Here is a 55,243-nt window from a genome sequence, read left to right as displayed (position 1 = left end):
GATATCGCTCGACGCCGCCGCACATCCCGCACTGCTCGTCCAGTTGACCGATCCGCATCTGTTCGCGGAACCCGCGCTTATGCTTGGCGTGGACACCGACGCCAGCTTGCGCGCCGTGCTGGACGCCATCCGGCGCGACCACGGCGACGCCGATCTGCTGCTGGCCACCGGCGACCTCTCGCATGACGGGACCGACGCTTCCTACCGGCGTTTTGCCGAGGCGGTCGGCGCCCTGGGCATCCCGGCGCGATGCCTGCCCGGCAACCACGACATGCCGGCGGCCCTGCAACGCATCTTGGGCGCGTGGACAGAGCCGGTGGCCGACCTGGGCGCCTGGCGCATCGTCCTCCTGGACTCGCGTGCCGATGGCTCCAATGCCGGGCACCTGGAACGCGCGCAATTCGAACTGCTCGATCATGCCTTGGCGACCGCGGACGGCCGCCCCGCCTTGGTCGCCATGCACCACAATGCGGTGCAGCTCAGCGCGGATTGGCGCGACCCGATGATGCTGGACAACGCCGCCGAGTTGTTCCGGCACCTGGCGCGCTGGCGCAATACGCGGCTGCTTCTGTGGGGCCATGTGCACCAGGAATTCGATCGCCGGCGCGGCAGCATCCGCATGTTGGCCACACCGTCGACCTGCTTCCAGTTCGCCATCCGCGACGGCCGGCACCGCCTGGATGCGCAGCCGCCAGGCTACCGCTGGCTCAAGTTGTATCCCGACAGCTCCGTTGCCACGGGAGTCAGGCGACTCGACGCGGCCGTGTGGCAGGCGATGATGCGGGAATGGGGGCTGGTGGAGGAAAGCCGGATCGCGTGAACGGCGCAGGGCCGGCCGCCAGCCCGGGCCGGCGCGCTCTTGTCATTTGCCGTGCGGCGAAGCACGGCGCTGCGCAGGGCAGCAGACAATAAAAAACGGGGCACCACAAGAGGTGCCCCGCCAAACACCTGTCCCATAGGGGAGGGGAAAGAGGAGAAGCCGAGACAGGTGACACGATCCCGCACCTGGCATTGCGCCGCAGCGCGGAATCACAAGATTAGGCTGTGTCCCGGCAATTTAGTTTCCTGCCCACCCTGGATTTTTCGTGGGGTTTGTATCTTTGCGTTACGTCACCAGGGCGCCGCGCATCTTCTTCATCGCGGCGGACTCGATCTGGCGAATACGCTCGGCCGATACGCCGAATTCGTCCGCCAGCTCGTGCAGGGTGGTGCCGCCATCGTCCTTCAGCCAGCGCGCCTCGATGATCCGGCGCGAACGCGGATCCAGCGTTTCCAGGGCGTTGTTCAGGCCGGTGCTCTGCAGTTCGTCCACCGCCTTGCGCTCCAGGACCCGGGTCGGTTCCTGGCGGCCCTCGTCGGACAGGTAGGCGATGGGCGCGTAGGCGTCGTCATCGTCGTCCTGGGCCTCCAGGGACATGTCACGCCCGGACAGGCGCACTTCCATCTCGCTGACGTCCTCGCGGCGAACGTTCAGTTCGCGGGCGATATCGTCCACGCGTTGCGTATCGAGCGTCTTGCCGTCCGGCCGCATGCTGCGCAGGTTGAAAAACAGCTTGCGCTGCGCCTTGGTGGTGGCCACCTTGACCAGGCGCCAGTTGCGCACGATGTATTCGTGGATTTCGGCCTTGATCCAGTGGACCGCGAACGACACCAGGCGCACGCCGCGCTCGGGATCGAAGCGCTTGACCGCCTTCATCAGGCCGATGTTTCCTTCCTGGATCAGGTCGGCATGCGGCAGGCCATAGCCCAGGTACTGGCGGGCGATCGACACCACCAGGCGCAAGTGCGACAGCACCAGCTGGCGCGCGGCGTCCAGGTCGTCCTCGTCGCGCAGGCGACGGCCAAGGGAGGTCTCCTGCTCGGCAGACAAGACCGGCAGACGGTTTACGGCGGAAATGTATGCGTCGATCGTTCCCAGGGCGCCCGGGTTGGCGATGGCCAGGGTGAGCGCGTTGCCGGAAACGGCCAACGAGGAACCTTTTTGTTTCATGGTGTTGTGCTCCAGGAAACGACTATGTGTAGAACGCATTCGGCGATGTTAGCACTCTGGATTGGGGAGTGCTAATTCGACATGCCGGTGCACCGGAAGTTCACTCTTTCAGGCCATGTTTCGCACGGTACGCGGCCCCGGGCGGCGCCAGGGGCAGACGGCGAGCGGGGCGCGGTTGCTACCAGCCGCGCTGTTTCAGGCCTGCGGCGGTGGCGGCGTCGTCAGGCCGGATGAACAGTGCGCCGCGTGGGTCCAGGAATACCCCGTAGCGTGCGCCGTCGAACATCGGCATATAGGCGGCGCTGCCGTACTGCACGTCCACGAATGGCAGCCAATTCGGAAAATGCTGCTTGAGACGCCCCAGGTCGGGAATGCCTGCCGGTCCCAGCGCATAAACCGTGCGCGGGCCCGACTGGTCCGCCGCCGGATCCGCATAGCGACCCGACAGTCGGTCCAGGCGGTAGAGCGGCGGCACGCCGGCCAGCAAGGCCGGGAGACGCCAGCGCACCACCCGCGCGTCGATCTGCCATTCGTCGCCGCGCAGGGAAAATTCCCGGGGCGCCGTACCAGGCAACTCCGCCGCGGCGATGAATTGCTGCGGCCCCTGCTGGCGCAGCACTACCCGCGCCACGGGCTCGTCGGAAGTCAGCCGAAAAAACTGGTACAGCGCCAGGCCCAGCATCCCGGACACGCAGGCCAGCGCCAGCACCAGCAGCCCCACCAACCGCCGCACCGGGCGCAGGCGAAACTGCCGCCGTCCGCGCGCGTCGCGCGGCCCGCCCTTGCCGAACGACAGGCCCAGGCCGATAAGCACGCCGACAGCGGCGGCCGCCAGTATCCAGACGGTAGGGGCCATGCCGTCGATCAATGCCGGGCCTCTCGATGTAGGGAACGAGTTTTCAGTATATAGAGGCCGTCAAGCCTTGCCGTTACCGCGTTTGTCACCCGGTCCGTCCCACCGCCAGCCGCTGCGCATGGAAGGCGATATGGTCTTCCATGAAGCTGGAAATGAAGTAATAGCCGTGGTCGTAGCCTTCGTGCCGACGCAGTTGCAGCGGCTGCCCGGCCTGCGCGCACGCAGCCTCGAAAACCTCGGGGTAGAGCTGCGTGTCCAGGAAGCGGTCCGCCAGACCCTGGTCCACCAGAATGCCTTCCGGAAACGGCGCCCGCATCGCCGCCATCAAGGCGGTGGCGTCGTACGCCGACCAGGCCTGGCGATCGCTGCCCAGGTAATGGGAAAACGCCTTCTGACCCCACGGGCAACGGCTGGGCGCCGCGATCGGGGCGAAGGCGGACACGGAGCGGAACAATGCCGGATTGCGCAAGGCCAGTACCAGCGCGCCGTGTCCGCCCATCGAGTGTCCGGACACGCCGATCCGCCCCGACGCCGCGCCGAGCTGCCCGGCGATGCCATGGAGCTCCTCGGTGATGTAGCTGTACATGCGGTAGTGCGTGTCCCACGGCGGCACGCTGGCGTCCAGGTAGAAACCCGCGCCCGTACCCAGGTCCCAGTCCTGCTCCTCGCCGGGAACGCCGGCGCCGCGCGGGCTGGTGTCCGGCGCGATCAGCATCAGGCCATGCTTCGCCGCCCAGCGCTGGGCGCCCGCCTTCACCATGAAGGTTTCCTCGGTGCATTCCAGGCCGGCCAGGAAGAACAGGGCCGGCACAGGTCCGGATTCCGCTTGCGGCGGCGTGTACACCGAAAAGCGCATCGGCAGCCCGATCGCCGCGGAATCGTGGCGGTAGACGCGCTGCCAGCCGCCGAAACACCGGTGTTGGGCCAGGACTTCCAGGTCGGCCATCAGTAGAGCACCACCGAACGAATGGATTCGCCGCGCTTCATCAGGTCGAAGCCGTCGTTGATGCGGTCCAGGGGCAAGGTATGGGTGATGAGGTCATCGATATTGAGCTTGCCTTCCATGTACCAGTCGACGATGCGCGGCACGTCCGTGCGGCCCCGGGCGCCGCCGAACGCCGACCCCTTCCATTCACGGCCCGTCACCAATTGGAAAGGCCGGGTGGCGATTTCCTCGCCGGCCGCGGCCACGCCGATGATGATGGATTGGCCCCAGCCCTTGTGGCAGCACTCCAGCGCCTGGCGCATCAGCTTCGGATTGCCGACGCATTCGAACGAATAGTCCGCGCCGCCGTCGGTGAGCTGGATCAGGTGGTCGACCACGTTGGGCACTTCGTTCGGGTTGACGAAGTGCGTCATGCCGAATTTGCGCGCCAGCGCTTCGCGGCGCGGGTTGATATCGACCCCGATGATCTTATCGGCGCCCACCATTTTGGCGCCCTGGATAACATTCAAGCCGATCCCGCCCAGGCCGAACACGACCACGTTGGCGCCCGCTTCGACCTTGGCGGTGTAGACCACGGCGCCGACCCCGGTGGTCACGCCGCAGCCGATATAGCAGACCTTGTCGAAGGGGGCGTCCTCGCGGATCCTGGCCAGGGCGATCTCGGGCACCACGATGTGATTGGCGAAGGTCGACGTTCCCATGTAGTGGTGGATGGGCTTGCCGCCCAGCGAAAAACGCGACGTGCCGTCGGGCATCAGGCCCTTGCCCTGCGTGGCGCGGATCGCCTGGCACAGATTGGTCTTGCGCGACAGGCAGAACTTGCACTGGCGGCACTCGGGGGTATAGAGAGGGATGACGTGGTCGCCCGGCTTCAGCCCCGTCACGCCCGCGCCGGTTTCCAGTACCACGCCGGCACCCTCATGGCCCAGGATGGCGGGGAACAGCCCTTCCGGGTCGGCGCCCGACAGGGTGTAGTAATCAGTGTGGCAAATCCCGGTCGCCTTCACTTCGACCAGCACCTCGCCGGCCTTCGGGCCTTCCAGGTCCACGTCTTCAATGGTCAGCGGGGCGCCCGCTTTCCAGGCGATGGCGGCTTTTGTCTTCATGCGTGCTCCTGAGAAGGCCGGAGGGAGGCGCGCGGTGCCGGCATGTACGCCTGCCGCCCTTCCCTCGAACAGAAGGATGTTACCGCGCGCCGCAGCCCCATAACACCTTACGATCCGGATGCGCTCGTCCGGATGGACGGCTACCGGTGACCCGCAACCCTGGACCGGCGCGACGCCATGGCGTTGGACGCGGCGGCGTCGGGGAAAACTCACTGTTGCGCCATCCCGTTTACGCGGTACCATTTATTCCCGCGCGAACGTCCCGTTCCCAGCACGCCCCGGCCCTGACACCCTATGGCTCGCCTGCCCCGACTGTACGCCCCCGGACTGCCGCAACTCGTGCAAGCCAATTTCATCAACCCGTTGGCGGCCCCGGCGCAGCCGGCGCCGGCTGATACGCTGAACCAGATCGCGGCATGGCTGGGCGAGACCGCGACCCGCAACCGGGTGGCGCTGCATGGATGGCTATTGGCGACGGATCGCATCCTGCTGCTGGCCACGCCCGTGGATGGCGAAGGCCTGCCCCGCCTGATGCAGACCCTCGGCCGCAACCTGGCGGCGCGCCTGCGTGGCGGGCGCGTATTCGCCGGGCGTTATCGCTCGGCCCTGGTCGAACCGGGCGCCTGGGTCCTGCCGGCCCTGGTCTGGCTGGAAACCTATCCCGCGCGCAGCGGCGCGACCCACGACCCGGAACTCTGGCCCTGGTCGTCCGCATCCGGGCACACGGGCATGGGCCAGCCGCAAGCCGGCTGGATGTCCGACCATGCGGACTACTGGTCTTGCGGCAACACGCCGTTCGACCGGCAAGCGAATTACCGGCGCCGCCTGCAGGACGGGCTGACGCGCGAGCAGATCGTCCGCATCGACCAGGCCGTGCAAGGGCAGTGGGCACTGGGCGGCGCCGATTTCATCGCCATGCTGGCCCATACCGCCAGCCGCCGCGTCACGCCGGGGCAGCGCGGACGTCCGCGCAAGAAGCCGGCGCCTCCGTCCGCGGAAGCGGAATCGACCTAGATGCCCGCAGTAGGGGCGCCGCACCATCACCGGGCAAGACCCGGTTTTTTGTTGCCTGCACGCACATGGCGCGAGGAAGGGGCGGGAGGGCGTGGTGCCATAAAAACAGTGACACACCACGACAATGGGAGCCGGGAGCGGATCGGGAGAGCGCATCGACCTCTATGGTCCAGGCGCGCCGGTCCCCGCAAGGCAATCTCGAGCCGCTCGCCGCGGACGCCCGGATGCCACCACAATGCGTCACCATTAAACTTCAGAAGATTTTTCGCTACGATATAACGGGGACGCACCCTGTTTGTTTTTGTTGCGGCCCCTATGTCGCCGCGGTATCGTCCCACCTTGCGCCGCAGCATGGCGCGGCAGCCCCTTTTTCAGCAGCCCCAAGCCCTGGAGCGCTTCATGACCGTACCGACCTCCACCGACTCCTGTCCCGTGCCCGCGCGCGCCATCGACGCCACCCGCATCGGCTTGCCCGCGGCGCAAGGCCTCTATGATCCCCGGCACGAGCATGACGCCTGCGGCGTGGGCTTCGTGGCCCACATCAAGGGCCGCAAAAGCCACGCCATCATCCAGCAGGGGCTGAAGATCCTCGAAAACCTGGATCATCGGGGCGCCGTCGGCGCCGACAAGCTCATGGGCGACGGCGCGGGCATCCTGATCCAGATCCCGGACGCCCTGTACCGCGAAGAACTGGGCCAGCGCGGCATCGTCCTGCCACCGCCGGGCGAATATGGCGTGGCCATGGTGTTCCTGCCCAAGGAAACCGCGTCGCGGCAGGCCTGCGAACAGGAACTGGAGCGCGCCGTGCGCGCCGAAGGGCAGGTGGTGCTCGGCTGGCGCGACGTGCCGGTGGACGTGGACATGCCCATGTCGCCCGCCGTGCGGGATTGCGAGCCCGTCATCCGCCAACTGTTCATCGGGCGCGGCGCCGACGTGATGGTGCCGGACGCGCTGGAACGCAAGCTGTACGTCATCCGCAAGACCGCCAGCCACGCCGTCCAGAACATGCGCCTGGCGCACGGCAAGGAATATTTCGTGCCATCGGCCTCGGTGCGCACCGTGGTGTACAAGGGGCTGCTGCTGGCCGACCAGGTCGGCCGCTACTACCGCGACCTCGCCGATACCCGGACCATCTCGGCCCTGGCGCTGGTCCACCAGCGTTTTTCCACCAATACTTTCCCGGCATGGCCACTGGCCCACCCCTACCGCATGATCGCGCACAACGGCGAAATCAACACGGTCAAGGGCAACTTCAACTGGCTGCGCGCGCGCGAAGGCATGATGCAGTCGGCGGTGCTGGGCGACGATCTGCCCAAGCTGTATCCCATCGTCTACGAAGGCCAATCCGACACGGCCACCTTCGACAATTGCCTGGAACTACTGGTGAATTCCGGCTATTCCCTGGCCCACGCCATGATGATGATGATCCCGGAGGCGTGGGAGCAGCACACCCAGATGGACGAAAGCCGCCGTGCTTTTTATGAGTACCACGCGGCGATGATGGAACCGTGGGACGGCCCGGCGGCCGTGGCATTCACCGACGGCCGGCAGATCGGCGCCACGCTGGACCGCAACGGCCTGCGCCCGGCGCGCTACCTGGTAACGGACGACGACATGGTGATCATGGCGTCGGAAGCCGGCACGCTGCCCATCCCGGAAAACCGCATCGTCAAGAAATGGCGCCTGCAGCCCGGCAAGATGTTCCTGATCGACCTGGAACAGGGCCGCATCATCGACGACGCGGAGATCAAGTCGCAGCTGGCCAATTCGCGGCCATATCGGCAGTGGATCGAGCGCCTGCGGGTAAAGCTGGAATCGCTGCCCGCGCCGCGCCAGCCCGCCGACGCGGCCGCGCCCACCGCCACCTTGCTGGATCGCCAGCAGGCCTTCGGCTGGACGCAGGAAGACTACAAATTCATCCTGGAACCCATGGCCACCACCGGCGAGGAAGCCGTCGGCTCCATGGGTAACGACGCGCCGCTGGCCGTGCTGTCGAACCGCCCGAAGCCGTTCTACAACTATTTCCGCCAATTGTTCGCGCAGGTGACGAACCCGCCGATCGACCCGATCCGCGAACAGATGGTGATGTCGCTGGTGTCCTTCATCGGTCCCAAGCCCAACCTGCTGGACATCAACAACGTCAATCCGCCGCTGCGCCTGGAAGTCGCGCAGCCGGTGCTGGATTTCGCCGCCATGGCGCAGATCCGCGACATCGAGCAGGTGACGGGCCGCAAGTTCCGCAGCCTGGAGCTGGATATCACCTATCCGGCTGCCTGGGGTCGCGAGGGCATCGAAGCGCGCGTGGCCGCGCTGTGCGCGCGCGCCGTCGACGCAGTGCAAAGCGGCTACAACATCCTGATCGTCTCGGACCGCCGCGTGGACGCCGAACGCGTCGCCATCCCGGCGCTGCTGGCCACCTCGGCCATCCACCAGCATTTGATCCGTGCCGGCCTGCGCACGAATACCGGCCTGGTGGTAGAAACCGGCTCCGCGCGCGAAGTGCACCACTTCGCGCTGCTGGGCGGCTACGGCGCCGAAGCCATCCACCCCTACCTGGCGCTCGAATCGCTGGAACGGATGGCCGACGCCGACAAGGCCGTCAAGAACTACATCAAGGCCATCGGCAAGGGCCTGAACAAGGTCATGTCCAAGATGGGCATCTCGACCTATATGTCGTATACCGGTGCGCAGATCTTCGAGGCCGTTGGCCTGCAGAGCGCGCTGGTGGAAAAGTACTTTACCGGCACCTCCAGCACGGTGGAAGGCATCGGCATCTTCGAGGTCGCCGAGGAAGCGCTGCGGCTGCATCGCGCCGCCTTCGGCAACGACCCGGTCCTGGCCGACGACCTGGACGCGGGCGGCGAGTACGCCTTCCGCGTGCGCGGCGAAGAACATATGTGGACGCCGGATTCCATCGCCAAGCTGCAGCACGCCACGCGCGCCAACAACTACCGCACCTACAAGGAATACGCGCAGATCATCAACGACCAGAGCCGCCGCCACATGACACTGCGCGGCCTGTTCGAATTCCGCTTCGATCCCACCCGCGCGATTCCGCTGGAAGAGGTGGAATCGGCCAAGGACATCGTCAAGCGTTTCGCGACCGGCGCAATGTCGCTGGGGTCGATTTCCACCGAGGCGCACTCGACGCTGGCCGTCGCCATGAACCGCATCGGCGGCAAGTCCAACACCGGCGAAGGCGGCGAGGACGAACTGCGCTACCGAGCCGAACTGCGCGAAGGCAAGAGCGGCGTCAAGGACGGCGACACCCTGGCCTCCGTCCTGGGCACCGACCGTATCGAAGCCGACGTGCCCTTGAAGGCCGGGGACTCGCTGCGCTCGCGCATCAAGCAGGTGGCCTCGGGCCGCTTCGGCGTCAGCGCCGAATACCTGAGCAGCGCCGACCAGATCCAGATCAAGATGGCGCAGGGCGCCAAGCCGGGCGAGGGCGGCCAGTTGCCCGGCCACAAGGTGTCCGAATACATCGCCAAGCTGCGCTATTCGGTGCCCGGCGTGGGGTTGATCTCGCCGCCGCCGCACCACGACATCTATTCGATCGAGGATCTGGCGCAACTGATCCACGACCTGAAGAACGTCAATCCGCGCGCCTCCATTTCGGTCAAGCTGGTCTCCGAAGTGGGCGTCGGCACGGTCGCCGCGGGCGTGGCCAAGGCCAAGGCCGACCACGTGGTCATCGCCGGCCATGACGGCGGCACGGGCGCATCGCCGGTATCGTCGATCAAGCAGGTCGGCACCCCATGGGAACTCGGCCTGGCCGAAACGCAGCAGACCCTGGTGCTCAACCGCCTGCGCAGCCGCATCCGCGTGCAGGCCGACGGCCAGATGAAGACCGGGCGCGACGTCGTCATCGGCGCCTTGCTGGGCGCCGATGAGTTCGGCTTCGCGACCGCGCCGCTGGTGGTGGAAGGCTGCATCATGATGCGCAAGTGCCACCTGAACACCTGCCCGGTTGGCGTGGCCACGCAGGATCCGGTGCTGCGCAAGAAGTTCCAGGGCAAGCCGGAACACGTCGTCAATTATTTCTTCTTCATCGCCGAGGAAGTGCGCGAGATCATGGCCCAGCTGGGCATCCGCCGGTTCGACGAGCTGATCGGCCGCGCGGACCTGCTGGACACCCGTGCCGGGCTGGAACACTGGAAGGCGCGTGGCCTGGACTTCGGCCGCGTGTTCTACCAGGTCGCCTCGGAAGGCCCGGTGCGCCATACCGAATCGCAGGACCACGGCTTGACGGCGGCGCTCGACAACCAGCTCATCGAACGCTGCAAGCCCGCCCTGGAGCGCGGCGAAAAAGTGTCCTTCATCGTGCCGGTGCGCAACCGCAACCGCACCATCGGCGCCATGCTGTCGGGCGCGGTGGCGACCCGCTATGGCCATGAAGGACTGCCGGACGACACCATCCACATCCAGTGCAACGGCACCGCCGGGCAGAGCTTCGGCGCCTTCCTGGCCCACGGCGTCACGCTGGACCTGGTCGGCGAAGCCAATGACTACGTCGGCAAGGGCCTGTCGGGCGGTCGCATCGTCGTACGTTCGCCCAACGACTTCCGCGGCTTCGGCCCGGAGCACATCATCGCCGGCAACACCGTCATGTACGGCGCGCTGGCGGGCGAAGCCTACTTCAATGGCGTGGCCGGCGAACGCTTCGCGGTACGTAACTCGGGCGCCGCCGCGGTGGTGGAAGGCACCGGCGACCACGGCTGCGAGTACATGACGGGCGGCACCGTCGTCGTGCTGGGCAGCACCGGACGCAACTTCGCGGCCGGCATGTCGGGCGGCGTGGCCTACGTATGGGATCCCGACCGCAGCTTCCGCGACCGCTGCAATCTGGCCATGGTCGAGCTGGAGCCGGTGCTGCCGCACAGCGAGCAGCACAGCGCCAACAACATCGAGGGCTGGCACAGCGCGCGGCGCGGCGGCGAGCGCGAGACCGACGAAAGCATCCTGCGCCGCCTGGTGGAAGACCATTTCCGCTACACCGGCAGCTTCCGAGCGCGGGAAATCCTGGGCGACTGGGAAACGGCGCGCGGCAAGTTCGTCAAGGTGATGCCGATCGACTACCGCCGCGCGCTGGGCGAAATGTGGCGCGCGGCCAACCCGCAGAAAATGGCCGCTTGAGGCCGGCTGACGCAATGATCGTGGTCTCAAGACTCAAGGACTGACATGGGCAAGATTACCGGCTTTCTCGAATACCAACGCCTGCAGGAGGCCTACGAGGCGCCGCAGGCGCGGCTGAAGACATGGCGCGAATTCGTGCTGCGCCTGGACGACAAGGCATCCAAGGTGCAGGCGGCGCGCTGCATGGACTGCGGCATCCCGTTCTGCAACAACGGCTGCCCGGTCAACAACATCATCCCGGACTGGAACGACCTGGTGTACCGGCAGGAGTGGCGCAAGGCGCTCGACGTCCTGCACTCCACCAACAACTTTCCGGAGTTCACCGGCCGCATCTGCCCGGCGCCGTGCGAAGCCGCCTGTACCTTGAACATCAACGATGACGCCGTCGGCATCAAGTCCATCGAGCGGGCCATCATCGACAAGGGGTGGGAAGAAGGCTGGGTGCTGCCGCAGCCGCCCTCGCGCAAGACGGGCAGGAAAGTCGCCGTCGTGGGTTCCGGTCCGGCCGGACTGGCCTGCGCCCAGCAACTCGCGCGCGCCGGCCACGCCGTGACCGTGTTCGAAAAGAGCGACCGCATCGGCGGCCTGCTGCGCTATGGCATCCCGGACTTCAAGCTGGAGAAATCGCAGATCGACCGCCGCATCGCCCAGATGGAAGCGGAAGGCGTGGAATTCCGCCCGTCCACCTTCATCGGCAACCCCGGCGATCCCGCCGCCGACGGCCTGACCGCGTGCACGCCCGAAGCCCTGCGCGAGGAATTCGATGCCGTGGTCATGGCGGGCGGCGCGGAAACCCCGCGCGATCTGCCTGTCCCGGGACGTGAGCTGCAGGGCGTGTATTTCGCCATGGATTTCCTGCGCCAGCAGAACAAGGCGGTGGCGGGTGATCGGCTCGGCGACCAGACCCTGGCCAAGGGCAAGCACGTCGTCGTGATCGGCGGCGGGGATACCGGATCGGACTGCGTGGGAACCAGCAACCGTCATGGCGCGCTGTCGGTAACCCAGTTCGAACTCATGCCGCAGCCGCCCGAATCGGAGAACAAAACCCTGACGTGGCCATACTGGCCGGCCAAGCTGCGCACGTCGTCGTCCCACGAGGAAGGCTGCGACCGCGACTGGGCAGTGACCACCAAGTCCCTGGTGGGCGAAAAAGGCATGGTGCGCAAGCTCATCGCCGCGCGCGTGGAATGGGTCAAGGACGAAGCAACCGGCCAGATGAAAATGCGCGAGGTCGAAGGCTCGGAATTCGAGATGCAGGCCGACCTGGTGCTGCTCGCCATGGGCTTCGTTTCGCCGCAGCAGAAGGTGCTGGAAGCGTTCGGGGTGGACCGCGATACCCGCGGCAACGTGCGCGCCAATACGGACGACTACCGCACCAGCGTGGAAAAGGTCTTCGCGGCCGGCGATATGCGGCGCGGCCAATCGCTGGTCGTGTGGGCCATCCGCGAGGGCCGCCAGTGCGCGCGCGCCGTGGATGCCTTCCTGATGGGCGACAGCGACCTGCCCCGGTAAGGCGAGGTGCGGCGACCGCCGCTATTAAGTCAGGCGACAACTGCGAAAGGTAAGATCGCCGCACCCCCTACCCGAGCGCGTCATCGTGCGCCCCTTACTGTCATCTTCCGCCGCCGACCTCCGGGCCGAACCCCCGCCGCCTGCCGAACCGCCCCGGCTCGCGCAAATCTTCGTCGCCTTCGCCAAGATCGGGCTGACCAGTTTCGGCGGCGGCCTTAGCGGCTGGATGCTGCGTGAATTCGTGCAGAACCGGCGCTGGCTGTCGGAAGACGAATTCCTGAGCGGGCTGGCGCTGGCCCAGGCGTTTCCCGGCGTCAACGTGGTCAACCTGTCGATCTGGATCGGTTTCCGCCTGCGCCGCAGCCGCGGCGCCCTGCTGGCGGCCCTGGGCATGATCGTGCCGCCCATGGCCGTTGCCATGGTGCTGGCCGCCGTATTCGCCGAGCTGGCGCATTCGTCCACCGTGCACCTGGTCCTCGCCGGCATTGCCGCCGCCGCCGTGGGCCTATCGCTGCAGATGGGGCTGCGCGCGGCCTACCGCGCGGCCACCAACGCCGTTCCCATCGTCATCATGGTGGTCACCTTTTGCGCCATCTTCCTGGCCGGTCTGCCGCTGATCTGGGTCGTGGGCGTGATGGCGCCGCTGTCCGTCGTGCTGGCCTACCTGCGGCTGCGCAAAAGAGGGGACGCACCATGACGCAGCATGACGGACTATGGGACCTGTTCGCCGTATTCGCGCCGCTGTCCTTCCTGACCGTGGGCGGGGGACAGAGCGTCGTTGCGGACATCCATCGCCAGGCGGTCGAGACCTACGGGTGGATGAACGACGCGCAGTTCCTCGACCTGTTCGCCCTGTCCCGCATCACCCCGGGCCCCGGCTCGCTGCTGGTGACCCTGGTGGGGTGGCAGGTACAGGGCCTGCTCGGGGCGCTGGTCGCGTCCTTCGCGATCTTCGTCCCCAGCAGCGTCCTGGTCTATGGGCTGGCGCGGGTATGGCAGCGATATCAGGGACGGACCTGGATACGCGCCATCGAGATCGGACTCGCGCCGGTCGCGGCCGGCATGATCCTGGCCGCGTCGTGCACCATCCTGCGGGCCGCCGAAGGCGGCGCCTGGGCCTGGGCGGTGGCCATCGCATCGACCCTGGTGCTGTTGCGCACGCGGGTCAGCCCCTTCCTTCTCCTGGGGGGCGGCGCGCTGGTCTTCCTGATCGCGCTGCGCTGAACCGGCACGCCCGCAAAGGGCGCCCGTACTGCCGAGCTACAATGCCAGGCCGTGGCACGTCCGCGCCCCGCCCATTCACTGGTCTTTATGGTCCCTGATTCAGTCAGCAAACCCGACTCCGCCCTGCGATTCTCCGGCGTGTCGCTCGGATACGGCGACTTCACGGTGTTGCAAGGCATCTCCATGACCGTGGCCCCCGGCCAGGTCGTGGCCGTCATGGGCGGCTCGGGGTCCGGCAAGACGACCATGCTGCGCGCGGCCACCGGCCAGCTCCAGGCGCGCGCCGGCCAGGTGCAGGCCTTCGGCCAGGACATGGCCCGCGTGACGCCGGATGAACTGCAGGCCCTGCGCAAGCGCATGGGCGTGCTCTTCCAGCAGGGCGCCCTGTTCACCGACCTGGACGTGTTCGAGAACGTCGCCTTTCCGTTGCGCGAGCACACGGCCTACAGCGAGGCGGAAGTCCTGGAACGCGTGCTCGACAAGCTGCACGCCGTGGGGCTGCGCACCGCCGCGCATCTGAAGGTTTCGGAGATCTCCGGCGGCATGGCCCGCCGGGTGGCCCTGGCACGCGCCGTGGTGCTGGAGCCGGAGCTCGTGCTGTACGATGAGCCCTTCGCCGGCCTGGATCCGATTTCGCTGGGCATCACCGCCCGCCTCATCCGTGACCTTTCCGACCGCCTGAAGTGCGCGGCGGTGCTTATCACCCACGATGTGAAGGAATCCTTCGCCATCGCGGACTATGTATACCTGGTGGGACAGGGCCGCCTGGTGGCGGCCGGCCGGCCGGACAGCCTGTCCGAATCGGCCGACCCCTACGTGCGCCAGTTCCTGCATGGCGAACCGGACGGCCCCGTCGCCTTCCATTACCCCGATACGCCGGCGTTCGATCGCTGGCTCGCCCAACAAGAGGGACGCAAGCCATGAGTGCTACGGGCACCCGCCCGATCGGCCGCCTCGGCGGCTGGGTCATCGACACCATCGGTGGGATCGGCTACTTCACCCGCTTTTTCGGCGCGCTGCTGGCCAAGAGCGGTATCGCGCTGCGCCGCCCGCGCTTGGTGTCGCAGCAAGTGCACTTCATCGGCAACTATTCCCTCGTAATCATTGCCGTGTCCGGCATGTTCGTGGGCTTCGTTCTGGGATTGCAGGGTTATTACACCTTGAGGCGCTACGGTTCCGAAGAATCCCTGGGCCTGCTGGTGGCACTGTCGCTGGTGCGCGAGCTGGGACCGGTGGTGACGGCATTGCTGTTCGCCGGGCGTGCCGGCACCTCGCTCACGGCGGAAATCGGGCTGATGAAGGCAGGCGAACAGTTGTCCGCCATGGAAGTCATGGCGGTCGACCCGATGCGCCGCGTGCTCGTGCCGCGGCTGTGGGGCGGCATCATCGCCATGCCGGTGCTGGCGGCCGTGTTCTCCATGGTCGGCATCATGGGTGGATGGGTGGTCGGCGTGGTAATGATCGGCGTCGACGCCGGGGCTTTCTGGTCGCAGATGCAGGGCGGCGTGGATGTCTGGAACGATGTGGCCAATGGCGTCCTCAAGAGCATCGTGTTCGGCATCGGGGTCACCCTGGTCGCGCTTTACGAAGGCTGGCAGGCGCGGCCGACGCCGGAGGGCGTGGCCCGGGCCACCACCCGCACCGTCGTGGTCGGCTCTCTCGCGGTGCTGGCGCTCGATTTCCTGCTCACCGCACTGATGTTTGGCAACTGATACGGACTTTTCATGTCACGGCAAAAAACCGATTTCTGGGTGGGGCTGTTCGTGCTGCTGGGCGCCGCTGCCCTGGTATTCCTGGCCCTGCGCGCCGGTAACCTGAGCGCTTTCTCGTTCTCGAAGACGTATGAGCTGACGGCGCAATTCGACAATATCGGCGGGCTCAAGGAACGCGCGGCGGTCAAGAGCGCCGGCGTTGTGGTCGGCCGCGTCAGCCGCATCCGCTTCGACGACAAAAGCTTCCAGGCCGTGGTCACGCTGAGTCTGGACGACGAGTTCCAGTTTCCCAAGGATTCCTCCGTCGCCATCCAGACCTCCGGCCTCCTTGGCGAACAGTACGTCGGGCTGACCGCGGGCGGCGATGACGCGAACTTTGCGGACGGGGACAAAATCCGGTATACACAAAGCGCCGTCGTTCTGGAAAACCTCATCAGCCAGTTCCTTTACGGCACCGCGGAAAAGCAGGGATCGGCACCCGCCGCAAACGCGCCGGCGCCGCAACCGCGCTGAAGGCAATTATTTTCAACACCGACGCGATCGTACGGCGCCCACCGTTGGGGAAGCGGGCAAGCGCCTTGGCTACGGGCGTGTTCGGCCGACAGGCTGTTACCAGAAAGACGACTAGATGAACAAGAACACTCTTACCCGCATGTTGACCCTGGCGGCGGCAGGCATAGGCCTGGCTGGCTGCGCGGTTCAAAACCCCGACCCGCGCGATCCGTGGGAAGGATTCAATCGGGGCGTCTACACCTTCAACGACAAGGTCGACCGCGCGGTCCTGCGTCCCATCGCCGTCGGCTATACGACCGTCACGCCGCAACCGGTACAGAGCTGCATCCACAACATCTTCAACAATGTGGGCGACATCTGGGGAGCCGCCAACAGCATGCTGCAGGGCCGCGGCCACGATTTCGTGAACACCCTGGGACGCTTCCTGTTCAATACCACCCTGGGCGTGGGCGGCTGCTTCGACGTGGCCACCGCCAATGGCGCCAAGCGCATTCCCAACGACTTCGGCACCACGCTGGGCGTGTGGGGCTTCGGGCAGGGCCCGTATCTGGTGTTGCCGTTGTGGGGTTCGAGCACGGTGCGCGATGGCGTCGGCCTGGTGGGCGACTTCACGGGCAACCAGTGGACCAGCGTAGGGGCCATCGACAACGTGCCGCTGCGCAATTCGCTGTATGGCCTTGAGATCATCGACCGCCGCGCCAGCCTGCTGGATGCCAGCGACACGGTGGACCGTGTAGCGCTGGACCCCTACAGCTTCGTGCGCGACGCCTATCTGCAACGGCGCGACGCCATGGTGCTGGGCAAACACGCCGGCGATGCCGACCATCTGCCCGTCTACGACGACGGCGACGACGACGATGGCGGCAGCACCGGCACGGGCACGAGCAATGCGGGCAGCGTCGTCACGCCCGCGCCCGGCGCCAGTTCCGTACCGCCGGCCGCGGCGCCCGTCCGCCAATAGGGCCGCACCGCCTCGGGGCGCCGCGGGCGCCTTCGGGGCCTGTCTCTGGAATCAGCAAGGAGTATTCATGCGCTTTACCCCCCTTACGATGTTGCAACGCCTGTTCGTCACCGGCCTGCTCGGCCTGGCGCTGGCCTACACCGCGCACGCCGCCGGCGATCCGCAGGCCGCGCCGGACAAGATCGTCCAGGACGCCGCCAACCAGACCCTGCAGGTCCTCAAGAGCGACGGCGGCGTCAAGTCGGGCGACCTGAACCGCGTGAACGAGGTGGTCAACCAGTACATCCTGCCGTACGTCGACTTCGAGAAGACCACGCGCCTGGCGGCCGGACGCTATTGGCGCCAGGCCTCTCCGGAACAGCGCAAGGCGCTGGCCGAGGCCTTCCGCGGCACGCTGGTGCGCACCTACAGCGGCGCGCTCACCCGCGTGGACAACAGCACCAGCATCAAGGTGACGTCGTCCAATGTCGACGGCAACGATGCCGTCGTACGCAGCACCATCAGCCAGCCCAACGGCCAGTCCGTCGGCGTCGACTATCGCCTGGAAAAAACCCCGGGCGGCTGGAAGATCTACGACCTCAATGTCGAAGGCATCTGGCTGATCGAGAACTACCGCAACCAGTTCGCCCAGCAAATCAACCAGAACGGTATCGACGGCCTGATCCAGGCCTTGAACCAGCGCAACGCGCGCTAGGACGGCAGCGCCCCGGCCCGGACAACCCTGTGCCGCCCGGGGCCATCTCTCGGGGGAAACCCGGGGGCACTCTATAATTGCGGATTGGCTCTTTCCGGGCTGTGCCCGCGCATCATGTCCGCCGTCCGTCTCGACAACGTCTCGAAAACCTACGCCCCCCGCTTGCCTACCTGGAAAAAGTGGCTGGGCAAGACCGCCGCGCCGGGCTTTCAGGCCGTCCGGAATGTCAGCCTCGAAATCGAGCCCGGCGAATTCTTCGGCCTGCTGGGGCCGAACGGCGCCGGCAAAACCACGCTGATCTCCCTGCTCGCCGGACTGGCGCGCCCGACCAGCGGCTCGGCCAGCGTCTGCGGGTACGACGTGCAGCGCGACTACCGGCAGGCGCGGCGCGCCCTGGGCGTGGTGCCGCAGGAACTGGTCTACGACCCCTTTTTCACCGTGCGCGAAACCCTGCGCATCCAGTCCGGCTACTTCGGCCTGCGCAAGAACGACGACTGGATCGACGAAATCCTCCTCAATCTGGGCCTGTCCGACAAGGCCGACGCCAACATGCGCGCCCTGTCGGGCGGCATGAAGCGCCGCGTGCTGGTGGCGCAGGCGCTTGTGCACCGTCCGCCTGTCATCGTCCTGGACGAGCCTACCGCCGGCGTGGACGTGGACCTGCGCCGCACCCTGTGGGAATTCATTTCACGCCTGAACAAGGCGGGCCACACGATCATGCTGACCACCCATTACCTGGAAGAGGCCGAGGCGCTCTGCGGACGCATCGCCATGCTGAAGGCGGGCCGCATCGTCGCGCTGGACACCACACAGGCCTTGCTGGCCGATGTCGGGGGTGTGGATCTGGAGGACGCGTTCGTGCGCATCATGCACCGCGAAGACGACACGCAGCTGACCGAGGTGGTGTCATGACGCCGCCGCTCGGACCCGCCGCCCAGACCTTGCTCGACGCCGGCCAGCAGGCCGGCTCCGGCTTTCCCACCCTGCTGCGCAAGGAGCTGCTGCGGTTCTGGAAGGTCAGTTTCCAGACCATCGCTGCGCCGGTGATCACGGCCTTGCTCTATCTGCTGGTCTTCGCCCAGGTCCTGCAGGACCGCGTGCATGTCTACGGCTCCGTGCCCTACACATCGTTCCTGATCCCGGGGCTGATGATGATGAGCATGCTGCAGAACGCTTTCGCCAACCCATCGTCATCGCTGATCCAGAGCCGCATTACGGGCAACCTGGTATTCATCCTGTTGCCGCCGCTGTCGCACCGGGACATCTATCTCGCCTATGTCATCGCGGCCGTCGTGCGCGGCGTGGCGGTGGGACTGTGCGTGTGGATCGTCGCGCTTTTCTTCATTCCGCTGACCCCCGCGCACCCGCTGTGGATACTGGCATTCGCGGTGCTGGCCTGCGGCATCATGGGCAGCCTGGGCGTGGTCGCGGGCCTGTTCTCGGAAAAATTCGACCAGTTGGCGGCTTTCCAGAACTTCCTGATCATGCCGGCCACCTTCCTGTCCGGCGTGTTCTATTCGATCCACACCTTGCCGTCTTTCTGGCAGGGCGTGTCGCACTGGAACCCCATCTTCTACACCATCGATGGCTTCCGCTACGGCTTCTTCTCGGTCTCGGACGTGTCGCCGTGGCGCAGCCTCGCGGTAGTCACCTGCGTGTTCCTGGCCCTGTCGGCATACGCCATCCGGCTGCTGGCCAGCGGCTACAAACTGAGGAACTGACGACCATGCTCCCGACGCCAGAGGACATCCGCCGATACATCGCCGACGGACTTTCCTGTGAACATATCGACGTGCAGGGCGATGGCTCGCATTTCGACGCCGTCATCGTCAGCGCCGCGTTCGAAGGCAAGCGCAGCATCGCGCGCCACCAGATGGTCTATGCCGCCCTGGGCGATCGCATGAAGGCCGAGATCCACGCGCTGTCGATGCGCACCCTCACCCCGGACGAATACAAGGCAGGACGCTGATGGACAAGCTACGCATCACGGGCGGTGCACGCCTGCGCGGCGAGATCGCCGTATCGGGGGCGAAGAACGCCGCCCTGCCCATCCTGTGCGCGGGCCTGCTGACCGCGGATGAGCTCACGCTGGACAATGTGCCGGACCTGAACGACATCTCCACCATGGTGCGCCTGCTGGGCCGTGTCGGCGCGCGTGCCGAACGCCGGGCCGACGGTTCCGTGAGCGTGCAGGCCGACAAGGTCGACAAGCTGGAAGCTCCCTACGAGCTCGTCAAGACCATGCGGGCATCCATCATGGTGTTGGGCCCGCTGCTGGCGCGCTTCGGCGAAGCGCGTGTGAGCCTGCCGGGCGGCTGCTCCATCGGCCAGCGTCCGGTGGACCAGCACATCAAGGGCCTGGCGGCGCTGGGCGCCGACATCCGGCTGGAACACGGCTTCGTCGTGGCCCACGCCAAGCGCTTGAAGGGCGCGTCCATCCGCACCGACATGGTCACCGTCACGGGCACGGAAAACCTGCTCATGGCCGCCACGCTGGCCGAAGGGCGCACCGTACTGGAAAACGCCGCGCGCGAGCCGGAAGTGGTTGACCTGGCCGAACTGCTCATCAAGATGGGCGCGCGCATCGAAGGGCATGGCACCGACCGCATCGTCATCGACGGCGTCGAACGCCTGCACGGGGCGCAGCACCGCGTCATCCCGGACCGTATCGAGGCCGGCACCTTCCTGTGCGCGGTCGCCGCCGCGGGCGGCGATATCGTCCTGCGCGACAGCAACCCCGCCATCATGGGCGCGACCCTGGACAAGCTGGCCGAAGCGGGCCTGTCGCTGGAGACGGGCCCGGACTGGATACGTGCCCGGATGCAGCGCCGGCCCACCGCGGTCAGCCTGCGCACCCACGAATACCCCGGCTTTCCCACCGACATGCAGGCGCAGTTCATGGCGCTGGACACCGTCGCCGAAGGCACCGGCGTGATTGTCGAGAACATCTTCGAAAACCGCTACATGCACGTGCAGGAACTCATCCGCCTGGGCGCCGACATCGATATCGACGGCCACACCGCCGTGGTGCGCGGCGTACCGCGGCTTTCCGGCGCCACCGTCATGGCGACGGACCTGCGCGCATCGGCCAGCCTGGTCATCGGCGGCCTGACCGCCGAAGGCGAGACCATCGTCGACCGGATCTACCACCTGGACCGCGGTTACCAGCACATGGAAACCAAACTGCGCGAACTGGGCGCCAATATCGAACGCATCACGCCGTCGAAATAATGAATACGTCGAACATTCCGGCAACGGTGGGCCAACTGGCGGGCCGGGCCCCGGACCCCACCGTGCTGACCCTGGCGCTCTCCAAGGGGCGCATCTTCGAGGAAACGCTACCCTTGCTGGCGGCGGCCGGCGTCGAGGTCGCGGAAAATCCGGAACACTCGCGCAAGCTCATCATTCCCACCAGCGATCCCGCGCTGCGCCTGATCATCGTGCGCGCCTCCGATGTCCCGACGTATGTGCAGTACGGCGCGGCCGATCTGGGCATCGCGGGCAAGGACGTCCTGATCGAGCACGCCGCCGAGCACCCCGGCGGGCTGTACCAGCCCATCGACCTGAACATCGCCAAGTGCCGGCTGTGCGTCGCGGTTCCGGCCGGCTTCGACTACGTCAAGGCGGTACACCAGGGCGCGCGCCTGCGCGTGGCGACCAAATACGTCCAGGCGGCGCGCGAGCACTTCGCCGCCAAGGGCGTATATGTGGACCTGATCAAGCTGTACGGCTCGATGGAGCTGGCGCCGCTGGTGGGACTGGCCGACGCCATCGTGGACCTGGTGTCCTCGGGCGGCACGCTGCGCGCCAACAACCTGGTGGCGGTGGAGGACATCATGCCGATTTCGTCGCGCCTGGTGGTCAACCAGGCCGCGCTCAAAACCCGCGGTGCCCGGCTGCAGCCGCTGCTGGACGCGTTCCAGAAGGCCAGCGCCGCCCTTTGTATCCCGCAGGGGTAAGCCCATGGCCACCATCAACCGCCTCGACTCCCGCGACCCCGGCTTCGCCGCCGCCCTGACCGCCCTGCTGGCCTTCGAGGCTTCGCAAGACGAATCCATCGACCGCGCGGCGGCCGACATCCTGGCGGCCGTGCGCGAGCGCGGCGACGCGGCGCTGCTCGAATACACGCAGCGCTTCGATCGCGTCGAGGCGGACTCGGTCCAGGCCCTGGAAATCCCCCGCGAGAGCTGGCAGGCAGCCCTCGGCTCGCTGCCCGCCGCCCAGCGCGCGGCCCTGGAGGCTGCCGCGGAACGCGTGCGCGCATACCACCAGCGCCAGCGCGGCGAAACCTGGACGTACACCGAAGCCGACGGCACCGTGCTGGGACAGAAGATCACGCCGCTGGACCGGGTGGGCCTGTACGTTCCCGGCGGCAAGGCCGCCTATCCGTCTTCCGTGCTGATGAACGCCATTCCCGCCAAGGTGGCCGGCGTCGCGGAACTCATCATGGTCACGCCCACGCCGGGCGGCGTGCGCAACCCGATGGTGCTGGCGGCCGCCGCCATTGCCGGCGTGGACCGCGCCTACGCCATCGGCGGCGCCCAGGCGGTCGGGGCGCTGGCCTACGGCACCGCGACGATCCCCGCCGTCGACAAGATCGTCGGCCCGGGCAATGCCTATGTGGCCGCGGCAAAGCGCCGCGTTTTCGGGACGGTGGGCATCGACATGATCGCCGGCCCCAGCGAGATCCTGATCATCTGCGACGGACGCACCCCGGCGGACTGGATCGCCATGGACCTGTTCTCCCAGGCCGAGCACGATGAACTGGCCCAGGCCATCCTGCTGTGCCCGGACGCCGCCTACCTCGACGAGGTGGCCGCCTCCATCGATCGCCAGTTGCCCGGCATGCCGCGCGCCGACATCCTGCGCGAGAGCCTGGGCAAGCGCGGCGCCCTGATCCAGGTGCGCGACCTCGACGAAGCCTGCGACATCGCCAACCACATCGCACCGGAACACCTGGAGCTCTCCACCGAGGATCCGGAACGCTGGGCGGAGCGCATCCGCCACGCCGGCGCGATTTTCATGGGGCGCTATGCTTCCGAATCGCTGGGCGACTACTGCGCCGGCCCCAACCACGTGCTGCCCACATCTCGCACGGCGCGCTTCTCCTCGCCCCTGGGCGTTTACGATTTCCAGAAGCGTTCCAGCCTGATCCAGGTGTCGCGGCAAGGTGCGCAGACCCTGGGCCGCATCGCCGCCGAACTCGCCTACGGCGAGGGCCTGCAGGCGCATGCCGGCAGCGCCGAATACCGGCTCGACAAGGCATGAAAGCCGCGCCGCAGCGGCCGGCGCCCGCGCCAGCCGCGGCCATGCAACCGTCCTCTGGCGAGGCCGAGGCCGTGGCCTTGCGCGTGGCGGCCACCGTGCGGCCCGACGTTCGCGGCCTGTCCGCCTACGCCGTCGGCCACGCGCCCGGCGCCGTCAAGCTGGACGCGATGGAGAATCCCTACGACCTGCCCGCCGAGGTGCGCGATGACATCGCCGCGGCGGTGCGGGCCACGCCGCTGAACCGTTACCCCGCGGGGCGCAACGATGCGCTGGAGGCAGCCGTGCGGACGGCCTTCGGCGTGCCCGGGCCGGCGGCGCTGCTGTTCGGGAACGGCTCGGACGAATTGATCCATCTGGTCGTGCAGGCCTGCTGCCAGCCCGGCGACGTCGTCATGTCTCCCGTGCCGTCCTTCGTGATCTTCGCGATGGCGGCGCGCCTGAACCATGCCCGCTTCGTAGGCGTGCCGCTGACTCCGGACTTCGAGCTCGACCTTCCGGCCATGCTGGCGGCCATCCAGGCGCATCGCCCCAAGGTCATTTTCCTGGCCGTGCCGAACAACCCGACGGGCGGCCGCTGGACGGACGAGGCCATCTCGGCCATCCTCGCCGCCGCCCCGGGACTGGTGGTCATCGACGAGGCCTACCAGCCGTTCTGCGACGGCACGTGGATGCCGCGCGCGGCGGAACTGGACAACGCGGTCGTGCTGCGCACGGTGTCCAAGATCGGGCTGGCCGGGCTGCGCTTCGGCTACCTGGCCGGCGCGCCGGCCTGGATCGCCGAGTTCGACAAAGTGCGCCCGCCCTACAACATCGACGTGCTGACCCAGGCCGTGCTGCTGGCGGTACTGCGCCACAAGCCGGTGCTGGACGGGCAGGCCGCGCGACTGCGGGCGGACCGTCCCGTGCTGGCCGCCGCGCTGGCCGCCTTGCCCGGCGTGACGGTGTATCCCTCTTCGGCAAACTTCCTTCTGGTGCGCTTTTCCGGCAAGATGGGCGCCAACGCCGTGCATCAAGCCCTGAAAACGCGCAAAATACGGGTTCGCGACTTCCCGGACGACGATTCCGCGCTGGCAGGCTGCCTGCGCATCTCGCTGGGCACCCCGGACGAACACGCCGCGCTGCTGGCTGCCCTGCGCGATATCCTTTCCTGAGCCTTTTTCACCCTAGCCCACCGCCCGCCCCGGGCCGACCGCCCGCCGCGACAACCGTACACCATGCGTACCGCAGACATTACCCGCAACACCAATGAAACCCGCATCCGCGTGGCGGTGAACCTGGACGGAACCGGCCGCCAGACCATCGATACGGGCGTGCCCTTCCTCGACCATATGCTGGACCAGATCGCCCGCCACGGGCTGATCGACCTGGACATCAAGGCCGACGGGGACCTGCATATCGACGCACACCATACGGTCGAGGACGTCGGCATCACGCTGGGCCAGGCCATCGCCGCAGCCATCGGGGACAAGAAAGGAATCCTGCGCTACGGCCATGCCTACGTTCCGCTGGACGAGGCCCTGTCGCGCGTGGTGGTGGATTTCTCCGGCCGCCCCGGCCTGGAATTCCACGTGCCGTTCACGCGCGCGCGCATCGGTGAATTCGACGTCGACCTGACGCGCGAATTCTTCCAGGGCCTGGTCAACCACGCCTTGATCACCTTGCACATCGACAACCTGCGCGGCAAGAACGCCCATCATCAATGCGAAACGGTGTTCAAGGCCTGTGGCCGCGCGCTGCGCATGGCCATCGAACGCGATCCGCGCAGCGCCGGGGTTGTCCCGTCGACCAAGGGCGTCCTGTGACCGCCCGACCCTGAACCAGCAGGCAGAATCTCGTGACTTCGATCGCTATCGTCGACTACGGCATGGGCAACTTCCACTCCGTGGCGCGCGCCCTGGCCGCCGCCGCGCCGGACGCCGACATCCGCATCTGCAATACCGTGGCCGATATCGACGCCGCGGATCGCGTCGTCTTTCCGGGGCAGGGCGCCATGGCCGACTGCATGCGCACCCTGAATGAATCCGGCCTGCGCGAGGCCGTGCTGCACGCCGCGCGCAGCAAGCCGCTGCTGGGCGTCTGCGTGGGCGAACAGATGCTGTTCGACACCAGCGAGGAAGGACCGACCATCTGCCTGGGCATATTCCCCGGCGTGGTGCATCGTTTCAGCGGCCCGCAGTACGCCGCACCTATCGGTGCCTATGAAGACCCTGCCGTGGCACCGCCCGATGGCGAACGCCTGAAGGTTCCGCACATGGGATGGAACAAAGTGCGCCAGACGCGCTCTCATCCTATCTGGGCCGGCATTCCGGATGGCACCCATTTCTATTTCGTGCACAGTTATTACGCCGTGCCCGCCGATCCCGGCCTGACCGTTGGGGAAAGCGATTACGGCGGTTCCTTTACCTGCGCGGTGGCGACGGCTAACATTTTCGCGGTGCAATTCCACCCGGAGAAGAGCGCCGATCACGGCCTGCGGCTGTACCGGAATTTCGTAGACTGGCGTCCGTGACTTTCCTGCCTGCAGGCTCGACACCACGCTCGTTTGCGGCATCCGTTCCAACAACCGATTTTTCCAAAGCGCGTCATTCATCATGCTGCTGATCCCCGCCATCGACCTCAAAGACGGGCGTTGCGTGCGCCTGCGCCAGGGTGACCTGGACGATGCAACGGTGTTCTCCGAAGACCCGGCCGCCATGGCCACGCATTGGCTGGAACAAGGCGCACGGCGCCTGCATCTGGTCGACCTCAACGGCGCCGTGGCCGGCAAGCCGCGCAACGAAGCCAGCATCAGGGCCATCGTCGACGCGGTCGGCGACGAAATCCCGGTCCAGATCGGCGGCGGCATCCGCGACCTGGACACCATCGAGCGCTACCTCGACAACGGCATCTCCTACGTCATCATCGGCACCGCCGCGGTCAAGAACCCCGGCTTCCTGCACGACGCCTGCGGCGCCTTTCCGGGCAGCATCATCGTCGGCCTGGATGCGCGCGACGGCAAGATCGCCACCGACGGCTGGAGCAAGCTGACCCGCCACGACGTCCTGGACCTGGCGAGCAAGTTCGAGGACTATGGCTGCGAAGCCATCATCTACACGGACATCGGCCGCGACGGCATGCTGTCCGGCGTCAACGTCGAGGCCACCGTGCGGCTGGCCCAGCATGTGCGGATTCCCATCTTCGCTTCCGGCGGCATCGCGGGCATCGAAGACATCGAAGCCCTTTGCGCGGTCGAGGAAGAAGGCGTCGAAGGTGCCATCCTGGGCCGCAGCATCTACGAAGGCGCGCTGAATTTCCAGGCCGCGCAGACGCGCGCCGACGAGCTGGCCAAGCCATGACGGATATCGCCTCGGGCGGCGGCAACGCCTGCGCCAACGCGCTGACGCGGCGCATCATCCCTTGCCTGGACGTCACCGCGGGCCGCGTCGTCAAAGGCGTGAACTTCGTCAACCTGGTCGATGCCGGCGACCCGGTGGAGATCGCGCGGCGCTATAACGAGCAGGGCGCCGACGAACTGACCTTCCTCGACATCACCGCCACCAGCGACGGGCGCGACCTCATCCTGCCCATCATCGAGCAGGTCGCCTCGCAGGTCTTCATCCCGTTGACGGTGGGCGGCGGCGTGCGGCAGGTGTCGGATATCCAGCGCCTGCTGAACGCGGGCGCCGACAAGATCAGCATCAACAGCGCCGCGGTCGCCAACCCGGAGCTGGTGCGCGAAGCGGCCGACTACCACGGCTCCCAATGCATCGTGGTGGCGATCGACGCGCGCCGCGTCGACACCGACGATGGAAGCCCGCGCTGGGAGGTCTACACCCATGGCGGGCGCAAGCCCACCGGCATCGACGCGGTGCAATGGGCGCGCAAGATGGCGCAATACGGCGCCGGCGAGATCCTGCTCACCAGCATGGACCAGGATGGCACGAAATCGGGCTTCGACCTTGCGCTGACGCGCGCGGTGTCGGACGCCGTGCCCGTGCCGGTCATCGCCTCCGGCGGCGTCGGCACCCTGCAGCACCTGGCCGACGGCGTCACCAGCGGCCGTGCCAGCGCCGTGCTGGCCGCCAGCATCTTCCACTACGGCCAGCACACCGTCCAGGAGTGTAAGCACTTCATGGCCGCGCAGGGCATTGAAGTACGATTGGAATGATATGAACAATGATCCCGCCTGGCTGGCCGACGTCGTCTTCGACGACCAGGGCCTGATTCCCGCCATTGCCCAGGATGCCGACACCGGACAGGTACTCATGGTGGCCTGGATGAACCGCGAATCGCTGGCCGAAACCGCCGCCAGCGGACGCGCGGTGTATTGGTCCCGCTCGCGCCAGCGCCTGTGGCGCAAGGGCGAGGAATCCGGCCATACGCAGCAGGTGCACGAACTGCGGCTGGACTGCGACGGCGATGTGGTCCTGCTCAAGGTGGTACAACAGGGTGGCATCGCCTGCCATACCGGCCGTGCGAGCTGCTTCTTTCGCCGGCTGGACGAACAGGATGGGCAGCAGCGCTGGCACACCACCGACCCGGTCCTCAAGGACCCGGAGCTGATCTACAAATGAGCGATATCGACCCGCGCAGCGCCGCTGTCCTGGCGCGCGTCGCCGACATGCTGGCGACTCGCCGCCCGGACCGCGGAGGCGATCCCGCGACCTCCTACGCCGCCAAGCTGCTGTCCAAGGGACCTGACGCCTTCTTGAAGAAGATAGGCGAGGAAGCGACCGAACTCGTCATGGCGGCCAAGGATGGCGTGCCCGCGCGCATCGTCAGCGAAACCGCGGATCTCTGGTTTCACTGCCTGGTGGCCCTGACTCATTACAATCTGCGGCCGGAAGACGTGCTGGCCGAACTGGCGCGGCGCGAAGGCCTGTCGGGCCTGGCCGAAAAAGCCGCCCGGCCGGCCGACTGACCGGGCGGGCGACAACCTCGGCATACGGAGCGAGATTCATGAGCGACAACTGCATCTTCTGCAAGATCGGACGCGGCGACATCCCGGCCAACAAGGTGTACGAGGACGAAGAATTCGTCGCCTTCCACGACATCAACCCCGCCGCGCCGGTGCACCTGCTGCTCATCCCTCGCCGCCACATTGCATCGCTCCAGGAGATTACGCCCGACGATGCCGGCTGGTTGGGTAGAATGGTGGCATTGGCGCCGCGCCTGGCGCTGGACAACGGCTGCAACCCCGGAGCCGAGGGCGGCTTCCGCCTGCTTGCCAATTCCGGCGCGGAAGGCGGCCAGGAAGTGCCGCATCTGCATTTCCACATCATTGGCGGTTCGCGTCCTTGGAAAGGCCGCGCAGCCCCGAACGCATGAACACGGAGAACCGTCATGGGCAGTTTTAGCATCTGGCATTGGCTGATCGTTCTGGTCATCGTGGCGCTGATTTTCGGCACCAAGAAACTGCGCAATATCGGCAGCGACCTCGGCGGGGCGGTCAAGGGCTTCAAGGAAGGCATGCGCGATGCCAACGGCAACCCGGTCGATCCGGCGGATCCAGCGGTCCAGCAACGCGTGTCTGGCGACACGATCGACGTCCAGGCCAAGGAAAAAACGCATTCCTGATCCCGGTCCCCGGCACGGTCACGCCTGCGGGCGGGGCGGCCGGGGCCTTGCGCCTCCCTTTCATTGGCCGTCGTATGTTTGATGTCAGTTTCTCAGAACTGATGGTGATCGGCGTGATCGCGCTGATCGTCATCGGACCGGAACGTCTGCCCAAAGTCGCACGCACCGTCGGGCATCTGCTCGGCCGCGCGCAGCGCTATGTCAACGACGTGAAAAGCGACATCCGGCGCGAAATCGAGCTGGACGACCTGCGCAAGTTCAAGAGCGAAATGGAAGACGCCGCCCAGTCGGTGCACACCTCGCTGCGGGACGTCGGGACCTCGCTGCAGGAACCGGCCCAGGCCTTGCGCCAGGAGCTCGAGGACACCGCCAAGGCGGCGACCAGCGCGGTATCCACGCATACGGAGCCTGCGGCAGCGCCGGCGCCCATGGCCGTACCGGACCCGGCGGCGCCCGCGGTCGCCCACGCCGCCACGACGCCGCACGGCGCCCCGGCCGGCTCCGCGGCAGCGTCCGGGCCGACACCGGGTCCGACACCGGCAGCGCCGGCAACCTCGGTCGCACCGGCCGCGACGGCCGCTCCAACATCTCCCGCACCGCAGGCCGCGACGCCCGCTTCTCCATCCCCTACGGGTACCGCAACGTGAGCCAGGAAATTCCGCAGGACGAGCTGCAGGAAGACAGCTTCATGTCGCACCTGATCGAGCTGCGTACGCGGCTGCTGCGTGCCGTGGCGGCGGTGGCCGTCATCTTCATCATCCTGTTCATCTACCCGGGCGCCTCGGTCATCTACGACATCCTCGCGCGCCCCATGCTGGCCTCCCTGCCCGAAGGCACCCGCATGATCGCGACCGGCGTCATCACGCCCTTCATGGTGCCCGTCAAGGTCACGCTGATGGCCTCGTTCGTGCTGGCCCTGCCGGTGGTGCTGTGGCAGGCCTGGGCCTTCGTCGCGCCGGGCCTGTACCGCCACGAAAAACGGCTGGCGCTGCCGCTCATCGTATCCAGCACGCTGCTGTTCCTCGGCGGCATGGCGTTCTGCTATTTCGTCGTCTTCCGCACCGTCTTTCATTTCATCGCCACGTTCGCGCCGCAGTCCATCACGCCCGCGCCGGACATCGAAGCCTACCTCAGCTTCGTCATGACCATGTTCCTGGCCTTCGGCATCACCTTCGAGGTACCGGTGGCGGTGGTCCTGCTGGTCAAGGCAGGCATCGTGGACGTGAAGAAACTCAGCAGCGCGCGCGGCTACGTGGTCGTCGGCGCCTTCGTCATCGCCGCTGTCGTGACGCCGCCGGACGTCGTCAGCCAGTTCCTGCTTGCCGTGCCGCTCTGCCTGCTATTCGAGATCGGGCTCATCTGCGCGCGCATGATTTCCAAGCCGAACAAACCGGAAAGCGACGGCGAAAACGCGCTGACCGAACGGCACTGACCCGCGCCGGCGGCCAGTCCCACGAGCCGGGGCCGGCAAAGGATAGGCCGCAACGTCGACGGAATGCCGGTGGCAATGCTTGCCTTCGCCGGCCGGACGCGCGCAGCCGCGAAAGCCGCGCCATGCGCTCAAACTGCGGCACCAGCGGCATCCGCCATTAGAACGAGACGGATTCACGCTTGAGTCGGTCCTGCTGCAATCGTACATTGCGGCATGAACATGGCGAACCGGTTGCGAACCCTGATGCGCTGGCGTGGCATACGCAGCCAACGACAACTGGCACGCCTTTCCGGCGTACCGCAGACCTCCATCCACCGCATTCTGAGCCGCGCCGAAGGGTATCTGCCGGCGCTCGACACGCTGTCGCGCCTGGCGCGTGCCCTCGGCACCACCGTCACCTGGCTGAACGATGGCGACGCCAGTGCGTCCTCCACGCCGCAGGCGCAGGAACCGCCGCACCTGCGCGAGCCGCAAGCCGGACGCCAGTACCACCCGGAATGCGGAGGCGACGCGGCCGAACTCCACATGCTGATGGCGCGGCTTTCCGAACCCGAGCGCCGCCACATCGTCGCCCTGGTGCGCCTGCTGGCGGATCGCCCTACCTGGGGCGCTGGGGACGCACGCCGATTCTCACCTTCAACTCCATCGGGCGGCCGCCGCGCAGAACGGACACGGTGACCACCTGCCCCGGCGGCAGCAAGGCGACCATCGCCAGCATCGAAGCGGTGTTCTGCACATCGTTGCCGTCGATGCTCAGGACGATGTCACCGACCCGGATACCGCCGCGCCCCGCCGGGCCATCGCGCATGACGCCCGCGATGATGGCGCCGCGCGGACTGCTCAACTTGAACGCGCGCGCCAGTTCTGGCGTCAGATCCTGCGGCTCGACTCCCAGCCAGCCGCGACGCACCGAGCCGCTGCGCACGATTTCTTCCATCACCGAGCGCGCCGTGTCGATCGGCACGGCGAAACCGATGCCCAGCGACCCACCGGTCTGCGAATAGATCGCCGTGTTGATTCCCACCACGTTGCCGTGCTGGTCGATCAGCGCGCCACCGGAATTCCCCGGGTTGATGGCGGCATCGGTCTGGATGAAGTTCTCGTAGGTGTTCAAGCCGAGGCTGCTGCGCCCCAGCGCCGACACGATGCCTTGGGTCGTGGTCTGGCCGACGCCGAAAGGGTTGCCGATGGCCAGGACGATGTCGCCGACCTTCAACGATCCGTCGTTGCCAAGGCTGGCCACGGGGAGTTCGCCAATTTGGGCCGGTAGCTTGAGGACGGCAAGATCGGTTTCCGGATCGGCGCCCACGACCTGGGCGGAGCTCTCGCGGCCATCTGCCAGCGCCACCTCGATGGCGTCGGCCGCTTCCACGACGTGGTAATTCGTGAGGACGTAGCGGTCCTCCACGATCACGCCGGACCCCAGGCTGGTCGACTCATGGCGCCGGCTGGCGCCCGGCACCTGGCCCAGCAGCTCGCGAATGATGGGATCGTCGGGCAGTGGGATCAGCGGCACGTCCACATGCTTGGCGGTGTAGACGTTCACCACGGCCGGCGCGGCACGCGCCACGGCGGGCGCGAAGCTCAGGGCCATGGCCGCGTCGGCCGATCCGGCGCTCCCCGCGGGGCCCGGTCCCGGCGTGCTTGGCAGGGAGGGCTCGGACAGGCGCAGCCAGTCCGGCCGCAAGGTACTGACCACGAATAGAATGGCTAGACTGACCGTTACGGTCTGGGCAAATATCAGCCAGAGTCGACGCATAGGCAAGGCAATGAACAGAATCGATACCAGTGAATTGGCCGCTTGGCTGGATCAGACCCTGCAGCCGGGACGGTTCAGGGATTACTGCCCAAACGGGTTGCAGGTGGAGGGCAAGGCGTCGATCGGCCATATTATCGCGGGCGTCACGGCTTCGGAGGCCTTGTTGCGCGCAGCCATCGCCCGCGGCGCCGACGCGGTGCTGGTGCACCACGGCTGGTTCTGGAAGAACGAGGACCCACGCGTGCGAGGAACCCGCCGCACCCGGCTGGCCCTGGCGCTGGCGCATGACCTGAACCTGTTCGCCTACCACCTGCCGCTGGATGCGCACCCTTTGCTCGGTAATAACGCGCAACTCGCCCGCGTGCTGGGCTTGCAGCCGGACACCGATTCCACCGGAGCACCCCGCACATGCGGCGCCGACGGCCTGGTCTGGCTGGGCTCCGCCCCGGGCATCCAGACTTTCGGGCAACTGGCCGCGCGCGTGCAGGAACGACTGCACCGGGCTCCGCAAGCCATCGGCGACCCCGAACGGCCCATCCGCCGGATCGCCTGGTGCACCGGCGGCGCGCAGGGAATGCTGACGGAGGCGGTGGATGCGGGTGCCGACGCCTACATCACGGGCGAAATCTCGGAGCCCACCGTGCATCTGGCGCGCGAGACGGGTGTCGGATTCCTGGCGGCCGGGCACCATGCCACCGAACGCTACGGCGCCCAGGCGCTGGGTGCCGCCATCGCCGCCCAATTCAATATCCGTGTCGACTTCGTCGATATCGACAACCCGGTATAGGATCGTGCTGCGCCGGCTGCCGCCGGCGGGCATGCCCGCCCCCTACGGCGTCGAGGTGCGCTCAGGCGCCGCTCCGCGCTGCTCCTTCAGCAGGTCGCGGATCTCGCGCAGCAGTTGCACATCGGCCGGCGTGCCAGCGGGAGCTGCGTCCAGATGCGTGCGGGCCCTTGCCACGGCCTTGACCATCCAGAAAATGATGAATGCGAGCAGGACGAAATTGATCACGATGGTGATGAAATTGCCCCAGGCGAAGACATTGGCGCCGGCTTTCGTCAAGTCGGCGTATGTCATGGGCCCGGTATAGTTGGGCGGCATGGAGAGCACCAGGAACTTGTTGGAAAAGTCGACCGCTCCGCCCAGTACGAAGTTGATCAGGGGCATCACGATGTCCTTCACCAGCGAATCCACGATTCTTCCGAAGGCGGCGCCAATAATCACGCCGACGGCCAGATCGACAGCATTGCCCTTGACGGCGAAATTGCGGAAGTCCTTGAGTACACCGGTCGCTTTGCTCATACATGCTCCTCTGTGATACGGCCCCTGATTGGGCTAAGGTTATAATACGCGGTTGCGAAGACGCCACGTAATTCCAAAAGCGCTGCGCCTTCGCGCAGACATACTTTAAAGACCTGAAGACGAAAGACCAGAGTTAAGACCATCCCGGCGTTCCGGGGTGTATAGAAAGGCCAGGTACAGGGCCAACTGCTTATTCCACATCCCCCGGAGGGGACGCTACACGGCCCGGCACTACCGCAGTAGCTGCATAACAAGGATGGAAGATGAGTCAGACTACGATGTATCCCGATGACGAAGGCGCAGCCCCCATCAATCTGCCCCCTGACCCATCGAGACGTTTCTGGGTAACGACGGCCTGTGCCCTGGGTGGCGTGGCCGGCGTAGCAACTGCGGTGCCGTTCGTCGGCACCTTCGCCCCGTCCGCCAAGGCGCGCGCCGCCGGCGCACCGGTGGAAGTGGACGTCGCCGGCATCCCGGCCGGACAAATGGTCACAGTGGAATGGCGCGGCAAGCCGGTCTGGATACTGCGCCGCTCTCCCGAACAGCTCGAAGAGCTCAAGAAAGACACGTCCCTGCTCGCGGATCCCAACTCCCAGCGGCCCGGTTTCACGCCCAAATACGCGGAAAACGAGTACCGCTCGCGCAAGCCGGACCTGTTCGTCTGCGTCGGCATCTGCACCCACCTCGGTTGCTCGCCACACCAGCAGGCGGATGTCGCGCCCGGCATCGACGGTTTCCTTTGCCCCTGCCACGGCTCCACCTTCGACCTGGCGGGCCGGGTCTTCAAGAACGTGCCGGCGCCGGACAACCTGGAGGTGCCGCCGTATCAGTATCTCAGCGACAACCGCATCATCATCGGCGTCGATGAAGACAACAAGGCCTGAAGCGGCGCTGCCTCGCCCCGCTCGATAGAACAGATACGCCACGACTAGCAAAGGAGCTGCTTCATGGCTGGCGACAAGACCGTCGAATCGACAGGTTTCATGGGTTGGCTGGACCGCCGTTTTCCGGCAACGTCCACCTGGAAGGCCCATGTCTCCGAGTACTACGCACCCAAGAATTTCAACTTCTGGTATTTCTTCGGTTCCCTGGCGCTGCTGGTGCTGGTGATCCAGATCGTGACCGGAATCTTCCTGGTCATGCATTACAAGCCGGACGCCGAGCGCGCGTTCCAGTCCGTCGAATACATCATGCGGGAAGTGCCGGGCGGGTGGTTTATCCGCTACATGCACTCGACTGGTGCATCGATGTTCTTCGTGGTGGTCTACCTGCACATGCTGCGCGGACTGCTTTATGGCTCGTACCGCAAGCCGCGCGAACTGGTCTGGATCTTCGGCGTCGCGATCTTCCTCTGCCTGATGGGCGAAGCCTTCTTCGGCTACCTGCTGCCCTGGGGCCAGATGTCCTACTGGGGCGCGCAGGTCATTGTGAACCTGTTCTCGGCGATCCCCTTCATCGGACCGGACCTGTCGATCTGGATCCGCGGCGACTACGTCGTTTCGGACGCCACGCTGAACCGCTTCTTCGCCTTCCACGTGATCGCCATCCCGCTGGTCCTGATCGGCCTGGTCGCGGCGCACCTGGTGGCGCTGCATGAAGTCGGCTCGAACAATCCCGACGGCGTGGAAATCAAGGAAGGACCGAAGGACCGCCATGGCCGTCCGATGGACGGGCTGCCGTTCCACCCCTACTACACGGTGCACGACATCGTCGGCGTGGCGGGTTTCCTGATCGTCTTCGCGGCCATCGTATTCTTCGGGCCGGAAATGGGCGGCTACTTCCTGGAATACAACAACTTCATTCCGGCCGACTCGCTGAAGACGCCTCCTCATATCGCGCCCGTGTGGTACTTCACGCCGTTCTATTCCATGCTCCGCGCCACCACGGACGACTTCACCTGGGTGCTTTCCGGTGCGGCCGTCCTCGGCGCGCTGGCCCTGCTCGTCAAAGGCCGCGGCCGCGGCATCGCGCGCATCGCCCTGCCGGTGATCCTGATCGTCGTGGCGGTGCTGTTGCGCGTGCTGGACGCCAAGTTCTGGGGCGTGGTGACCATGGGCGGCACGGTCGTCATCCTGTTCTTCCTGCCCTGGCTGGACCACTCGCCCGTCAAGTCGATCCGTTACCGGCCCGACTGGCACAAGGTCGTCTACGCATTGTTCATGATCGACTTCGTCATCCTTGGCTACGTGGGCACGCAACCGCCCAGTCCGGCGCTGAACCTCACGTCCCAGATCGGGACGCTCTACTACCTGGCGTTCTTTTTCCTGATGCCTGTGTGGAGCCGCCTGGGGACCTTCAAGCCCGTTCCTGAACGCGTCGTTTATCACGCCCACTGAGCCCTCTGGATACCTAACGGAATGACCATGATCAAGAAGCTGATGGGTGCCGTGACGTTGATGGTCGCGTGCGCCGCCGCCGTGGCCGCAGAAGGCGGATACCCTCTGGAAAAAGCGCCGGACCGCACCAATGACGTCGCCGCCCTGCAGAACGGCGCCAAGTTGTTCGTCAACTACTGCCTGAACTGCCACGCGGCGGCCTCGGTGCGCTACAACACGCTCGAGCAGATCGGGCTGACGGACGAGCAGATCAAGAAGAACCTGCTCTTCACCGGCGAAAAGGTGGGCGACCTGATGACTGTCGCCATGTCCCCCAAGGACGCCAAGAAGTGGTTCGGCACCACGCCGCCCGACCTGTCCGTCATCGCGCGCGCCAAGTCGCAGACGGCAGGCGCGCCTGGAATGGACTACATTTACACCTACCTGCGTTCGTTCTACCGCGACACCAGCCGGCCCACGGGATGGAACAACCTGGTATTTCCCAATGTCGGCATGCCGCACGCCCTTTGGGAACGCCAGGGCCCGCGCGAATTGACCACCGTGGCCATCCACGCCGTCGAAGGCAAGGGCGAGGAAGCCGGATGGGAGCGCGTCACCACCGTCTACGATGCCCAGGGCTACGCCACGGTCAAGAAAGACAACGTGGCGGGCTATCATGGCGGCGAAAGCTTCACAGCCACCTTCAAGCCTGCGAATGCCTCGCAATCGGCCCAGTACGACAACGATGTCGCGGACCTGAGCGCCTTCCTGGCCTGGATGGCCGAGCCGGTGGCCCAGTTCCGCAAGGAAGTCGGCGTCTGGGTGCTGCTCTTCCTGGGTCTGTTCCTGGTCGTCGCGATGCGGCTGAACGCTTCCTACTGGAAACACGTGAGGTAATCGGCCCAACCCACCAGGGGCCGGGTGTAGTGCATGCTCCCGGCAAACCGGCCCCCCTGGCAATTGGGGCCAGCGCCTGCTAGATTGGCGGCGCTGGCCTTTCGCTTTTCATACAAGGACTTACCGCCATGATGGTGCTTTATTCCGGAACCACGTGCCCGTTTTCGCAACGCTGCCGTTTTGTATTGTTCGAAAAGGGCATGGACTTTGAAATCCGGGACATCGACCTGTACAACAAGCCGGAAGATATTTCGGTTATGAACCCGTACGGCCAAGTGCCCATACTCGTCGAGCGCGATCTGGTGCTGTACGAGTCCAACATCATCAACGAATACATCGACGAGCGGTTCCCGCATCCGCAGCTCATGCCAGCCGACCCCGTCATGCGTGCGCGCACCCGCCTGTTCCTGTACAACTTCGAAAAGGAGTTGTTCGTCCACGTGTCGGTGCTGGAAGACCGCAACGCCAAGCCGGATGAAAAGCGGCTGGATCGCGCTCGCCAGAATATCCGTGACCGCCTGGCCCAGCTCGCCCCCATGTTGCTGAAGAACAAGTACATGCTGGGCGACGAGTTTTCCATGCTCGACGTCGCGGTGGCTCCCCTGTTGTGGCGGCTGGACCACTACGGCATCGAGTTGCCCAAGAACGCCGCGCCCCTGCAGAAGTACGCCGAGCGCATTTTCTCGCGGCCGGCCTATATCGAAGCGCTGACGCCCTCCGAAAAGGTGATGCGTCGCTAGGATGGCATCCATGGGTGAATCATCGACCAAACCCTACCTGATCCGGGCCTTGCACGAATGGTGCACGGATAACGGCTATACGCCGTATATCGTGGTGCAGGTGAATGACCGAACCATGGTCCCGCCAGCCCATGTCCGCGACGGCCAGATCACGCTCAATATCGGCAACCTGGCGACCAACAAGCTGTCGCTCGGCAACGACTTCATCGAGTTCCAGGCCCGGTTCAACGGCGTGGTCGAGGTTGTCTCCGTGCCGGTCGGCGCGGTAAGCGCCATCTATGCCCGCGAAACAGGCGCGGGCATGGGCTTCGAGGTCCAGAACGAAGACGACACGCAGGAAGATCGGCCTGCTCGCGACGGCACCGCGTCCGCAGGTACCAGGCCAGGCACGGGCCAGCCGGGCAGCAACGCGGACGATGGTCCGGGCGGCGAGGATCCCTCTCCACCACGCCCGCATCTGACGATCGTCAAATAGCGCAGCAAACAGCGGCGTGCACGCTGTAGCGACGGCGGGCGGCCTGTCTGACGCCATCCAACGGCGCGTATACAATGCACGTCTTCGCGGCATCCGCCGGCCATCGCGCCCGGGATGCCGCCTCGCCGGCTTAGCTCAGTTGGTAGAGCAGCGCACTTGTAATGCGAAGGTCGGGGGTTCGATTCCTCTAGCCGGCACCATCGACGCCCAGCCGATGCGGCGCGATCATCCGCGCCGCCGCATGAGGCGTCCACGGTCCAGGTTCAACGATCGATATTCAGCGGCGGCTTGACGACTCGCCACCTAGATACGTCAGGCGCTTGCGCACCACACGCCCGACATCAGCCAGGAAGGCCTCGCACGGCGCCGGCATGCAGCCGTCGTGCACCGATGACGCGGCGTCCGCTTGCGGCAACGGTTCCGTCGCATCGTCCATGATGTACCCAGCGCTGGTCAGCACCGCATCCAACCTGACCAGGACCCGGTAGGGCAAGCGGCTGGCGGCAGTGGCAAGCCCATCGTTCCTTTCCTGTATCGCCGCGCTCCCTGCGCCATCACCGGCCAGCACTTCACTGGCCAGCGCGTTCTGCGCCGCGACCCGCAGGCTCTCCAAAGGCGCGAGGTCCGACGTTCCGGCATAGGCGATCTGCCGCAGTGCCGGACCGTAGATCGCGATACTGGCGACCATTCGGCGTTCGAGCGTCAACAGGATGGCGTCGGCATGGCGGAAATCCGCGCTGTCATGAAGGGGGTACAGCAGCTCTTCGCGATGAAACGCCAGGATCTTGTACTTGGCCTTGTCCCGGCTCCCCGCGGTCCGGTCCGCCGCTTCCGTAAGCATGCGGGTGCTTTCCTCACTGAGATCGCCGCGTACATTGCCGTGCTTGTCCAGCCGCCGGATCTGGCGGCGCAATGCCCCGAAGTGCTTGTCCAACGCCTCGTCCGACAGCATCGCGTTCAGGAATACATAGGCTGCGCCCATTACCTTGTCGCTCGCGCGATCGATGCGAAGTTCTTTTTGCCGCTCGCCCGATACCGTCCAGTAGCGCAGGCGATGCGTCAACGTCGACACCACCTGGTGGGGCCATCGAAACCGTCCCGCGGTGGCATAGGCGGCGTGGCGGGGTACGCGGGAAGGGGGCACCGCCTGCACGAGCGGTATCGCGGTGGGCGCGTGCGGGGGCGTGGTGGCAAGGCATTGGGATTCAGCGGTCCGGGGGGTACCGACCTTCATAGCGCGTCTCCTTCGTCTTATTGGCGTAGCGTCACATGCCGATGGCGATCATGTGGCGCGCGGTCCGGGCCCTTGCCCCCTGCCCGTGTTGCGGCTGCTGGACGAGCGACCCGATGCGCGCCGATGCCAGGCGGCGCCACGCGGGCCGGCTTCGGTCTCACGGCCGCAGACGGGGGTTCCGGACACGGGGGATAAACGGACGGATTAACGGAGATGACGCGGGGGCGTGCGGGCCGGCATACGGCCCCGACAGTGCACCCACCATGCCGAGCGGCCGATGGGCGGAAATCGCGCGATGAGCAGGACCGGCAAACCGCGTTAGCGGGACGCGCCCTGGCCCATGCCTTGATTTGCGCGACGCACGGGCTCGATGCCATGCACGTGTTCGTGCCGGAAACGGAAACGCAGCTTCAGGGCGCGACCGGTTTCCGTCATGCGCGTGACGACGTCGGTGGTATAGGTGGTGGCGCCATTCAGCGGCGCGTTGTAGATCACCCGCGCCTTGATGACCGAACCGTCGGCCGGACGCAGATGCACGATGTCGCCCACATGAATGGGCGTGCCGTCCAGGGCGTGGTCCGCACGGGGGACGAGGGTCGGTTGGGAGGTCATTGTCATTGTCGTTGTCATTTTGGTTATTTTCCAAAGCAGGTAAGTCGCGCAGCGGCGATGCCGGTCGATGCGCGCGATGTCACATCGTCGCCCAATCTGATGACCGGATCATTGCTGCATAAGGTCTAGGCATCCTCGTCCACAGGGACTAGACGCCGCGGCGCGCCGCATCGCAGGAAGCGCGCCTGCGCAAAGCGACACAGGTGCAAGCCTGTGCGAGGTGCAGGGCACGTCGACGCGCTTGCGAAGGACGCAAGCGGACGCGGGTATTGTCGCGCGGTGCCGGACACGTCTGCGGTGAAGCGGACGCTGGCATCAGCGCTGATGCAGCAGGCTTGGAAGGGTATTTGCGGCCCGCCCGGCCTGGGACGCCGGGACCTTGGGACCTCAAGTCCTCAGGGCATCAAGCCCTCAAGACCTATTCAGACCTGCCGGGGCTTGTGCCGTCGGCCGTGCCGCGGGTTTGCCGGGGCCGATGCGTACACGAAGGAACCTGAAATACATCGCCAAATTGCGCGAGCAATCAGGGAATATACGCCAACTTCGGATAAATCTCAACATTCATCTTCCGCCTCGCCGGCAGCACTGGCCGCGGACATTCGGGGAGGTCCCCGCGGGCTAAAATGACATCCCTGCAGCGGCGACGGGCCGCGCGCCCTTGCCGAGGACACCATGGCGGACGTTCATCCCTCCTACGAGACCGCGTACAGCGCGCCCCGGTTCTGGAACAAAGTGTCGCGCCACGCCAAGGGCGCGGGCCGGCAGGCCGTCGAAAAGGCGCTGTGGCTGTTCTATGCCCTGCAAAGCCCCGACACGCCCAAATGGGCCAAGCGCGTCATCTACGGCGCCCTGGGCTATTTCATTTTTCCGCTCGACGCGATTCCGGATCTGGCGCCGCTGGCTGGCTACACGGACGACATGGCGGTCATGGCAGCCGCGCTGGCCACCGTCGCGGTGTACATCACCGACGACGTGAAGCGGCAGGCCGCAGAAAAGCTGCAGCGCTGGTTCGGTCCCGCGGGTGCGGCGACGGGACCCTCGCCGGAGTGATATGGCGGCGCCCGTCTCCACACCATTCGCTGACCTCTGGCTTGCCGAAACCGTCCGACTGCGAGAAGAACACTGGGGTCCGTTGGAAGACCGCGACGCCGTGCGCCGGGCTCGTCTCGCGCACGGCGCGATCGAGGATCGCGTACTCCTGCGCGCCCGGCTGATCGCCCAGCGCGAAGGGCTGGACCAACGGGTGGCGGACTGGCGCCAGGGCGCCTGGATCGCCACCGCATTGCTCGTTGCGCTGGCCATCCTGGCCGGCGCGGGTGCCGCCTGGAGCGCCCTGGGCGACGGCAGCCGCGTCGTGAATGTCGTATGGGCCATCGCGTCCCTGCTGGGCCTGCATCTGCTGACCCTCCTGCTTTGGCTCGTGAGTTTTGCCGCCGCGCCGCGCACTGCAGGCGCCGGCCTGGCGCAGGCCTGGCTATGGCTGACCCGCAAGATGGCTCGCGGTTCGGACGCCGCCTTGGTGCCGCAGGCCTTGTTGGCCCTGGTCACCCGGGCGCGTGCGACCCGATGGCTGTTCGGCTCGGTCAGCCACCTGGTGTGGCTGGTGGCCATGGGCGCAGCACTGGCGACGCTGATGGGCGTGCTGGCCACCGCACGCTACCGGTTCGGCTGGGCGACCACGTTGCTGGCGCCGGAAACCTTCGTGCGGCTCACCGAAGCGCTGGGCTGGCTGCCGGCGCGGCTGGGCTTCGCGCTGCCGGATGCCGCCCTGGTAAGGCTGAGCGACGGCGGGCAAACCTTGCCGGCACAGGCCCATGCGCAGTGGGCGTGGTGGCTGATCGGCCTGCTGGTCGTCTACGGCGTACTGCCCCGGCTGGTGGCGTGGGCAGTCAGCATGGCCTGCCTGCGGCGTGCAGTGCGCACCTTGCGCGTCGACATGACGCAACCCGGCTACGCGGCCTTGCGCGACCGCCTGCAGCCTCCCGCCGAATCGCTCAGCCCGGAAGGCGCGAGCGCGCCGCCGGATGTGCGCGACACGCCGGCGGCCCTCCCCCCGCTGACCGGCGATCGGCCTGTCCTGGCCGGCCTGGAGCTGCCGCCGGATATCGCCTGGCCGCCAGGCGAGGTGCCACCGACGGTCCAGGTCGCGGGCAACCTGGACAGCCGCGAGCAGCGCAATGCCTTGCTGGATGCACTGGCGGCGATGCCGGCGCGACGCCTGCTGCTGGCGTGCGACGCACGCCAGACGCCCGACCGCGGCACCATGGCCCTGATTGCGGACCTGTCGGGCAAGGCGGCGCTCATGCGCGTCTGGCTTACAAGCGGCACTGCGGGCACGGACGGCACGGTGGACGGACCCGGCCATGCCGATCGCACGTCCCTGTGGCGCACTCGGCTCATGGAAGCCGGCATGCGGCCCGAGGCGATCCTCCGCGACGCGGATCGGCCGCTGCAATGGTTGGGCGATGCGCATGGGTGAGCTGCTGAATATCGCCGTCGTCGGCCATACCAACACCGGCAAGACCTCGCTGCTGCGCACGCTGACGCGCGATGCGCAGTTCGGCGAGGTATCGGACAGCCCCGGTACGACGCGCCAGGTGCAGGGAGCCCGGCTACAGCTCGAAGGCCGTGCGGTGCTGTCCTGGTTCGACACACCGGGCATGGAAGACAGCATCGCCCTGCTCGAATACATCGACGCGCTTTGCGCAGGCCGCCGGCTGGACGGGCCCGACCGCATCCGCCTGTTCCTGGATACGCCGGAAGCCCGCCGGCGCTTCGAGCAGGAAGCGCGCGTGCTGGGCAAGATGCTCGAATGCGACGCGGCCCTGTACGTCATCGATGCGCGCGATCCGGTGCTCGCCAAGCACCGCGACGAACTGGCCCTGCTTGCCGCATGCGGCAAACCCTTGCTTCCGATCCTCAACTTCGTTCATGCCAAGGAGCATCGCGCAGCGCAATGGCGCGAGGCCATGGCGCGCCTCGGATTGCATGCGCTGCTGGAGTTCGACACGGTGGCCCCGCCGCTGGATGGCGAGGCGCAACTCTACGAAAGACTGGCCGTGCTGCTCGATCGCCACGCCGAGGTGTTGAACAGCCTGGCGCGGGCACTGGTGCAGGCCCGCCGGGAACGCCGGCGCGCCGCGGCGCGGCTGATCGGCGAACTGCTTGTGGATATGGCCGCGCTGCGCCTGTCGTGCGACACCGACGAAGCTTCCGTGGCGCAGGCCACCGAACGGCTACGGGACCTGGCGCGCCGGCGTGAGCAGGCTTGCGTCGAAGCGCTGCTGGCCTTGTACAACTTCCGTCCGGAAGACTACGCCCAGGCGCCGCTGCCGCTGGCCGGCGAGCGATGGGGCATGGACCTTTTTCATCCCCAGGCACTGAAGGACGCCGGCGTGGATGTCGGCTTCGGCATGGCGGCGGGCGCCATGGCGGGCGCGACCGTCGACCTGCTGCTGGCCGGCATCAGCCTGGGCACGGCCGCCCTTATCGGCGCGGCGGCGGGCGGCATGTGGCAAGGAGTGGAACGCTACGGCAAGCGGCTCGGGGGCAAACTGCGCGGCCGCCGTGAACTGACGGTGGACGACGCGGTGCTGCGCCTGTTGGCGCTGCGGCAACGATCGCTGGTGGAGGCGCTGGAGCGCCGCGGCCACGCCGCGCGTGAACCGCTCCGGCTCGGCGACAGCGACAAGGACCCATGGCGGGAGGCCGGCCTGCCGGCGGAGATCAAGGAAGCCCGCAGCCAGCCCGCATGGTGCGGCATGACGCCGGACTACCAGGACAGTCCACGCCGCGCCCACGTCGTCGAGCGCCTGGCGCAGCGCCTGGACTGAGACGCCGGGCGCGGCGTGCCCGTGACCCTAGCGGCCCGGCGCCGCTTTCGTGCGCGGGGCGGGCGCCGGCGCGCTACTGCCCGGCACGGGGGTCTGCTCGTCGTCCTCGTCCGGCTCGTCCGCATCCGGGGCGTCATCCGGCACATCCATGTCGGGCTCGGATCGACCCATCGCCCCCATGGCGCCTTGCAGCACCAGCCCGGCGAACTGTTCCAGCGGCATCTTGGTGCCGTTCAGGTCGACCATGCGGTCGGCATAGTGCAACGTCGAGACGATGTCGCTCCCTTGGACGGTGGCGTAACCGGAATCGGCCGCGGCCTTGGCCAGCACGCCGGACAGGGCCTGCGCTTGCGCATCCGCCGCCGTGGCGTCCATGCCGTCGCGCTGCATGCTCTGCGACAGCAGGGCGGCCAGCAGCGGCTGCGCCACCGAGGCGCGCGCGTCGAGCTTGCGCAGCGTGCGCGCGATACGCTCCTCCATGGGCTGATCGGCCGGGCCGGGATCGGCCAGGTCCAGGCTCAACGTGAAGCGTGCCTCGCCGCGCGGCGTCTTCAGCAGGATGGGTTCGATGTAGAAATTGGGATTTCCTGCCAGCAAGGCCTGGCGCGCGGCGAGCGCCTGCGCCTCTTCCTCGGGAGTCAGGTCGGGCGGGGGCGTATCGCCGCTGGCCTGCGCCTGCTCCATCCCGCGCGACCACAGGCGGCCATACAGGGTGGCGAGCGACTGCAAGGCTTCAGGCGCCAGGTTTTTCGCGCCCAGCGCAACCTGTATCTGGCCCACGTCCTGGCCGGCCACGTTCAGCATGGCGACGTCATACGCGCCGTGCAGCGCCAGCCCGCCCTGGGCTTCGCTGGCTTCGGTACGTTGCGTATAGCCGGTCAGGACCACCGGCGTGCGGTTGGCCGGCGTAAAGGCGATCCGCTTGGCCGACAGCACATTGCTGCCCACCTGCAGGTCGGCTGGCCCCGGCCGCATATCCGTCACCAGCGTGATCCCCGTGACTTCGACCTGGCTCGGCAACTCCGCATCGGCGGTCTTGAAGGACAAGGCGTCGACGGCGCCGTCCAGGCGGGTCCGCTTGTCCGCGTCCTGGGAGAAGTCCAGCGCCAGGCCGGAAAAGTCCAGCACGGTGCCGTCGCGCGCCAGCTTCACCGGTGCCAGCGTGACGGTGCCGTCCACCGCCTGCGAATATCCGATGGCTGCATGGCCGGACAGGGGAGCCGCGCCTTGGGTCACGGCGAACCAGGGACGAACGGTATCGTTCTCTTGCAAGGCAAAGGTGCCGGCGGCCATGACCGGCATGATCTGCCCGCGTTTCAGGCGATCCAGCGGGAAGGGGCCGTGACCGATGTGCGCCGTGATATCGACGACATCCTCGCGTCCGGGGGGCTGCCCGGCGACGGCGTCGGCGCGCAGCCGCACTTGCAGGCGGGCATCGGTGGAAAACAGGTGCCGGTCCAGGCTTTCCAGCGACAGGCTGGCCTTGCCGCCGGGCAACAAGGCCTGCAAACGGGCATTGCCTTCGTCGACGCGCTGCCGCAGGACCGCCTCCAGGCGCTCACCCGTGTACCAGGCGCCCGCTGCCCAGGCCGCACCGGCCACGACCACGACGCCGACGACCACACCGATTGCTTTTTTCATATGCCCAATCCCTTGCTGACAAGCCGGGCATTATAGGGAGTCACCCTCGGCCCGGTCTTGACCGATACGGCCTGGGACCGTCGAAAGCGTTACAGGACAATACCGTCGTCCCCCGGCCGGCGGGAGGGCGTTATTACGCTACAATGCCCGCCGTGTGCAGTGCCAATCCGCACACGCGCCTTGCGGTATTCGCCGCGTCGCCCTGGCCCCGGGCTTTGCCTGAAGGGCCTTTCCCTTTCCTCCTTATCGTCTGCCTAGATTGGAGTCACTCAACTTGAGCGACAGGCTGCCGCTGGAGTTGTACTTGACTGCCACTTCCACCTTCGCCGACCTCGGGTTGGCTGATTCCCTCTTGCGCGCCATTGCCGAGACCGGCTACACCGCGCCCACTCCTATCCAGGCCCAGGCCATCCCCCTGGTCCTGCAAGGCGGCGACCTGCTGGCCGCCGCCCAGACCGGCACCGGCAAGACGGCCGGTTTCACGCTGCCCATTCTGCACATGCTCATGCAGAACAAGCCCGCGCAACGCAAGCCCGGACGTCCGCGCTGCCTCATCCTGACGCCCACGCGTGAACTGACCGCGCAGGTCGAAGAATCGGTGCAGACCTACGGCAAATACACGCCCTTGACGTCCATGGTGATGTTCGGAGGCGTCAACATCAATCCGCAGATCAGCGCGCTGAAGAAGCCGCTGGACATCCTGGTGGCCACGCCGGGTCGGCTCCTGGATCACGCGGGCCAGCGCACCGTCGACCTCTCGGGCGTGGAGATTCTGGTCCTGGACGAAGCCGACCGCATGCTGGACATGGGCTTCATCCGCGACATCCGCAAGGTGCTGGCCCTGTTGCCGGCACGTCGCCAGAACCTGCTGTTTTCCGCGACCTTCTCCGAAGAGATCCGCACCCTTGCGCGCGGCGTGCTGCACAATCCGGGCGAAGTCTCGGTGACGCCGCGCAATACCGCCACCGAGCTGGTGACGCAGACCTGGCACATGGTGGAACAGCACCACAAGCGCGACCTCATCAGCCACATCATCCGCGAAAGCGGCTGGCACCAGGTCCTGGTCTTCACGCGCACCAAGCATGGCGCGAACCGGCTGGCCGAAAAACTGGTCAAGGACGGGCTGAGCGCCGCCGCCATCCATGGCAACAAGAGCCAGGCGGCGCGCACGCGCGCGCTGGCCGGATTCAAGGCCGGCAACGTCAGCGTGCTGGTGGCGACCGATATCGCCGCCCGCGGCCTCGACATCGACCAATTGCCGCAGGTGGTGAACTTCGAACTGCCCAATGTGCCGGAAGACTACGTGCACCGCATCGGCCGCACCGGCCGGGCCGGCGCCACTGGCGCGGCGATCTCGCTGGTCGACAACAGCGAGATCAAGCTGTTGAAGGCCATCGAAAAGCTCATACGCAAGCCCATCGACCGCGTGCAGATCCAGGGCTGGACACCGTCGCCGAACGCCGTGCGCGAGCGTGACGACGATGACGACGACCGGCCCGCGCGTGGTCCGCGTGGTGGTGCCGGCGGCGGCCGCGGCCGGCCCGCACCGCGTCCTGCCGGCGCGGCTCCCCGTGGCGCATCCGGCAACGGCAATGGCCATCGCAACGGCAACGGCGATCGTCCGGCGAACGGCAGCGGCGCGCGCACCGGCAATGGCGGCACGCATGGCGGCCGCCCCGCCGCGGCGGCTGGCGCCCAAGGCGCCCGGCCCCCGCGCGACAGCGCGCCCGGGGCGCGAGGCCCGCGTCCGGCGGGCGCCCGCGCCGATGCGGGACGCCGTCCGGCATTGCTGGCCAAGTAAGCCTGGCGGGCGGCACGGCGCTTGGCGACCGCGCCGCGCCGCCAGCTGCGCGACGCCCGCGCATCCCGGCCACGCCGGACAGACCGTCTGCATTCCGTATCAACGCGACAGGACACCGAGGACCGTCATGACGCTTGCCACCTGGCTGACCTTCATGCTGGCCGCATGGGCCATATCGTTTTCACCCGGCGCGGGCGCGCTATCCGCGATGACATCGGGGCTGCGCTATGGTTTTGCGCGCGGCTACTGGAATACGGCGGGCCTCATCCTGGGCATCATGTTCCAGTTGGCGGTCGTGGGAATTGGGCTCGGCACGCTGCTGGCCACGTCGGAAACCGCGTTCGCCATCGTCAAGTATGTAGGCGTCGGCTACCTGATCTACCTGGGCTGGCGCCAATTCCGGGCGGAGCAGGCGCCGGTGACGGTGGACGGCGCGGCCAATGTCCTGGAGTCGCGGCGCTCGCTGATCCTGCGCGGTTTCCTCATCAATGCCAGCAACCCCAAGGGCACGGTATTCCTGCTGGCGGTGGTGCCGCAATTCATCGACGCGACACATCCCCTCGCGGGCCAGTATGCGGCGATCGCCGCCACCATGGCGCTCACCGATACCGTGGCCATGGCTTTCTATACGTTGCTGGCCGCCAAGGTCCTGCGCCTGATGCGCGACCCGGTACATATCAAATGGATGAACCGGGCCTTCGGTACGCTGTTCATGGTTGCCGGCGTGCTGCTTGCGTTGTTCCGGCGCTCGCACTAGGGTCCCCAGCGGACTGTAAAATTTCCGTCCTATGAATATTCCTCAAGAAGTCGCGCGGCGACGGACCTTCGCCATCATTTCGCACCCGGACGCCGGCAAGACGACGCTGACCGAAAAGCTGCTCCTGTTCGCAGGCGCCATCCAGATCGCCGGCAGCGTGAAGGCCCGCAAGGCGAGCCGGCATGCCTCCTCCGACTGGATGGAAATCGAAAAGCAGCGCGGCATCTCGGTGGCGTCTTCCGTCATGCAGATGGAATACCGCGATTGCGTGATCAACCTGCTCGATACCCCGGGCCACCAGGACTTTTCCGAAGACACCTACCGCGTGCTCACGGCGGTCGATGCGGCCCTGATGGTGATCGACGCGGCCAACGGCGTGGAACCGCAGACGAAGCGCCTGCTCCAGGTCTGCCGGGCACGCAACACGCCGATCATTACGTTCATCAACAAGATGGACCGTGAAGTCCGCGAACCGCTGGACCTGCTGGCCGAGATCGAGTCCCACCTCGGCATGGACGCGGTGCCATTCTCATGGCCGGTGGGCATGGGCAAATCCTTCGGCGGCGTGTTCGACATCCGGCAGGACCGCATGCGTATTTTCCGCCCCGGCCAGGAACGTCGCGGGCAGGATGACGAATTCATCCAGGGCTTGGACAACCCGGAGATTGCACGCCGCTTTCCCCATGCCTTCGAGCAAGCGCATGGCGAGATCGGCCTGATCAACGAAGCGGCGCCCGCGTTCGAGGCACAAGCCTTTCTGGCGGGTCGGCAGACGCCCGTTTTCTTCGGCTCGGCCATCAACAATTTCGGCGTGCAGGAAGTCCTGGACGCACTGGTCGAACTGGCGCCGCGCCCGGGCCCCCGGCCAGCGCTGCAACGTGTCGTGCAACCGGACGAGCCGCGCTTCACGGGCGTCGTCTTCAAGGTGCAGGCCAATATGGACCCTGCGCACCGCGATCGCGTCGCCTTCGTGCGCGTCAGTTCGGGCCGCTTCGAACGCGGCATGCGCCTGAAGGTCTGCCGCACCAACAAGGAAATGCGCCCGAACAACGTCGTGTCCTTCCTGTCGCAGCGCCGCGAGCTGCTCGACGAGGCGTATGCAGGCGATGTCATCGGCATCCCCAACCATGGCGTACTGCAATTGGGCGATGTCCTGACCGAAGGCGAAGTTTTGCAATTCACCGGACTGCCTTTCTTCGCGCCGGAGCTGTTCCAGGCGGTCGAAGTGAAGGATCCGCTCAGGACCAAGCAGCTGCGCACGGGCCTCGCCCAGTTGGGCGAGGAAGGCGCCATCCAGGTGTTCAGGCCGGTGGCCGCGGGCGGCGCCATGCTGCTCGGCGCGGTCGGCCAATTGCAGTTCGAAGTGGTGCAGCACCGGCTCAAAACGGAGTACGGCGCGGACGCCCGCTTGATGCCGTCGCGCTATACGATGGCCCGCTGGATTACCGCCGAAGACCCCCGTGCGCTACGCAAGTTCATGGATGCCAATGCCGCACATATCGCCTATGATGTGGTGGACGCGGCCGCGTTTCTGATCGGCTCGCCCGCGCAATTACGTGTCGCCGAGGAGCTGTATCCGGATGTGAAATTCCACGCGATGCGCGAACATGGCGGACGGGTTTTCGGCGACAGGGCGCAAGCTTGAGAGGTTAGGAATGTCTTGGCGAGTATTGTTCGCGACGCTGCTGGTGGCGTTGGGCGCCTCCGCGTGGGGCGGCATCCAGTTCGGTGATTGGCTCGTGGCCCATGCGCCCGCGGCCACCCGTACGCCGGGCCAAACGGACGCGAACCAGGAACCCATCCTCGATGCGGATGGCCGTCCCTACACGGCGCAGCCTCCGCAGCCCCGTATCGACGGCACACTGGGCGTGCCTGACCGGCCCACGGGTACCAACTGGACCGTAGCTACCGTGTCCCTGTTCGACACCGTCAAAGATCCTTCGGTGCAGATCTCCCGCAACAACATCACGATGGACGAGGCGCGCCAGCTCGCGGCTGCCACGCAGTCGGATCTGCCATCGGGGCCGAACGATGTCACCACGCTGGACCTGGCGACGCAGCAGGCGCAGACCCAGCAATCCGCCCAGCAGTACGCGCAGATCCAGGCATCGCGCAATGTCAGCCAACAGCCGATGATCCAGTCCGTCGATATGCCGGCGCCGCAGCAACAGGCGTCCGCCGGCGCGGGCCAGAAAGGCTGGCAGGATGCGTTGCGGCGGGAACTGGCGCAATGCGCCGATGCAGGGTTCTTCGAACGGCCGACCTGCTCGTGGAATGCGCGCAACAAGTACTGTGCGCCGAATCAGGCCTGGGGCACCATCCCGGAATGTCCCAACCGCCCCTGAGGCGCCGCAGAGCCATACGGCGCCCCTCTTGAACGGCCGGCCGGGCGGCCAAGCTGGATCAGTCGGACACTTCCATCTGGCTTTGCAGATAGTTCTGCAAGCCCACCTGGTCCACCAGCCCGATCTGCGTTTCCAGGTAATCGATGTGCTCTTCGGTATCGTCCAGGATATCCTGGAAGAGATCGCGGGACACGTAGTCACGCACCGATTCGCAATACGCGATGGCTTCCTTCACCGTTGCCTGCGCGCCCTGTTCGAGCTTCAGATCACAGGAAAGGATCTCCGGAACGTTCTCGCCGATCAACAGTTTGTGCAGGTCCTGAAGATTGGGCAGTCCATCCAGCATGAAGATGCGTTCGATGAGACGGTCGGCGTGTTTCATTTCGCCGATGGACTCTTCGTATTCGTGCTTGCCCAGCTTGTTCAGACCCCAGTGGCGCAACATGCGCGCGTGGAGAAAATACTGGTTGATCGCCGTCAGTTCATTGGTGAGTTGCTTGTTGAGAAACTGGATGACGGTTTTATCGCCTTGCATGATGAACTCCTTGCCGAATCCCGGCAGACTACCATCGCGCGCCGCGCCGGCATACCCCTGGACCGCATTTGGTAAATCGCTTTGCGATTGCTATAAGAAAGCGGAAATTGCAACGCAATGAGAATGAGTCGGCGTTAGCGGCATGCGTTGCGCTCGCAGCGCCGGATGCCAGGCGGCGCCGATGACCTTCCGGGCTGCGCGCGGCGCGGTCGCAAAGTCGCCGGTTCAGACCGCGCGGCGTGGCGGCCGCGTCGCCATCCAGATGCCGAGCGCGATGGGGACGATACCGACCATGTCCATGACCTCCACGGGTTCGGACAGCACCGCCCACCCGAACAGCAAGCCCAACGGCGGCATGAGGAAATGCAGCGCACTGGCCGAGGTCGCGCTGGACCGGCCCAGGATGGTGAACCACAGGCCGAATCCGCCTATCGACACCGCGACGATCATGTACGTCATGCTCCAGAACAACGAGGGCGTCAGGTGCACGGGCAGATGGGATTCGTAGAGCAAGGCGAAAGGCAGCAGGGCGATCCCCCCGGCCAGGGATTGCATGCCGGTGGCCAACCACAGGTTGCCACGCGGCGTATAGCGCTTGTAGAGCAGCGTCCCCGCCACCAGTGCGACCAGCGAGCCGATGACGAGCAGCGTGCCCTGCGGATCCTCGTGCATGCCGCTCATGCGGGATCGCAGCACCACCGCCACGCCCACCAGTCCCAGGCATAGTCCGGCAAGCGTGCGCCAACTGACGCGCTCGCCCAGCAGCGGCCCGGCCACCGCGCCGATCAGCAGGGGATTGGTGCTGACGATGACGGCTGCGAACCCCGACGACACAGTGGTCATGCCGCTCCAGCTCAGGCCCAGGTAGACCGCGTTGTTCAACACCCCGAGCAGCCCCAGCAAGGCCACGTCCTTCCAGCGCAGCCGCTGCAAGCCGCCCAAGGCCCATGCCAGCCCCACCATCAGCACCGCGGCGATGAAGAAGCGCGCGCTCAGCAGCGTCAGCGGGGGACAGTCGCGCAAGGCGATCTTCGCCGCCGCGAATGCCGAACTCCATAAGATGCAAAACAGCGCGATGGGCCCCCATGCGACCGGCGCGCGCACGGGAGGAGCGGAGGATAGCGGCACGGCGGGGCTTTTCATTGGGGCTCGGGCAAGGGCGGAATACGTCTTCGGAACGAATGCAGGCATTGTGTTGCCGCGCCGATCCATTGACAAATTCGTTATTTACATCGAAAGTATTCGAAACTTCGATGGAAGGACGCCATGCCCGATCTGGACCTGTTGCGCAGCTTTGTCTCCGTGGTGGACGCCGGCGGCTTCACGCGCGCCGGCGAGCGGGTCCACCGGACGCAGTCGACGGTGAGCCAGCAGATTCGCAAGCTGGAAGAACGCCTGGGCTGCATATTGTTCCGGCGTGAAGGGCGCGGGGCCGTACCGACCGAAGAGGGGGAGCGCCTGCTTGGCTACGCGCGGCGTATGCTGGCGCTGGCGGACGAACTGCAGGACTCCATAGGCAAGGCGGACCCAGTGGAAATCGTGCGGCTGGGGCTCCCGGACGACTTCGCCGTCGGCGCGCTGACCGAGATCATCGGGGCCTTCGCCCGCGCGCGGCCGCGGGTCCGGCTATCCGTGCGCTGCGATCTCAGCACCCCGCTGGGCCGGGCCATGGGCGACGGAGAATTGGATGTCGTCCTGCTCAAGCGTGAGCCCGGCGCCGGCCCCTGCCTGGCCGCCTGGCCGGAACGGCTGCGCTGGGTCGGCACGCCGCAGGCGGTCCCGGACGCGGGCCAGCCGGTCAACCTGGTGACGCGGCCGGCCCACTGCCTGTATCGGGACCGCGCCATCCATGCCCTCGAGCGAGCGGGACGGCGGTGGCGCATCGTCTACGAAAGCCCCAACCTGCCCGGCATCCAGGCCGCCCTGCGGGGCGGCCTGGGCGTGGCCCTACTGGATGAACGTGGGCTGGAAGACCAGGTAGGCATCATCGACGAGGCTTTTCCGCCCGTCGCTCCCACGGAACTGGCCTTGATCCTGCGCCCGGGCGCTCCGGAGGCGGCGCGCGACCTGGCGCAGCTGCTGCGGGCTTTCTGCGATGCGGAGCGCGTGCAGGCGCCCCGCAGCGCTCAGGCCGCGACGACGATGGGAATGGGAAAGGTGTTGGCCGCGGCGCCGGTTTGATCGGCAATGGGCGTGGCGGCCGGCACATTCAGCGGCCGCGCCTCGCAAACGCTGGAGCAGCGTCCCCCGGGCAGATATTCGACGGCGGTGTCGGAACAGCAACCGCAGCACGTGGCAACGCCGAGCTCGAACCGGAGGTCATCGAGCGTCGCAGCACCAGCGTCCACGGCGGCGCGGACCTGGCGTTCGGTGATGGCATTACAGACACAAACGTACATGAGAATAATTATCGAAAATTATTCGCATTCAATCAACTAGAAAAAGCGGGGACGTAAAACAGGGGGATTTTGGCGCAACGGGCTGGCCGGCCGTCAGCGTGCTGCGGCCTGGGCCCGGCGCACCGATGCCGGCGCGATGCGCATGGCTTCGCGGTATTTGGCCACCGTACGGCGCGCGATGACAATACCTTGTTCGGCCAGTTTCAGCATGATCTGATTGTCGGAAAGCGGCTTGGCGCGGTTCTCGTCCGCCACCAGGCGGCGGATGAAGGCCTGCACGGCCGTGGCCGAGGCGGCGTCGCCGCTGTCCGTGGCGACGCCCGCGCCGAAGAAATCCTTCAGCTCCATCGTGCCGAACGGCGTCAGCATGTACTTCTGGGTGGTCGCCCGCGAGATGGTGGATTCGTGCAGGCCAAGCTCGCCGGCGATGTCCTTGAGGATAAGCGGCCGCATGGCCGACGGCCCCTGGCTGAAGAACGCCGCCTGGTGATTCACGATGGCCTGGGCCACGCGCAGGATGGTGTCGAAACGCTGTTCCACGTTGCGGATCATCCACCGCGCCTGCTGCAATTGGGCGTGCAGGGCGGCGTGGCTGGCCTCGCGCTGGTTGCCCAGCATGCGTGCATAGACCCCGTTGATGCGCAGGCGCGGCATCGCCGCGCTGTTCAGGACCACATGCCAGCCTTTGCGGCCCTTGCGCACGATGACATCGGGAATGGCGTAGTCCGCCGCCGGGACCGTCCATTTGCGGCCGGGCCGCGGATCCAGTTTCAGTATCAGGGCGCGCGCGCCGCGCAGCATGGCGTCGTCGCACTGCAGCGCTTCGCGCAGGCGCGCGGCATTGCCGGCCAGCAGCGGCAGGTGTTCGGCGCAGATCCTCCGCGCACAGGCGAGCACGGCCGGATCGCGGGCCTCGGGAAGCACGGCAACGTCCGGACGGCGCAGTTGCAGGTCCAGGCATTCCGCCATGTCGGCCGCCCCGACGCCCGGCGGGTCGAAGGATTGCAGCAAGCGCAGCGCGGCCCGCAGCTCGTCGATGTCGGCCTCGATCTCGGCCGGCAGCCAGGACAGGATTTCGTCCAACGGCGAAGCCAGATAGCCGTTCTCGTCCAGTTCGTCGATCAGCAGCGCGGTGAGCGCCGCATCGCGCTGACCCGCGCGGGTCAGCGACAGTTGGGCCAGCAAGTGCTCGCGCAAGGTTTCGGCGCGCGCCTGTTCGGGCATCTCGCTGTCGTCGTCCGAGTACACGCCCTTGGCGCCCGGCATTTCGTCGACTCCGGTTTCCCGTTCTGGTGCCGGTTCGTCGTCATGGGCTGAGCCCTCGCGTTCCGGATCGACGTCGTCGCCGCGCGGGTCTTCGTCGCGTTCGAGCAACGGATTATCGGACAAGGCCTGTGAGATCTCCGTCTCGAGGTCGAGCGTCGACAACTGCAGCATCCGGATGGACTGCTGCAATTGCGGGGTCAGGGCAAGATGTTGTCCTGGCCGGAGTTCTAAGGCGTGGCGAGTCATAGGTACAATATTTTGCATGATGAATCCGACTTCGCCCGAACGCGTACGCCAGGACAGCCGTCTGATCCGCCAGACACTGCTCAAATTGGCATTCCCCCGAATCGTCGTCCGGGCCATCGTGATCGCCGTGGCGGTGGCGGTCTGGCTGCTGGTGGCCCAGCGCATCCTGGCCTTCGGCGCCACCCTGGATTACCAGTTCCTGCACCCGCTCGGGCAGGCCACGATCGATATGCTGAACCGCATCAATCCTTATCTGTGGTGGGCGGTGGCCATCGTCTGGTCTTTGATCGTTTTCTTCATCGTGCGGAGCTGGCTGCGCAGCAGCCTGGAGGCGGCTCGCGTGGTGCCCGTGCCGGCCGATACTTTTACAGACCTGGTCGCGGAGCTCTGCGACGACGTGATCGGCGTCATGCGCTGGTGCTGGGGCAACCGGGAGGAGCCGTTCACGGTGGGCGATCTGCAACGCACCCTGTGGGAAATCCGCCACGGCCGTATCGGCAAGATCGCCATGGTACGCGAGCAGGAGGGCTTGCTGGGAATATCGCGCCCGGGGGCACCGTCTGCGGCCCCGCGCGCCGACCGCGAGCGCCTGGCAGACCGGACCGGCGAACGCCGCCTGGCGGGGCGCCCGGCGCTGGACGTGGACGGGGCCGATGGACCCATCGAACCGCGCATCGGTCCGACGCGCTGACGACGATGGGCACCCGTCCCTCGATTTCTATTTGCGTCCAAGCCGGAAATATGGTTGACTAGCGTCTTACCTTTCCTGCACTTCCATGGCCGCTAACCGCACCTTCCTCGCGATGACCACCGGACGCCTCCGCGCGCCGGCGGGCGGCCTGCGTCCCGCGATCTCCGCCGACGCCTCGTCGGGCCCGGTGCCGCATGGCGCCCTGGCGCTATCGCTAGCTCTACCGATCGGTTGCCGGACCTAGCGTCCCCGTGGCAGTTCGGCAGCCCTCGCGCCACATCGTCTTTCCCCGCTAAAACCTGGAATTCCCGCCCGCCCGGCCAGGCGCATGCCTACCCGAGCCGCCCGCCGCGAAACCAATGCGACGGCCTCTTGCAAGGGAAGCTGCATGGGCGCCGACCTCCCGGCGACGCCGCGCACCGGAATTCACGCTACGCACTCCAAGGTAAACCAGATGATGCTCGCCAACCCCGC

Annotated in this window: 58 protein-coding genes and 1 tRNA gene (1 of these 59 only partly in view); 46 read left to right on the top strand and 13 right to left on the bottom strand. The window is 66.5% G+C overall.

Going from position 1 to position 55,243, the window contains the following annotated elements; translation table 11 throughout:
• Positions 1 to 79: 79 nt before the first annotated feature.
• Positions 80 to 820, top strand: coding sequence for a phosphodiesterase (locus BAU07_RS00800; RefSeq protein ID WP_084026005.1), 741 nt, complete (start codon positions 80 to 82; stop codon positions 818 to 820).
• 285 nt (positions 821 to 1,105) lie between these two features.
• On the opposite strand, the gene rpoH is transcribed toward BAU07_RS00800, so the two are convergent.
• The 4 genes from rpoH to BAU07_RS00780 all read right to left on the bottom strand — a co-directional run bounded on the left by rpoH (position 1,106) and on the right by BAU07_RS00780 (position 4,898).
• The gene (gene rpoH, locus BAU07_RS00795) at positions 1,106 to 1,990 is read right to left on the bottom strand and encodes an RNA polymerase sigma factor RpoH (protein WP_066652714.1); all 885 of its coding nucleotides are present in this window, start codon (positions 1,988 to 1,990) and stop codon (positions 1,106 to 1,108) included.
• A gap of 178 nt (positions 1,991 to 2,168) precedes the next feature.
• Positions 2,169 to 2,858 (bottom strand): hypothetical protein, encoded by a 690-nt coding sequence (locus BAU07_RS00790; RefSeq protein ID WP_066652712.1) that lies wholly within the window; start codon positions 2,856 to 2,858, stop codon positions 2,169 to 2,171.
• Positions 2,859 to 2,931: 73 nt separating this feature from the next.
• On the bottom strand, positions 2,932 to 3,792 hold the full coding sequence (fghA, locus tag BAU07_RS00785; protein WP_066652708.1) for an S-formylglutathione hydrolase: 861 nt from the start codon (positions 3,790 to 3,792) through the stop codon (positions 2,932 to 2,934).
• Positions 3,792 to 4,898 (bottom strand): S-(hydroxymethyl)glutathione dehydrogenase/class III alcohol dehydrogenase, encoded by a 1,107-nt coding sequence (locus tag BAU07_RS00780; protein ID WP_066652705.1) that lies wholly within the window; start codon positions 4,896 to 4,898, stop codon positions 3,792 to 3,794. The genes fghA and BAU07_RS00780 overlap by 1 nt, the downstream gene beginning before the upstream one ends.
• Positions 4,899 to 5,192: 294 nt before the next feature.
• On the opposite strand from BAU07_RS00780, the gene BAU07_RS00775 reads away from it, so the two are divergent.
• The 28 genes from BAU07_RS00775 (at position 5,193) to BAU07_RS26620 (ending at position 30,598) form a co-directional block, all read left to right on the top strand.
• Positions 5,193 to 5,912, top strand: a complete 720-nt coding sequence (locus tag BAU07_RS00775; RefSeq protein WP_066652703.1) for a hypothetical protein — start codon at positions 5,193 to 5,195, stop codon at positions 5,910 to 5,912.
• Between the two features lie 399 nt (positions 5,913 to 6,311).
• Entirely contained in the window at positions 6,312 to 11,048 is a 4,737-nt protein-coding gene (locus tag BAU07_RS00770) for a glutamate synthase-related protein (protein ID WP_066664476.1), read from the top strand.
• Positions 11,049 to 11,093: 45 nt separating this feature from the next.
• Positions 11,094 to 12,560 carry a glutamate synthase subunit beta gene (locus BAU07_RS00765; RefSeq protein ID WP_066652701.1) on the top strand — a complete coding sequence of 489 codons (1,467 nt, stop codon included), beginning with the start codon at positions 11,094 to 11,096 and terminating at the stop codon, positions 12,558 to 12,560.
• An 85-nt stretch (positions 12,561 to 12,645) separates the two neighbouring features.
• Positions 12,646 to 13,257, top strand: coding sequence for a chromate transporter (locus BAU07_RS00760; RefSeq protein WP_335617535.1), 612 nt, complete (start codon positions 12,646 to 12,648; stop codon positions 13,255 to 13,257).
• Complete coding sequence (locus BAU07_RS00755) at positions 13,254 to 13,784, top strand: chromate transporter (protein WP_066652699.1); 531 nt, start codon at positions 13,254 to 13,256, stop codon at positions 13,782 to 13,784. Before BAU07_RS00760 ends, BAU07_RS00755 begins: the two co-directional genes overlap by 4 nt.
• Before the next feature lie 87 nt (positions 13,785 to 13,871).
• Entirely contained in the window at positions 13,872 to 14,708 is an 837-nt protein-coding gene (locus BAU07_RS00750) for an ABC transporter ATP-binding protein (protein ID WP_066652697.1), read from the top strand.
• The gene (mlaE, locus tag BAU07_RS00745) at positions 14,705 to 15,496 is read left to right on the top strand and encodes a lipid asymmetry maintenance ABC transporter permease subunit MlaE (RefSeq protein ID WP_066652696.1); all 792 of its coding nucleotides are present in this window, start codon (positions 14,705 to 14,707) and stop codon (positions 15,494 to 15,496) included. Before BAU07_RS00750 ends, mlaE begins: the two co-directional genes overlap by 4 nt.
• Positions 15,497 to 15,508: 12 nt before the next feature.
• Positions 15,509 to 16,009, top strand: coding sequence for an outer membrane lipid asymmetry maintenance protein MlaD (mlaD, locus tag BAU07_RS00740; protein ID WP_066652695.1), 501 nt, complete (start codon positions 15,509 to 15,511; stop codon positions 16,007 to 16,009).
• A gap of 115 nt (positions 16,010 to 16,124) precedes the next feature.
• Positions 16,125 to 16,970 (top strand): MlaA family lipoprotein, encoded by an 846-nt coding sequence (locus BAU07_RS00735; protein WP_084025051.1) that lies wholly within the window; start codon positions 16,125 to 16,127, stop codon positions 16,968 to 16,970.
• 67 nt (positions 16,971 to 17,037) lie between these two features.
• Positions 17,038 to 17,664 carry an MlaC/ttg2D family ABC transporter substrate-binding protein gene (locus BAU07_RS00730; RefSeq protein WP_066652694.1) on the top strand — a complete coding sequence of 209 codons (627 nt, stop codon included), beginning with the start codon at positions 17,038 to 17,040 and terminating at the stop codon, positions 17,662 to 17,664.
• Positions 17,665 to 17,778: 114 nt separating this feature from the next.
• Positions 17,779 to 18,576, top strand: a complete 798-nt coding sequence (locus BAU07_RS00725; RefSeq protein ID WP_066652691.1) for an ABC transporter ATP-binding protein — start codon at positions 17,779 to 17,781, stop codon at positions 18,574 to 18,576.
• Positions 18,573 to 19,385: an ABC transporter permease gene (locus tag BAU07_RS00720; protein ID WP_066652689.1), complete on the top strand. Its 813-nt coding sequence runs from the start codon at positions 18,573 to 18,575 to the stop codon at positions 19,383 to 19,385. The genes BAU07_RS00725 and BAU07_RS00720 overlap by 4 nt, the downstream gene beginning before the upstream one ends.
• Positions 19,386 to 19,390: 5 nt before the next feature.
• Positions 19,391 to 19,633 (top strand): BolA family protein, encoded by a 243-nt coding sequence (locus tag BAU07_RS00715; protein WP_066652687.1) that lies wholly within the window; start codon positions 19,391 to 19,393, stop codon positions 19,631 to 19,633.
• Positions 19,633 to 20,895 carry a UDP-N-acetylglucosamine 1-carboxyvinyltransferase gene (murA, locus tag BAU07_RS00710; RefSeq protein WP_066652685.1) on the top strand — a complete coding sequence of 421 codons (1,263 nt, stop codon included), beginning with the start codon at positions 19,633 to 19,635 and terminating at the stop codon, positions 20,893 to 20,895. The genes BAU07_RS00715 and murA overlap by 1 nt, the downstream gene beginning before the upstream one ends.
• Positions 20,895 to 21,623 (top strand): ATP phosphoribosyltransferase, encoded by a 729-nt coding sequence (gene hisG, locus BAU07_RS00705; RefSeq protein ID WP_415830244.1) that lies wholly within the window; start codon positions 20,895 to 20,897, stop codon positions 21,621 to 21,623. The genes murA and hisG overlap by 1 nt, the downstream gene beginning before the upstream one ends.
• Positions 21,624 to 21,627: 4 nt before the next feature.
• Positions 21,628 to 22,932, top strand: coding sequence for a histidinol dehydrogenase (hisD, locus tag BAU07_RS00700; protein WP_066652683.1), 1,305 nt, complete (start codon positions 21,628 to 21,630; stop codon positions 22,930 to 22,932).
• A gap of 41 nt (positions 22,933 to 22,973) precedes the next feature.
• Entirely contained in the window at positions 22,974 to 24,083 is a 1,110-nt protein-coding gene (gene hisC, locus BAU07_RS00695) for a histidinol-phosphate transaminase (RefSeq protein WP_066664459.1), read from the top strand.
• Positions 24,084 to 24,146: 63 nt separating this feature from the next.
• Positions 24,147 to 24,734 carry an imidazoleglycerol-phosphate dehydratase HisB gene (gene hisB / locus BAU07_RS00690; RefSeq protein ID WP_066652682.1) on the top strand — a complete coding sequence of 196 codons (588 nt, stop codon included), beginning with the start codon at positions 24,147 to 24,149 and terminating at the stop codon, positions 24,732 to 24,734.
• 32 nt (positions 24,735 to 24,766) lie between these two features.
• Entirely contained in the window at positions 24,767 to 25,441 is a 675-nt protein-coding gene (gene hisH, locus BAU07_RS00685) for an imidazole glycerol phosphate synthase subunit HisH (protein WP_066652680.1), read from the top strand.
• A gap of 82 nt (positions 25,442 to 25,523) precedes the next feature.
• Positions 25,524 to 26,267: a 1-(5-phosphoribosyl)-5-[(5-phosphoribosylamino)methylideneamino]imidazole-4-carboxamide isomerase gene (gene hisA / locus BAU07_RS00680; RefSeq protein ID WP_066652674.1), complete on the top strand. Its 744-nt coding sequence runs from the start codon at positions 25,524 to 25,526 to the stop codon at positions 26,265 to 26,267.
• On the top strand, positions 26,264 to 27,079 hold the full coding sequence (hisF, locus tag BAU07_RS00675) for an imidazole glycerol phosphate synthase subunit HisF (RefSeq protein ID WP_066652671.1): 816 nt from the start codon (positions 26,264 to 26,266) through the stop codon (positions 27,077 to 27,079). Before hisA ends, hisF begins: the two co-directional genes overlap by 4 nt.
• 1 nt (position 27,080) lies before the next feature.
• Entirely contained in the window at positions 27,081 to 27,485 is a 405-nt protein-coding gene (gene hisI / locus BAU07_RS00670) for a phosphoribosyl-AMP cyclohydrolase (RefSeq protein WP_066652669.1), read from the top strand.
• On the top strand, positions 27,482 to 27,832 hold the full coding sequence (locus tag BAU07_RS00665) for a phosphoribosyl-ATP diphosphatase (RefSeq protein ID WP_066652667.1): 351 nt from the start codon (positions 27,482 to 27,484) through the stop codon (positions 27,830 to 27,832). The genes hisI and BAU07_RS00665 overlap by 4 nt, the downstream gene beginning before the upstream one ends.
• A gap of 38 nt (positions 27,833 to 27,870) precedes the next feature.
• Positions 27,871 to 28,239 carry a histidine triad nucleotide-binding protein gene (locus BAU07_RS00660; protein ID WP_066652666.1) on the top strand — a complete coding sequence of 123 codons (369 nt, stop codon included), beginning with the start codon at positions 27,871 to 27,873 and terminating at the stop codon, positions 28,237 to 28,239.
• A gap of 15 nt (positions 28,240 to 28,254) precedes the next feature.
• Positions 28,255 to 28,488 carry a Sec-independent protein translocase subunit TatA gene (gene tatA, locus BAU07_RS00655; RefSeq protein WP_066652658.1) on the top strand — a complete coding sequence of 78 codons (234 nt, stop codon included), beginning with the start codon at positions 28,255 to 28,257 and terminating at the stop codon, positions 28,486 to 28,488.
• Between the two features lie 74 nt (positions 28,489 to 28,562).
• A complete protein-coding gene (gene tatB / locus BAU07_RS00650; RefSeq protein ID WP_066652655.1) occupies positions 28,563 to 29,135 on the top strand; it encodes a Sec-independent protein translocase protein TatB in 573 nt (190 codons plus the stop codon).
• 41 nt (positions 29,136 to 29,176) lie between these two features.
• On the top strand, positions 29,177 to 29,920 hold the full coding sequence (gene tatC, locus BAU07_RS00645) for a twin-arginine translocase subunit TatC (RefSeq protein ID WP_415830248.1): 744 nt from the start codon (positions 29,177 to 29,179) through the stop codon (positions 29,918 to 29,920).
• A gap of 219 nt (positions 29,921 to 30,139) precedes the next feature.
• A complete protein-coding gene (locus tag BAU07_RS26620; RefSeq protein ID WP_335617534.1) occupies positions 30,140 to 30,598 on the top strand; it encodes a helix-turn-helix domain-containing protein in 459 nt (152 codons plus the stop codon).
• Here BAU07_RS26620 and BAU07_RS00640 read toward each other — a convergent pair.
• Positions 30,519 to 31,679, bottom strand: coding sequence for a S1C family serine protease (locus BAU07_RS00640; protein WP_066652652.1), 1,161 nt, complete (start codon positions 31,677 to 31,679; stop codon positions 30,519 to 30,521). The genes BAU07_RS26620 and BAU07_RS00640 overlap by 80 nt on opposite strands.
• A gap of 10 nt (positions 31,680 to 31,689) precedes the next feature.
• On the opposite strand from BAU07_RS00640, the gene BAU07_RS00635 reads away from it, so the two are divergent.
• Positions 31,690 to 32,466, top strand: a complete 777-nt coding sequence (locus BAU07_RS00635; protein ID WP_066652648.1) for a Nif3-like dinuclear metal center hexameric protein — start codon at positions 31,690 to 31,692, stop codon at positions 32,464 to 32,466.
• A 42-nt stretch (positions 32,467 to 32,508) separates the two neighbouring features.
• On the opposite strand, the gene mscL is transcribed toward BAU07_RS00635, so the two are convergent.
• Positions 32,509 to 32,982: a large conductance mechanosensitive channel protein MscL gene (gene mscL, locus BAU07_RS00630; RefSeq protein ID WP_066652646.1), complete on the bottom strand. Its 474-nt coding sequence runs from the start codon at positions 32,980 to 32,982 to the stop codon at positions 32,509 to 32,511.
• 263 nt (positions 32,983 to 33,245) lie between these two features.
• On the opposite strand from mscL, the gene petA reads away from it, so the two are divergent.
• The 6 genes from petA to BAU07_RS00600 all read left to right on the top strand — a co-directional run bounded on the left by petA (position 33,246) and on the right by BAU07_RS00600 (position 37,609).
• Positions 33,246 to 33,866: a ubiquinol-cytochrome c reductase iron-sulfur subunit gene (gene petA / locus BAU07_RS00625; protein ID WP_066652645.1), complete on the top strand. Its 621-nt coding sequence runs from the start codon at positions 33,246 to 33,248 to the stop codon at positions 33,864 to 33,866.
• A 63-nt stretch (positions 33,867 to 33,929) separates the two neighbouring features.
• Positions 33,930 to 35,318: a cytochrome b gene (locus tag BAU07_RS00620; protein WP_066652644.1), complete on the top strand. Its 1,389-nt coding sequence runs from the start codon at positions 33,930 to 33,932 to the stop codon at positions 35,316 to 35,318.
• A 21-nt stretch (positions 35,319 to 35,339) separates the two neighbouring features.
• Entirely contained in the window at positions 35,340 to 36,194 is an 855-nt protein-coding gene (locus BAU07_RS00615) for a cytochrome c1 (RefSeq protein ID WP_198168855.1), read from the top strand.
• 128 nt (positions 36,195 to 36,322) lie between these two features.
• Entirely contained in the window at positions 36,323 to 36,934 is a 612-nt protein-coding gene (locus tag BAU07_RS00610; protein ID WP_066342981.1) for a glutathione S-transferase N-terminal domain-containing protein, read from the top strand.
• 10 nt (positions 36,935 to 36,944) lie between these two features.
• Positions 36,945 to 37,409, top strand: a complete 465-nt coding sequence (locus tag BAU07_RS00605; RefSeq protein WP_066664446.1) for a ClpXP protease specificity-enhancing factor — start codon at positions 36,945 to 36,947, stop codon at positions 37,407 to 37,409.
• A 124-nt stretch (positions 37,410 to 37,533) separates the two neighbouring features.
• Positions 37,534 to 37,609 (top strand) — tRNA-Thr (locus BAU07_RS00600).
• Positions 37,610 to 37,686: 77 nt separating this feature from the next.
• Here BAU07_RS00600 and BAU07_RS00595 read toward each other — a convergent pair.
• Positions 37,687 to 38,643 (bottom strand): hypothetical protein, encoded by a 957-nt coding sequence (locus BAU07_RS00595; protein WP_066652638.1) that lies wholly within the window; start codon positions 38,641 to 38,643, stop codon positions 37,687 to 37,689.
• Between the two features lie 318 nt (positions 38,644 to 38,961).
• A complete protein-coding gene (locus tag BAU07_RS00590; protein WP_232338216.1) occupies positions 38,962 to 39,255 on the bottom strand; it encodes a hypothetical protein in 294 nt (97 codons plus the stop codon).
• A gap of 672 nt (positions 39,256 to 39,927) precedes the next feature.
• Here BAU07_RS00590 and BAU07_RS00585 point away from each other — a divergent pair.
• The 3 genes from BAU07_RS00585 to BAU07_RS00575 are packed head-to-tail and all read left to right on the top strand — an operon-like array spanning position 39,928 to position 43,088.
• Complete coding sequence (locus tag BAU07_RS00585; protein WP_066652633.1) at positions 39,928 to 40,305, top strand: YkvA family protein; 378 nt, start codon at positions 39,928 to 39,930, stop codon at positions 40,303 to 40,305.
• 1 nt (position 40,306) lies between these two features.
• The gene (locus BAU07_RS00580; RefSeq protein WP_066652632.1) at positions 40,307 to 41,734 is read left to right on the top strand and encodes a DUF2868 domain-containing protein; all 1,428 of its coding nucleotides are present in this window, start codon (positions 40,307 to 40,309) and stop codon (positions 41,732 to 41,734) included.
• On the top strand, positions 41,727 to 43,088 hold the full coding sequence (locus BAU07_RS00575) for a GTPase/DUF3482 domain-containing protein (RefSeq protein WP_066664436.1): 1,362 nt from the start codon (positions 41,727 to 41,729) through the stop codon (positions 43,086 to 43,088). Before BAU07_RS00580 ends, BAU07_RS00575 begins: the two co-directional genes overlap by 8 nt.
• A 27-nt stretch (positions 43,089 to 43,115) precedes the next feature.
• Here BAU07_RS00575 and BAU07_RS00570 read toward each other — a convergent pair whose 3' ends face one another.
• Positions 43,116 to 44,729 carry a YdgA family protein gene (locus BAU07_RS00570; protein WP_066652630.1) on the bottom strand — a complete coding sequence of 538 codons (1,614 nt, stop codon included), beginning with the start codon at positions 44,727 to 44,729 and terminating at the stop codon, positions 43,116 to 43,118.
• Positions 44,730 to 45,033: 304 nt separating this feature from the next.
• Between BAU07_RS00570 and BAU07_RS00565 the strand changes: the two genes are divergently transcribed.
• The 4 genes from BAU07_RS00565 (at position 45,034) to BAU07_RS00550 (ending at position 49,632) form a co-directional block, all read left to right on the top strand.
• On the top strand, positions 45,034 to 46,530 hold the full coding sequence (locus BAU07_RS00565; protein WP_232338215.1) for a DEAD/DEAH box helicase: 1,497 nt from the start codon (positions 45,034 to 45,036) through the stop codon (positions 46,528 to 46,530).
• Positions 46,531 to 46,657: 127 nt separating this feature from the next.
• Positions 46,658 to 47,287 (top strand): LysE family transporter, encoded by a 630-nt coding sequence (locus tag BAU07_RS00560; RefSeq protein ID WP_066652628.1) that lies wholly within the window; start codon positions 46,658 to 46,660, stop codon positions 47,285 to 47,287.
• A 31-nt stretch (positions 47,288 to 47,318) separates the two neighbouring features.
• Positions 47,319 to 48,932, top strand: coding sequence for a peptide chain release factor 3 (locus BAU07_RS00555; RefSeq protein ID WP_066652622.1), 1,614 nt, complete (start codon positions 47,319 to 47,321; stop codon positions 48,930 to 48,932).
• Between the two features lie 10 nt (positions 48,933 to 48,942).
• Complete coding sequence (locus BAU07_RS00550) at positions 48,943 to 49,632, top strand: hypothetical protein (protein ID WP_066652618.1); 690 nt, start codon at positions 48,943 to 48,945, stop codon at positions 49,630 to 49,632.
• Between the two features lie 58 nt (positions 49,633 to 49,690).
• On the opposite strand, the gene bfr is transcribed toward BAU07_RS00550, so the two are convergent.
• On the bottom strand, positions 49,691 to 50,167 hold the full coding sequence (gene bfr / locus BAU07_RS00545) for a bacterioferritin (RefSeq protein ID WP_066652613.1): 477 nt from the start codon (positions 50,165 to 50,167) through the stop codon (positions 49,691 to 49,693).
• Between the two features lie 225 nt (positions 50,168 to 50,392).
• On the bottom strand, positions 50,393 to 51,310 hold the full coding sequence (locus BAU07_RS00540; protein WP_066652612.1) for a DMT family transporter: 918 nt from the start codon (positions 51,308 to 51,310) through the stop codon (positions 50,393 to 50,395).
• Between the two features lie 123 nt (positions 51,311 to 51,433).
• On the opposite strand from BAU07_RS00540, the gene BAU07_RS00535 reads away from it, so the two are divergent.
• On the top strand, positions 51,434 to 52,348 hold the full coding sequence (locus BAU07_RS00535; RefSeq protein ID WP_066652610.1) for a LysR substrate-binding domain-containing protein: 915 nt from the start codon (positions 51,434 to 51,436) through the stop codon (positions 52,346 to 52,348).
• Here BAU07_RS00535 and BAU07_RS26615 read toward each other — a convergent pair.
• Complete coding sequence (locus BAU07_RS26615) at positions 52,294 to 52,566, bottom strand: (2Fe-2S)-binding protein (RefSeq protein ID WP_084025042.1); 273 nt, start codon at positions 52,564 to 52,566, stop codon at positions 52,294 to 52,296. The two genes, BAU07_RS00535 and BAU07_RS26615, sit on opposite strands and share 55 nt — an antisense overlap.
• A 93-nt stretch (positions 52,567 to 52,659) precedes the next feature.
• Positions 52,660 to 54,078 carry an RNA polymerase factor sigma-54 gene (rpoN, locus tag BAU07_RS00530; protein ID WP_462935891.1) on the bottom strand — a complete coding sequence of 473 codons (1,419 nt, stop codon included), beginning with the start codon at positions 54,076 to 54,078 and terminating at the stop codon, positions 52,660 to 52,662.
• Positions 54,079 to 54,094: 16 nt separating this feature from the next.
• Here rpoN and BAU07_RS00525 point away from each other — a divergent pair, with 16 nt between their 5' ends.
• Positions 54,095 to 54,769 (top strand): hypothetical protein, encoded by a 675-nt coding sequence (locus BAU07_RS00525; protein WP_066652603.1) that lies wholly within the window; start codon positions 54,095 to 54,097, stop codon positions 54,767 to 54,769.
• Between the two features lie 454 nt (positions 54,770 to 55,223).
• On the top strand, positions 55,224 to 55,243 hold the beginning of the coding sequence (gene leuA, locus BAU07_RS00520) for a 2-isopropylmalate synthase (protein ID WP_066652601.1). 1,696 nt of this gene lie beyond the right edge of the window; the window shows 20 of its 1,716 coding nt (coding positions 1-20); it begins with the start codon at positions 55,224 to 55,226; the stop codon falls past the right edge of the window.

The organism is Bordetella flabilis, from assembly GCF_001676725.1.
Lineage (GTDB): Bacteria > Pseudomonadota > Gammaproteobacteria > Burkholderiales > Burkholderiaceae_B > Bordetella_C > Bordetella_C flabilis.
The sequence above is the reverse complement of the archived record's forward strand: the minus strand, read 5'-3'. Positions and strand labels throughout refer to the sequence as shown.

Excerpts from the sequence above, each read along its gene's own strand:
- BAU07_RS00800 (WP_084026005.1), top strand. The coding sequence starts at position 80 with ATGCTTGGCGTGGACACCGACGCCAGCTTGCGCGCCGTGCTGGACGCC.
- rpoH (WP_066652714.1), bottom strand. The coding sequence starts at position 1,990 with ATGAAACAAAAAGGTTCCTCGTTGGCCGTTTCCGGCAACGCGCTCACC.
- fghA (WP_066652708.1), bottom strand. The coding sequence starts at position 3,792 with ATGGCCGACCTGGAAGTCCTGGCCCAACACCGGTGTTTCGGCGGCTGG.
- BAU07_RS00780 (WP_066652705.1), bottom strand. The coding sequence starts at position 4,898 with ATGAAGACAAAAGCCGCCATCGCCTGGAAAGCGGGCGCCCCGCTGACC.
- BAU07_RS00775 (WP_066652703.1), top strand. The coding sequence starts at position 5,193 with ATGGCTCGCCTGCCCCGACTGTACGCCCCCGGACTGCCGCAACTCGTG.
- BAU07_RS00770 (WP_066664476.1), top strand. The coding sequence starts at position 6,312 with ATGACCGTACCGACCTCCACCGACTCCTGTCCCGTGCCCGCGCGCGCC.
- BAU07_RS00765 (WP_066652701.1), top strand. The coding sequence starts at position 11,094 with ATGGGCAAGATTACCGGCTTTCTCGAATACCAACGCCTGCAGGAGGCC.
- BAU07_RS00755 (WP_066652699.1), top strand. The coding sequence starts at position 13,254 with ATGACGCAGCATGACGGACTATGGGACCTGTTCGCCGTATTCGCGCCG.
- BAU07_RS00750 (WP_066652697.1), top strand. The coding sequence starts at position 13,872 with ATGGTCCCTGATTCAGTCAGCAAACCCGACTCCGCCCTGCGATTCTCC.
- mlaE (WP_066652696.1), top strand. The coding sequence starts at position 14,705 with ATGAGTGCTACGGGCACCCGCCCGATCGGCCGCCTCGGCGGCTGGGTC.
- mlaD (WP_066652695.1), top strand. The coding sequence starts at position 15,509 with ATGTCACGGCAAAAAACCGATTTCTGGGTGGGGCTGTTCGTGCTGCTG.
- BAU07_RS00735 (WP_084025051.1), top strand. The coding sequence starts at position 16,125 with ATGAACAAGAACACTCTTACCCGCATGTTGACCCTGGCGGCGGCAGGC.
- BAU07_RS00730 (WP_066652694.1), top strand. The coding sequence starts at position 17,038 with ATGCGCTTTACCCCCCTTACGATGTTGCAACGCCTGTTCGTCACCGGC.
- BAU07_RS00725 (WP_066652691.1), top strand. The coding sequence starts at position 17,779 with ATGTCCGCCGTCCGTCTCGACAACGTCTCGAAAACCTACGCCCCCCGC.
- BAU07_RS00720 (WP_066652689.1), top strand. The coding sequence starts at position 18,573 with ATGACGCCGCCGCTCGGACCCGCCGCCCAGACCTTGCTCGACGCCGGC.
- BAU07_RS00715 (WP_066652687.1), top strand. The coding sequence starts at position 19,391 with ATGCTCCCGACGCCAGAGGACATCCGCCGATACATCGCCGACGGACTT.
- murA (WP_066652685.1), top strand. The coding sequence starts at position 19,633 with ATGGACAAGCTACGCATCACGGGCGGTGCACGCCTGCGCGGCGAGATC.
- hisG (WP_415830244.1), top strand. The coding sequence starts at position 20,895 with ATGAATACGTCGAACATTCCGGCAACGGTGGGCCAACTGGCGGGCCGG.
- hisD (WP_066652683.1), top strand. The coding sequence starts at position 21,628 with ATGGCCACCATCAACCGCCTCGACTCCCGCGACCCCGGCTTCGCCGCC.
- hisC (WP_066664459.1), top strand. The coding sequence starts at position 22,974 with ATGCAACCGTCCTCTGGCGAGGCCGAGGCCGTGGCCTTGCGCGTGGCG.
- hisB (WP_066652682.1), top strand. The coding sequence starts at position 24,147 with ATGCGTACCGCAGACATTACCCGCAACACCAATGAAACCCGCATCCGC.
- hisA (WP_066652674.1), top strand. The coding sequence starts at position 25,524 with ATGCTGCTGATCCCCGCCATCGACCTCAAAGACGGGCGTTGCGTGCGC.
- hisF (WP_066652671.1), top strand. The coding sequence starts at position 26,264 with ATGACGGATATCGCCTCGGGCGGCGGCAACGCCTGCGCCAACGCGCTG.
- hisI (WP_066652669.1), top strand. The coding sequence starts at position 27,081 with ATGAACAATGATCCCGCCTGGCTGGCCGACGTCGTCTTCGACGACCAG.
- BAU07_RS00665 (WP_066652667.1), top strand. The coding sequence starts at position 27,482 with ATGAGCGATATCGACCCGCGCAGCGCCGCTGTCCTGGCGCGCGTCGCC.
- BAU07_RS00660 (WP_066652666.1), top strand. The coding sequence starts at position 27,871 with ATGAGCGACAACTGCATCTTCTGCAAGATCGGACGCGGCGACATCCCG.
- tatA (WP_066652658.1), top strand. The coding sequence starts at position 28,255 with ATGGGCAGTTTTAGCATCTGGCATTGGCTGATCGTTCTGGTCATCGTG.
- tatB (WP_066652655.1), top strand. The coding sequence starts at position 28,563 with ATGTTTGATGTCAGTTTCTCAGAACTGATGGTGATCGGCGTGATCGCG.
- tatC (WP_415830248.1), top strand. The coding sequence starts at position 29,177 with ATGTCGCACCTGATCGAGCTGCGTACGCGGCTGCTGCGTGCCGTGGCG.
- BAU07_RS26620 (WP_335617534.1), top strand. The coding sequence starts at position 30,140 with ATGGCGAACCGGTTGCGAACCCTGATGCGCTGGCGTGGCATACGCAGC.
- BAU07_RS00640 (WP_066652652.1), bottom strand. The coding sequence starts at position 31,679 with ATGCGTCGACTCTGGCTGATATTTGCCCAGACCGTAACGGTCAGTCTA.
- BAU07_RS00635 (WP_066652648.1), top strand. The coding sequence starts at position 31,690 with ATGAACAGAATCGATACCAGTGAATTGGCCGCTTGGCTGGATCAGACC.
- mscL (WP_066652646.1), bottom strand. The coding sequence starts at position 32,982 with ATGAGCAAAGCGACCGGTGTACTCAAGGACTTCCGCAATTTCGCCGTC.
- petA (WP_066652645.1), top strand. The coding sequence starts at position 33,246 with ATGAGTCAGACTACGATGTATCCCGATGACGAAGGCGCAGCCCCCATC.
- BAU07_RS00620 (WP_066652644.1), top strand. The coding sequence starts at position 33,930 with ATGGCTGGCGACAAGACCGTCGAATCGACAGGTTTCATGGGTTGGCTG.
- BAU07_RS00615 (WP_198168855.1), top strand. The coding sequence starts at position 35,340 with ATGACCATGATCAAGAAGCTGATGGGTGCCGTGACGTTGATGGTCGCG.
- BAU07_RS00610 (WP_066342981.1), top strand. The coding sequence starts at position 36,323 with ATGATGGTGCTTTATTCCGGAACCACGTGCCCGTTTTCGCAACGCTGC.
- BAU07_RS00605 (WP_066664446.1), top strand. The coding sequence starts at position 36,945 with ATGGGTGAATCATCGACCAAACCCTACCTGATCCGGGCCTTGCACGAA.
- BAU07_RS00595 (WP_066652638.1), bottom strand. The coding sequence starts at position 38,643 with ATGAAGGTCGGTACCCCCCGGACCGCTGAATCCCAATGCCTTGCCACC.
- BAU07_RS00590 (WP_232338216.1), bottom strand. The coding sequence starts at position 39,255 with ATGACCTCCCAACCGACCCTCGTCCCCCGTGCGGACCACGCCCTGGAC.
- BAU07_RS00585 (WP_066652633.1), top strand. The coding sequence starts at position 39,928 with ATGGCGGACGTTCATCCCTCCTACGAGACCGCGTACAGCGCGCCCCGG.
- BAU07_RS00580 (WP_066652632.1), top strand. The coding sequence starts at position 40,307 with ATGGCGGCGCCCGTCTCCACACCATTCGCTGACCTCTGGCTTGCCGAA.
- BAU07_RS00575 (WP_066664436.1), top strand. The coding sequence starts at position 41,727 with ATGGGTGAGCTGCTGAATATCGCCGTCGTCGGCCATACCAACACCGGC.
- BAU07_RS00570 (WP_066652630.1), bottom strand. The coding sequence starts at position 44,729 with ATGAAAAAAGCAATCGGTGTGGTCGTCGGCGTCGTGGTCGTGGCCGGT.
- BAU07_RS00560 (WP_066652628.1), top strand. The coding sequence starts at position 46,658 with ATGACGCTTGCCACCTGGCTGACCTTCATGCTGGCCGCATGGGCCATA.
- BAU07_RS00555 (WP_066652622.1), top strand. The coding sequence starts at position 47,319 with ATGAATATTCCTCAAGAAGTCGCGCGGCGACGGACCTTCGCCATCATT.
- BAU07_RS00550 (WP_066652618.1), top strand. The coding sequence starts at position 48,943 with ATGTCTTGGCGAGTATTGTTCGCGACGCTGCTGGTGGCGTTGGGCGCC.
- bfr (WP_066652613.1), bottom strand. The coding sequence starts at position 50,167 with ATGCAAGGCGATAAAACCGTCATCCAGTTTCTCAACAAGCAACTCACC.
- BAU07_RS00540 (WP_066652612.1), bottom strand. The coding sequence starts at position 51,310 with ATGAAAAGCCCCGCCGTGCCGCTATCCTCCGCTCCTCCCGTGCGCGCG.
- BAU07_RS00535 (WP_066652610.1), top strand. The coding sequence starts at position 51,434 with ATGCCCGATCTGGACCTGTTGCGCAGCTTTGTCTCCGTGGTGGACGCC.
- BAU07_RS26615 (WP_084025042.1), bottom strand. The coding sequence starts at position 52,566 with ATGTACGTTTGTGTCTGTAATGCCATCACCGAACGCCAGGTCCGCGCC.
- rpoN (WP_462935891.1), bottom strand. The coding sequence starts at position 54,078 with ATGACTCGCCACGCCTTAGAACTCCGGCCAGGACAACATCTTGCCCTG.
- BAU07_RS00525 (WP_066652603.1), top strand. The coding sequence starts at position 54,095 with ATGATGAATCCGACTTCGCCCGAACGCGTACGCCAGGACAGCCGTCTG.